The 56,186-nt window shown below is 66.1% G+C and carries 56 protein-coding genes and 2 tRNA genes (1 of these 58 running past the window's edge); 36 read left to right on the top strand and 22 right to left on the bottom strand.

Features of this window, described 5'->3' with window-relative positions:
• From B7R22_RS12030 to B7R22_RS12020, 3 genes are all read right to left on the bottom strand, one after another.
• Positions 1-2,042, bottom strand: the 5' portion of a protein-coding gene (locus tag B7R22_RS12030; RefSeq protein WP_116411980.1) for an RNA degradosome polyphosphate kinase. It extends 139 nt beyond the left edge of the window; the window shows 2,042 of its 2,181 coding nt (coding positions 1-2,042); the start codon lies at positions 2,040-2,042; its stop codon lies beyond the left edge, outside the window.
• A 68-nt stretch (positions 2,043-2,110) separates the two neighbouring features.
• A complete protein-coding gene (gene mshD, locus B7R22_RS12025) occupies positions 2,111-3,049 on the bottom strand; it encodes a mycothiol synthase (protein WP_116411979.1) in 939 nt (312 codons plus the stop codon).
• The gene (locus tag B7R22_RS12020) at positions 3,018-3,710 is read right to left on the bottom strand and encodes a winged helix-turn-helix transcriptional regulator (protein ID WP_104242648.1); all 693 of its coding nucleotides are present in this window, start codon (positions 3,708-3,710) and stop codon (positions 3,018-3,020) included. Before B7R22_RS12020 ends, mshD begins: the two co-directional genes overlap by 32 nt.
• A 77-nt stretch (positions 3,711-3,787) precedes the next feature.
• On the opposite strand from B7R22_RS12020, the gene B7R22_RS12015 reads away from it, so the two are divergent.
• From B7R22_RS12015 to B7R22_RS12000, 4 genes are all read left to right on the top strand, one after another.
• Positions 3,788-4,045 carry a hypothetical protein gene (locus B7R22_RS12015; RefSeq protein ID WP_116411978.1) on the top strand — a complete coding sequence of 86 codons (258 nt, stop codon included), beginning with the start codon at positions 3,788-3,790 and terminating at the stop codon, positions 4,043-4,045.
• A 138-nt stretch (positions 4,046-4,183) separates the two neighbouring features.
• Complete coding sequence (locus B7R22_RS12010; protein WP_116411977.1) at positions 4,184-4,780, top strand: FABP family protein; 597 nt, start codon at positions 4,184-4,186, stop codon at positions 4,778-4,780.
• 95 nt (positions 4,781-4,875) lie between these two features.
• Entirely contained in the window at positions 4,876-6,138 is a 1,263-nt protein-coding gene (gene ygfZ / locus B7R22_RS12005; protein WP_116411990.1) for a CAF17-like 4Fe-4S cluster assembly/insertion protein YgfZ, read from the top strand.
• 11 nt (positions 6,139-6,149) lie between these two features.
• Positions 6,150-7,244: an FUSC family protein gene (locus B7R22_RS12000; protein ID WP_147305369.1), complete on the top strand. Its 1,095-nt coding sequence runs from the start codon at positions 6,150-6,152 to the stop codon at positions 7,242-7,244.
• 97 nt (positions 7,245-7,341) lie between these two features.
• Here the strand turns inward: B7R22_RS12000 and B7R22_RS11995 are convergent, their stop codons facing one another.
• Positions 7,342-8,172, bottom strand: a complete 831-nt coding sequence (locus B7R22_RS11995) for a class I SAM-dependent methyltransferase (RefSeq protein WP_116411975.1) — start codon at positions 8,170-8,172, stop codon at positions 7,342-7,344.
• A 17-nt stretch (positions 8,173-8,189) separates the two neighbouring features.
• Between B7R22_RS11995 and B7R22_RS11990 the strand changes: the two genes are divergently transcribed.
• The gene (locus B7R22_RS11990; RefSeq protein ID WP_116411974.1) at positions 8,190-8,939 is read left to right on the top strand and encodes a phosphoglyceromutase; all 750 of its coding nucleotides are present in this window, start codon (positions 8,190-8,192) and stop codon (positions 8,937-8,939) included.
• A gap of 64 nt (positions 8,940-9,003) precedes the next feature.
• Here the strand turns inward: B7R22_RS11990 and phoU are convergent, their stop codons facing one another.
• Positions 9,004-9,660, bottom strand: a complete 657-nt coding sequence (gene phoU / locus B7R22_RS11985; protein ID WP_116411973.1) for a phosphate signaling complex protein PhoU — start codon at positions 9,658-9,660, stop codon at positions 9,004-9,006.
• 212 nt (positions 9,661-9,872) lie between these two features.
• On the opposite strand from phoU, the gene B7R22_RS11980 reads away from it, so the two are divergent.
• A complete protein-coding gene (locus tag B7R22_RS11980; RefSeq protein ID WP_116411972.1) occupies positions 9,873-11,027 on the top strand; it encodes a sensor histidine kinase in 1,155 nt (384 codons plus the stop codon).
• Complete coding sequence (locus tag B7R22_RS11975) at positions 11,024-11,704, top strand: response regulator transcription factor (RefSeq protein WP_116411971.1); 681 nt, start codon at positions 11,024-11,026, stop codon at positions 11,702-11,704. The genes B7R22_RS11980 and B7R22_RS11975 overlap by 4 nt, the downstream gene beginning before the upstream one ends.
• Before the next feature lie 43 nt (positions 11,705-11,747).
• Here the strand turns inward: B7R22_RS11975 and B7R22_RS18830 are convergent, their stop codons facing one another.
• Entirely contained in the window at positions 11,748-12,329 is a 582-nt protein-coding gene (locus B7R22_RS18830; protein WP_147305368.1) for a hypothetical protein, read from the bottom strand.
• Positions 12,330-12,503: 174 nt separating this feature from the next.
• Here B7R22_RS18830 and B7R22_RS11965 point away from each other — a divergent pair, with 174 nt between their 5' ends.
• The 4 genes from B7R22_RS11965 to rlmB are packed head-to-tail and all read left to right on the top strand — an operon-like array spanning position 12,504 to position 16,766.
• Positions 12,504-12,986, top strand: a complete 483-nt coding sequence (locus B7R22_RS11965; RefSeq protein WP_116411970.1) for a CarD family transcriptional regulator — start codon at positions 12,504-12,506, stop codon at positions 12,984-12,986.
• Between the two features lie 44 nt (positions 12,987-13,030).
• The gene (gene ispD, locus B7R22_RS11960; RefSeq protein WP_116411969.1) at positions 13,031-14,218 is read left to right on the top strand and encodes a 2-C-methyl-D-erythritol 4-phosphate cytidylyltransferase; all 1,188 of its coding nucleotides are present in this window, start codon (positions 13,031-13,033) and stop codon (positions 14,216-14,218) included.
• A gap of 30 nt (positions 14,219-14,248) precedes the next feature.
• A complete protein-coding gene (gene cysS, locus B7R22_RS11955) occupies positions 14,249-15,667 on the top strand; it encodes a cysteine--tRNA ligase (RefSeq protein ID WP_116411968.1) in 1,419 nt (472 codons plus the stop codon).
• On the top strand, positions 15,660-16,766 hold the full coding sequence (gene rlmB / locus B7R22_RS11950) for a 23S rRNA (guanosine(2251)-2'-O)-methyltransferase RlmB (protein WP_116411967.1): 1,107 nt from the start codon (positions 15,660-15,662) through the stop codon (positions 16,764-16,766). Before cysS ends, rlmB begins: the two co-directional genes overlap by 8 nt.
• A 78-nt stretch (positions 16,767-16,844) precedes the next feature.
• Here rlmB and B7R22_RS11945 read toward each other — a convergent pair whose 3' ends face one another.
• Together B7R22_RS11945 and B7R22_RS11940 are read right to left on the bottom strand one after the other, a co-directional pair.
• Complete coding sequence (locus B7R22_RS11945) at positions 16,845-18,188, bottom strand: DUF4032 domain-containing protein (protein WP_116411966.1); 1,344 nt, start codon at positions 18,186-18,188, stop codon at positions 16,845-16,847.
• A 97-nt stretch (positions 18,189-18,285) separates the two neighbouring features.
• Entirely contained in the window at positions 18,286-19,389 is a 1,104-nt protein-coding gene (locus tag B7R22_RS11940; RefSeq protein ID WP_116411965.1) for an ABC transporter ATP-binding protein, read from the bottom strand.
• A gap of 217 nt (positions 19,390-19,606) precedes the next feature.
• Between B7R22_RS11940 and B7R22_RS11935 the strand changes: the two genes are divergently transcribed.
• The 3 genes from B7R22_RS11935 (at position 19,607) to B7R22_RS11925 (ending at position 21,245) form a co-directional block, all read left to right on the top strand.
• The gene (locus B7R22_RS11935) at positions 19,607-20,512 is read left to right on the top strand and encodes a DsbA family protein (protein ID WP_116411964.1); all 906 of its coding nucleotides are present in this window, start codon (positions 19,607-19,609) and stop codon (positions 20,510-20,512) included.
• Positions 20,513-20,583: 71 nt separating this feature from the next.
• A tRNA-Thr gene (locus B7R22_RS11930) sits at positions 20,584-20,656 on the top strand.
• A 34-nt stretch (positions 20,657-20,690) separates the two neighbouring features.
• Positions 20,691-21,245, top strand: coding sequence for a hypothetical protein (locus B7R22_RS11925; protein ID WP_116411963.1), 555 nt, complete (start codon positions 20,691-20,693; stop codon positions 21,243-21,245).
• A gap of 32 nt (positions 21,246-21,277) precedes the next feature.
• Here B7R22_RS11925 and B7R22_RS11920 read toward each other — a convergent pair whose 3' ends face one another.
• The gene (locus tag B7R22_RS11920; protein ID WP_116411962.1) at positions 21,278-21,697 is read right to left on the bottom strand and encodes a PPOX class F420-dependent oxidoreductase; all 420 of its coding nucleotides are present in this window, start codon (positions 21,695-21,697) and stop codon (positions 21,278-21,280) included.
• Positions 21,694-22,374 carry a class I SAM-dependent methyltransferase gene (locus B7R22_RS11915; protein WP_116411961.1) on the bottom strand — a complete coding sequence of 227 codons (681 nt, stop codon included), beginning with the start codon at positions 22,372-22,374 and terminating at the stop codon, positions 21,694-21,696. The genes B7R22_RS11920 and B7R22_RS11915 overlap by 4 nt, the downstream gene beginning before the upstream one ends.
• Positions 22,375-22,683: 309 nt before the next feature.
• Here B7R22_RS11915 and B7R22_RS11910 point away from each other — a divergent pair, with 309 nt between their 5' ends.
• The 3 genes from B7R22_RS11910 to B7R22_RS11900 all read left to right on the top strand — a co-directional run bounded on the left by B7R22_RS11910 (position 22,684) and on the right by B7R22_RS11900 (position 25,769).
• Entirely contained in the window at positions 22,684-24,033 is a 1,350-nt protein-coding gene (locus tag B7R22_RS11910) for a reverse transcriptase family protein (RefSeq protein ID WP_172582349.1), read from the top strand.
• 181 nt (positions 24,034-24,214) lie between these two features.
• Entirely contained in the window at positions 24,215-25,345 is a 1,131-nt protein-coding gene (locus B7R22_RS11905; protein ID WP_116411989.1) for a fatty acid desaturase family protein, read from the top strand.
• A gap of 76 nt (positions 25,346-25,421) precedes the next feature.
• Positions 25,422-25,769 carry a hypothetical protein gene (locus B7R22_RS11900; protein WP_116411959.1) on the top strand — a complete coding sequence of 116 codons (348 nt, stop codon included), beginning with the start codon at positions 25,422-25,424 and terminating at the stop codon, positions 25,767-25,769.
• Positions 25,770-25,795: 26 nt separating this feature from the next.
• Here B7R22_RS11900 and B7R22_RS11895 read toward each other — a convergent pair whose 3' ends face one another.
• Together B7R22_RS11895 and msrB are read right to left on the bottom strand one after the other, a co-directional pair.
• Positions 25,796-26,332 carry a nitroreductase family protein gene (locus B7R22_RS11895; RefSeq protein ID WP_116411958.1) on the bottom strand — a complete coding sequence of 179 codons (537 nt, stop codon included), beginning with the start codon at positions 26,330-26,332 and terminating at the stop codon, positions 25,796-25,798.
• A 9-nt stretch (positions 26,333-26,341) separates the two neighbouring features.
• Positions 26,342-26,743: a peptide-methionine (R)-S-oxide reductase MsrB gene (msrB, locus tag B7R22_RS11890; protein ID WP_116284249.1), complete on the bottom strand. Its 402-nt coding sequence runs from the start codon at positions 26,741-26,743 to the stop codon at positions 26,342-26,344.
• A 76-nt stretch (positions 26,744-26,819) separates the two neighbouring features.
• On the opposite strand from msrB, the gene B7R22_RS11885 reads away from it, so the two are divergent.
• The 7 genes from B7R22_RS11885 to B7R22_RS11860 all read left to right on the top strand — a co-directional run bounded on the left by B7R22_RS11885 (position 26,820) and on the right by B7R22_RS11860 (position 31,351).
• Positions 26,820-27,281 carry a GNAT family N-acetyltransferase gene (locus B7R22_RS11885; protein WP_253259043.1) on the top strand — a complete coding sequence of 154 codons (462 nt, stop codon included), beginning with the start codon at positions 26,820-26,822 and terminating at the stop codon, positions 27,279-27,281.
• A gap of 113 nt (positions 27,282-27,394) precedes the next feature.
• Positions 27,395-27,697, top strand: coding sequence for a DUF3263 domain-containing protein (locus tag B7R22_RS11880; RefSeq protein WP_216363443.1), 303 nt, complete (start codon positions 27,395-27,397; stop codon positions 27,695-27,697).
• Positions 27,698-27,716: 19 nt separating this feature from the next.
• A complete protein-coding gene (locus B7R22_RS11875; RefSeq protein ID WP_116411956.1) occupies positions 27,717-28,277 on the top strand; it encodes a LytR C-terminal domain-containing protein in 561 nt (186 codons plus the stop codon).
• A gap of 169 nt (positions 28,278-28,446) precedes the next feature.
• The gene (locus tag B7R22_RS11870; protein ID WP_116283777.1) at positions 28,447-28,650 is read left to right on the top strand and encodes a cold-shock protein; all 204 of its coding nucleotides are present in this window, start codon (positions 28,447-28,449) and stop codon (positions 28,648-28,650) included.
• Positions 28,651-28,801: 151 nt separating this feature from the next.
• Positions 28,802-30,421 (top strand): chaperonin GroEL, encoded by a 1,620-nt coding sequence (gene groL, locus B7R22_RS11865; protein WP_116283776.1) that lies wholly within the window; start codon positions 28,802-28,804, stop codon positions 30,419-30,421.
• 223 nt (positions 30,422-30,644) lie between these two features.
• Positions 30,645-30,767: a hypothetical protein gene (locus tag B7R22_RS20095; RefSeq protein ID WP_301182616.1), complete on the top strand. Its 123-nt coding sequence runs from the start codon at positions 30,645-30,647 to the stop codon at positions 30,765-30,767.
• Between the two features lie 89 nt (positions 30,768-30,856).
• Positions 30,857-31,351: a hypothetical protein gene (locus tag B7R22_RS11860; protein WP_116411955.1), complete on the top strand. Its 495-nt coding sequence runs from the start codon at positions 30,857-30,859 to the stop codon at positions 31,349-31,351.
• 55 nt (positions 31,352-31,406) lie between these two features.
• Here B7R22_RS11860 and B7R22_RS11855 read toward each other — a convergent pair whose 3' ends face one another.
• Genes B7R22_RS11855 through B7R22_RS11845 form a run of 3 tightly spaced genes read right to left on the bottom strand, consistent with a single transcriptional unit; the run spans position 31,407 to position 35,560 of the window.
• On the bottom strand, positions 31,407-33,164 hold the full coding sequence (locus tag B7R22_RS11855) for a sensor histidine kinase (protein WP_116411954.1): 1,758 nt from the start codon (positions 33,162-33,164) through the stop codon (positions 31,407-31,409).
• Positions 33,165-33,190: 26 nt separating this feature from the next.
• Positions 33,191-33,880 carry a response regulator transcription factor gene (locus tag B7R22_RS11850; protein ID WP_116411953.1) on the bottom strand — a complete coding sequence of 230 codons (690 nt, stop codon included), beginning with the start codon at positions 33,878-33,880 and terminating at the stop codon, positions 33,191-33,193.
• A 45-nt stretch (positions 33,881-33,925) separates the two neighbouring features.
• The gene (locus B7R22_RS11845; RefSeq protein WP_116411952.1) at positions 33,926-35,560 is read right to left on the bottom strand and encodes a DNA repair helicase XPB; all 1,635 of its coding nucleotides are present in this window, start codon (positions 35,558-35,560) and stop codon (positions 33,926-33,928) included.
• Positions 35,561-35,663: 103 nt separating this feature from the next.
• Between B7R22_RS11845 and B7R22_RS11835 the strand changes: the two genes are divergently transcribed.
• Positions 35,664-38,189, top strand: coding sequence for a wHTH domain-containing protein (locus B7R22_RS11835; protein ID WP_147305367.1), 2,526 nt, complete (start codon positions 35,664-35,666; stop codon positions 38,187-38,189).
• 16 nt (positions 38,190-38,205) lie between these two features.
• On the opposite strand, the gene B7R22_RS11830 is transcribed toward B7R22_RS11835, so the two are convergent.
• Both B7R22_RS11830 and B7R22_RS11825 read right to left on the bottom strand, forming a co-directional pair.
• The gene (locus B7R22_RS11830) at positions 38,206-40,014 is read right to left on the bottom strand and encodes a helicase-associated domain-containing protein (RefSeq protein ID WP_116411949.1); all 1,809 of its coding nucleotides are present in this window, start codon (positions 40,012-40,014) and stop codon (positions 38,206-38,208) included.
• The gene (locus B7R22_RS11825) at positions 40,011-40,280 is read right to left on the bottom strand and encodes a multidrug ABC transporter ATPase (protein WP_142206581.1); all 270 of its coding nucleotides are present in this window, start codon (positions 40,278-40,280) and stop codon (positions 40,011-40,013) included. Before B7R22_RS11825 ends, B7R22_RS11830 begins: the two co-directional genes overlap by 4 nt.
• 92 nt (positions 40,281-40,372) lie before the next feature.
• Here B7R22_RS11825 and B7R22_RS11820 point away from each other — a divergent pair, with 92 nt between their 5' ends.
• Entirely contained in the window at positions 40,373-40,753 is a 381-nt protein-coding gene (locus tag B7R22_RS11820) for a cold-shock protein (protein WP_116411947.1), read from the top strand.
• A 2-nt stretch (positions 40,754-40,755) separates the two neighbouring features.
• Positions 40,756-41,604, top strand: coding sequence for a DUF3027 domain-containing protein (locus tag B7R22_RS11815; protein ID WP_172582346.1), 849 nt, complete (start codon positions 40,756-40,758; stop codon positions 41,602-41,604).
• A gap of 44 nt (positions 41,605-41,648) precedes the next feature.
• On the opposite strand, the gene serC is transcribed toward B7R22_RS11815, so the two are convergent.
• Positions 41,649-42,761 carry a phosphoserine transaminase gene (gene serC, locus B7R22_RS11810; RefSeq protein ID WP_116411945.1) on the bottom strand — a complete coding sequence of 371 codons (1,113 nt, stop codon included), beginning with the start codon at positions 42,759-42,761 and terminating at the stop codon, positions 41,649-41,651.
• Between the two features lie 89 nt (positions 42,762-42,850).
• Between serC and B7R22_RS11805 the strand changes: the two genes are divergently transcribed.
• The 4 genes from B7R22_RS11805 (at position 42,851) to B7R22_RS11790 (ending at position 46,638) form a co-directional block, all read left to right on the top strand.
• Positions 42,851-43,543, top strand: a complete 693-nt coding sequence (locus B7R22_RS11805; RefSeq protein ID WP_116411944.1) for a metal-dependent transcriptional regulator — start codon at positions 42,851-42,853, stop codon at positions 43,541-43,543.
• A 261-nt stretch (positions 43,544-43,804) separates the two neighbouring features.
• Entirely contained in the window at positions 43,805-44,650 is an 846-nt protein-coding gene (locus tag B7R22_RS11800) for a C40 family peptidase (protein WP_116411943.1), read from the top strand.
• A gap of 8 nt (positions 44,651-44,658) precedes the next feature.
• The gene (locus B7R22_RS11795) at positions 44,659-45,801 is read left to right on the top strand and encodes a hypothetical protein (RefSeq protein ID WP_116411942.1); all 1,143 of its coding nucleotides are present in this window, start codon (positions 44,659-44,661) and stop codon (positions 45,799-45,801) included.
• A gap of 336 nt (positions 45,802-46,137) precedes the next feature.
• Entirely contained in the window at positions 46,138-46,638 is a 501-nt protein-coding gene (locus tag B7R22_RS11790; RefSeq protein ID WP_116411941.1) for an HNH endonuclease, read from the top strand.
• Between the two features lie 13 nt (positions 46,639-46,651).
• On the opposite strand, the gene B7R22_RS11785 is transcribed toward B7R22_RS11790, so the two are convergent.
• Positions 46,652-47,998, bottom strand: coding sequence for a C40 family peptidase (locus tag B7R22_RS11785; RefSeq protein ID WP_116411940.1), 1,347 nt, complete (start codon positions 47,996-47,998; stop codon positions 46,652-46,654).
• Between the two features lie 186 nt (positions 47,999-48,184).
• A complete protein-coding gene (locus B7R22_RS11780) occupies positions 48,185-49,585 on the bottom strand; it encodes a coiled-coil domain-containing protein (protein ID WP_116411939.1) in 1,401 nt (466 codons plus the stop codon).
• Between the two features lie 180 nt (positions 49,586-49,765).
• Between B7R22_RS11780 and B7R22_RS11775 the strand changes: the two genes are divergently transcribed.
• A tRNA-Arg gene (locus B7R22_RS11775) sits at positions 49,766-49,837 on the top strand.
• 162 nt (positions 49,838-49,999) lie between these two features.
• On the opposite strand, the gene B7R22_RS20250 is transcribed toward B7R22_RS11775, so the two are convergent.
• Together B7R22_RS20250 and B7R22_RS11765 are read right to left on the bottom strand one after the other, a co-directional pair.
• The gene (locus B7R22_RS20250) at positions 50,000-50,116 is read right to left on the bottom strand and encodes a helix-turn-helix domain-containing protein (RefSeq protein WP_367379193.1); all 117 of its coding nucleotides are present in this window, start codon (positions 50,114-50,116) and stop codon (positions 50,000-50,002) included.
• A gap of 496 nt (positions 50,117-50,612) precedes the next feature.
• Positions 50,613-51,877, bottom strand: a protein-coding gene (locus tag B7R22_RS11765) for an IS3 family transposase (RefSeq protein ID WP_253259042.1) whose coding sequence is annotated in 2 segments (ribosomal slippage) — positions 50,613-51,565 and positions 51,565-51,877 — 1,266 coding nt in all. Because the reading frame shifts where the segments join, the coding sequence is not laid out codon by codon here.
• 230 nt (positions 51,878-52,107) lie between these two features.
• Between B7R22_RS11765 and B7R22_RS11760 the strand changes: the two genes are divergently transcribed.
• The 4 genes from B7R22_RS11760 to B7R22_RS11745 all read left to right on the top strand — a co-directional run.
• Positions 52,108-53,370 (top strand): SIR2 family protein, encoded by a 1,263-nt coding sequence (locus B7R22_RS11760; protein WP_116411937.1) that lies wholly within the window; start codon positions 52,108-52,110, stop codon positions 53,368-53,370.
• A complete protein-coding gene (locus tag B7R22_RS11755; RefSeq protein ID WP_116411936.1) occupies positions 53,363-55,282 on the top strand; it encodes an ATP-binding protein in 1,920 nt (639 codons plus the stop codon). The genes B7R22_RS11760 and B7R22_RS11755 overlap by 8 nt, the downstream gene beginning before the upstream one ends.
• 303 nt (positions 55,283-55,585) lie before the next feature.
• On the top strand, positions 55,586-55,873 hold the full coding sequence (locus B7R22_RS11750) for a transposase (protein ID WP_172582344.1): 288 nt from the start codon (positions 55,586-55,588) through the stop codon (positions 55,871-55,873).
• Positions 55,874-55,893: 20 nt separating this feature from the next.
• The coding region (locus tag B7R22_RS11745; RefSeq protein WP_147305365.1) for an IS3 family transposase at positions 55,894-56,186 on the top strand (293 nt) is incomplete at its 3' end.

The following is a 56,186-nucleotide window of genomic DNA, read 5'->3' as shown; positions in this document are numbered from 1 at the left end:
GTGTCCGACATCGCCAGCTCGAACATCGCGGCGATCTCCTTGAGGTGATCCGGAGCCACGAGACGCACCAGCGCTTCGACGCGGCGATCGAGGTTCCGGTGCATCATGTCGCTCGAGCCGATGTAGACCTGGCGGTCACCGTCGTTCTCGAAACAGAAGATGCGCGAGTGCTCCAGGTAACGCCCGAGGGTCGAGCGCACCCGGATGTTCTCGCTGAGCCCCGGCACGCCGGGTTTGATCGCGCAGATGCCGCGAACCCAGATATCGATCGGCACGCCGGCCTGGCTGGCACGGTAGAGCCCGTCGATGATGGCTTCGTCGACGATCGAGTTCAGCTTGATCTTGATGCCCGAGGGCAGACCGTTCTGCGCGTTCGTCGCCTCCTGGGCGATGCGCTTGAGCAGGCCCTTGCGGAGGTGGAGCGGTGCGACGAGCAGCCGCTTGAACTTCTTCTCGATCGCGTAGCCGCTCAGCTCGTTGAACAGCCGGGTCAGGTCCTTGCCCACCTGGTCGTCGGCGGTGAACAGCCCGAAGTCCTCGTAGATCCGCGATGTCTTCGGGTTGTAGTTGCCGGTTCCGATGTGGCTGTAGTGCTTCAGCTTGCCCTTCTCGCGGCGCACCACGAGCGCGAGCTTGCAGTGCGTCTTCAGCCCGACGAGGCCATAGACGACGTGCACGCCGGCCTTTTCGAGCTTGCGGGCCCAGGAGATGTTGTTCTGCTCGTCGAAGCGCGCCTTGATCTCCACGAGCGCGAGCACCTGCTTGCCGGCCTCGGCCGCGTCGATGAGGGCCTCGACGATCGGGCTGTCACCCGACGTGCGGTAGAGCGTCTGCTTGATCGCCAGCACGTCGGGATCGGCTGCGGCCTGCTCCAGGAACGCCTGCACGCTGGTCGCGAACGACTCGTACGGGTGATGCACCAGGATGTCCTGCCGGGCGATCGCCTTGAAGATGTCGGGCCGGGCGTTCGGCTCGGGTGGCAGCAGGTAGACGTTCGTCGTCGGAACGTGCTTCGGGTACTTCAGGTCGGGTCGGTCGATCTTGCTCAGCTCGAAGAGCCCGCCGAGGTCGAGCGGCCCCGCCAGGCGGTACACCTCCTGCTCGGTCACGTCGAGCTCCCGCACAATGAGACCGAGGGTCACATCATCCATCTCCTCAGTGATTTCAAGCCGGATCGGCGGACCGAAGCGTCGCTTCAGCAGCTCCTTCTCGAGGGCCTGGATGAGGTTCTCGGTCTCATCCTCCTCGATCTCGACGTCTTCGTTGCGGGTGACGCGGAACACGTGGTGCTCCAGCACCTCCATACCCGGGAAGAGGTGGCCGAGGTGATTCGCCATCAGGTCTTCGAGGCTGATGAATCGCACGTCCCTCGTGCGTTCCTTCGGGTCGACGCGCACGAACCGCGGCAGCACCTGCGGCACCTTCAGGCGGGCGAACTCCTGGCGGTCGCTCTTCGGGTTGCGCACGCGCACCGAGAGGTTCAGCGAGAGACCGGAGATGTAGGGGAACGGATGCGCGGGGTCGACGGCGAGCGGCATCAGAACGGGGAAGATCTCGTCGCTGAACACCTCGGTGAGACGGTCGCGATCGGACTGGCCGAGCGACTCCCACTGCACGATGTGGATGCCCGCGTCATCCAGTGCCGGCTTCACGAGCTTCTGGTAGGCGGCAGCGTGCCGCGCCTGGAGTTCGTGAACGGCGACGGAGATGTCGTTCAGCACGTCTTGCGGGCCGCGCCCGATGTTGGTCGGAACCGCGAGGCCGGTGACGATGCGGCGCTTGAGCCCTGCGACCCGCACCATGAAGAACTCGTCGAGGTTCGAGGCGAAGATGGCGAGGAAGTTCGCCCGCTCGATGACCGGCAGCGTCGGGTCTTCGGCAAGCTCGAGCACCCGCCGGTTGAAAGCGAGCCAGCTCAGCTCGCGGTCGAGGTAACGGCCCTCGGGAAGGGCTGGGTCGTTGGGGTCTTCGATGAGCTCGAAGTCGTCGTCGAGGTAGTCCGCACCCACGCCAGCGTCGAGGGTGATGTTGTCGTCATCCATTCACTCATCATGTCACCCGTGGGAGTCCGGCGAGGGTAAACGAGAGGTGAACGGGGTCGTGGCTGCGGTCAGCGCTTCGCGTACTGCACGTCGACCGTGTGATCGGCGAAACCGAGGCTGCGGTAGAGCGGGACGGCGGGCCCGTTGTCCTCCTCCACGTAGAGGGCCGCCACCGTGCATCCGCGTTCTGCGAGACGCCGGAGACCCTGCCGCATCAGGGCCCGGCCGAGCCCACGGCCCGCATGGGTGCTGTCGACACCGATCACGTAGATCTCGCCGATGCGCTCGCCGTCGGCGTCTGCGGGCTCGACCTTCAGCCAGTTGTAGCCGACCATGACACCGTCGTCGTCCCGCGCGAGGAGGAAGTCTCCGGCGTCGAACCACGGCTCGGCGCGGCGGGCGGCGAGGTCGGCCTCGGTCAGTCTTCCCTGCTCCGGATGACCGGCGAACACTCGCGCATTCAGGGCGACCCACGGTGCGCTGTCGCGCGCGGCGTCGAAGGTGTCGAAGGTGATCCCGGGCGCCGATTCGGGGGTGCGGGCATCCGGAATCGCGGCCAGCGGCATCCGCAGCTGCAGCAGCCTCCGCACCGGCTCGAAACTGTGCTGCTCGGCGAGGCGGCGTGCGCCGGGGTGATCGCCGTGCGCCCAGGCGAGGGTCGGGGCCGGGAACGCGCCCACGAACGGCTCCAGCACGCGCAGCAGCAGCGAGCCGGTGCGCGACGTCAGCACGTGCTCGACCAGCGCGCCGCCGACACCGTGGCCCCGGGCATCCGGGGCGACGACCAGTTCGAGCGTGTCGTCGGCGACCGCTGCGGCCCCGACCAGGCGGTCGGCGTCGCGTGCGAGAACCACGTGGGTGGTGCCCGACTTCAGCTCCAGACGGGTCTGGTCGTTGAAGGCCGGCTGGCCATCCACCTCGCCGGCGCGCTCGACCAGAACCTCCACCGCGGCGATCGACGCCGCGTCGGAGGGGTCAAGCGTTTCGAGCCTGCGCGAGGCGCTCATTCTCGTCTTCGAAGAAGTTGAACCGGTAGCCGACGTTCCGCACGGTGCCGATCAGGGATTCGAGGTCGCCGAGCTTGGCACGGAGGCGCCTGACGTGCACGTCGACAGTGCGGGTGCCGCCGAAGTAGTCGTAGCCCCAGACTTCGCTGAGGAGCTGCTCGCGAGTGAAGACCCTCGACGGGTTGAGTGCGAAGAAGCGCAGCAGCTCGAACTCCTTGAAGGTGAGATCGAGCGGGCGACCGTGCACGCGGGCCGAGTAGCTGGCCTCGTCGATCACGACGCCGGAGGCCTGGATCTTCGAGGACGACTGCTCCTGCACCTGGCGGCCGATGGCGAGCCTGATGCGCGTGTCGACCTCGGCCGGGCCGGCCGACTCGAGCAGCACATCGGCCGCGCCCCACTCAGCGCTCACCGCCGTCAGCCCACCCTCGGTGAGGATCAGCACGATGGGCACGCCGATGCCCGTGGTCTTCAGGATCTTGCAGAGCGACCGGGCACTGGCGAGGTCGCGCCGGGCATCGATGAAGATCAGGTCGCAGTTGGGGGTGTTCACCAATTGGGCGGCCTCGGCCGGGATCTGCCGGGTGCGATGACTCAGGAGGGAGAGCGCGGGCAGCACCTCTTTGTCGACCGCAGAGGTCAGGATCAACAACTGCGCCACAGAGATCCTCCAGATAATGCTTAGGGCAATACTAGCGGCTCGACCTCGGAGCCCATGGCATCGGGCAGAATGGCCTGATGAACCTCCTCGTGAAAAGTGCCGCCCCCGTCTGGCTGCTCGCACTCGTCGGGGCGGTCATCACCGGCGTGCTGGCCGATCCGGCCTCTCACCTCGTCTTTCTCGCGGTGATCCTCGGCGGGGTGGTCATCCTGACGTTCGTCGTTCAGCTCGGTCTGTCCCGGCCCGAGGGTTTCGTCGACCGGTGCTCCGCCAGCATCGCCGGTTCGGTGGTCATTCTCGCCGTGGCGACGCTCGCGCTGGGCTTTAGCCAATAGAATCGGGGGTATGAACTATGTGCCCCTCGAAATCTTCTACCTCGGGTTGCTCGGTCTGGCCGGTGTCGGCATCGCCTTCACCTCGATCGTGGTCATCCTGAGGCTGTTCCGCGGCCAGCGCTGACCGTTCGGCGCCCCATGATCGAGATCCCCACCGGCCTGCCTGCCGAGATCGTCCCCCTGTCCTGGCTGATCGGGGTCTGGGAGGGCACCGGAGTCATCGACTACACCATCGGTGACGAGAAGGTGTCGCACGAATTCGGCCAGCGCGTCAGCTTCAGCAATGACGGCCTGCCCTACCTCAACTACAGCTCGTATGCCTGGCTGCTCGACGACAAGCTCACTCCGCTTGTCACCGAGATGGGTTACTGGCGTCTGTCGCGTCCCTCGGTCGAGGGCGACCCGGGTCCCGGGATGCTGCCGGGCGCAGATCCCCGTCCGTACTCCACGACCGAGTCGGTCGAGACGCTCCGGAACGCCGACGACGGCTTCGACGTCGAGGTCTCGCTCCTGCACCCCGGCGGGGTCGACGAGCTCTACATCGGCCAGGTGAAGGCGGCCCGTATCGACCTCGCCACCGACGCCGTGATGCGCTCGCATTCTGCCAAGGAGTACACGGCGGCCACCCGCATCTATGGCCTCGTCGGCGGGCACCTGCTCTGGGCCTGGGACATCGCGGCCCTCGGGCAGGATCTCCGCACGCACGCCTCGGCCCGCCTCGCCAAGACGGACTGACCTCCTCTCCCTTTCGCTCCCTCCCGGCTCCCGGCAGCCACCCCCTCCGACCAACACCCGCTCCGATGCTGGCCACCCCGACAGATCGGCACCTCATGACCCCGTCACAGTTCCTCAGCCTCCCGGGCGCCGTCGAGTCATCCGGAGCCGACGCCGGCGTCGCCTCGCACTACGGCAACCCGCTCCGCGAGCAGCGGATGCTCGTCGGCGGCGCGATCGTCGACCTCTCGTCGCGCGGGGTCATCTCGGTGACCGGCCCCGACCGCCTGAGCTGGCTCGACTCAGTCACCAGTCAGGCGCTCAAACGCCTCATGCCCGGCGACTCTGCCGAGACCCTATTGCTCGACCCGTCCGGCCGCGTCGAGCACGCCATCCGCGTCTTCGACGACGGCGTCACGGCGTGGCTGCTCGTGGACGGGCCCGAGGCGGCACCGCTCGCGGCGTGGCTCGACCGCATGCGTTTCATGCTGCGCGTGGAGGTCGCCGACCGCAGCGACGAGTTCTCGACGGTCGGCTGGATGCCCGGGGCCGACGCTGCTCTCACGGGGAGTGCCAATGGCGTCACCTCTGCCGCCGCGATCGAGGCGTTCGTCGCAGCCCCGAACGATGTCGCCCTCACCTGGGTCGACCCGTGGACGGAGGTCGTGGCCGGTGGCCACCAGTACGCCGACATCGACGAGCATCCGGGTGCCGACTTCCCGTGGCGCGAGTCGCTGGTGCCGCGCTCCTCGCTGGTCGCCGTCGTCGACGCCGCCCGCCGCGGCGAGCTCGAGGTCGCCGGTCTGCTGGCGTTCGAGGCACTCCGCATCGCGGCCTGGCGCCCCCGCTTCAGCACAGAGGCCGACGAAAGGCTCATCCCGCACGAGGTCGACTGGATTCGCTCGGCCGTGCACCTGAGCAAGGGCTGCTACCGAGGCCAGGAGACCGTCGCCAAGGTGCACAACCTCGGGCATCCACCCCGTCGCCTCGTGATGTTGCACCTCGACGGTTCCGACGCAGTGCTGCCTGCGCCCGGCGACGACGTCATCGTGCAGGGTGGCGAAGCCCTGGTAAGCCCCACCGCGGAGGCCCCAGCCCCCGCCAGCGCTTCGCCGGACGCTGTGACGCCCACCGACGCGGCGACGGCGGCCCTGGCTTCGGCCGCCGTCGGCCAGGTCACAGCCAGCGCCCTGCACTTCGAGCTCGGCCCGATCGCCCTGGCCATCGTGCGCCGCAGCACCCCCGTCGATGCCGCCCTCGCCGTACGGAGCGAAGGCATCCTCGTGGCCGCCACCCAGGAGGTCATCGTGCCCCCCGCGGCCGGCGCCGCCGTCGGCCGCATCCCGCGCCTGCCCCGCCTCGGCGCCGTCCGCCGCTGACCCCGCCCCACATGAGTCGACCTCCACGGCGCTGGGCCACCCGCCTGCAGGTGATCGCGCGGGTCGGCGCAAACCGCTCCGCGGGATCGGCGCTGCCGATCATCCAGCTCGTCATCGCAGTTGTCGTGTCGTACGCCATCGCCTACTACCTGTTCGGGCATCTCACGCCCGTGACGGCCGCCACAGTGACGCTCTCGAGCCTCGGCTTCGTGCGGGATGCCCGACCGCTCCGTGTGCTCGAGACCGCGATCGGGGTGACGCTCGGCATCACGCTGAGTGAGGTCATCCTGCTGGTCGCCGGGCAGGGGATCTCGCAGCTCGCCCTCGCCGTCGTGATCACGCTCTTCGCGGCCCGCTTCTTCTCGCCAGCGCCCGGGTTCGCAATCATCGCGGCGTCGCAGTCAGCGCTGGTCGCCATCCTTCCGGTGGTGGCGAGCGGGCCATTCACGCGCTCGGTCGACGGCGTCATCGGGGGAGTGGTCGCGCTGCTGCTCACGGCGCTGGTTCCCCGGGATGCCCGCCGGGTTGCCCATGCGGACGCGAAGAGGATGCTCGGCACCTTCTCGCGCATCCTGGAGCGACTGGTGGAGGAACTCCGGCGCGGCGAGGAGAGCGACATCGGCTCTGTGCTCGACCTCGCTCGGTCGACCCAGCCACTGATGGACCAGTGGCGCGTCTCCCTCGACTCGGCCATCGGCATCGCCAAGATCTCTCCGTTCCTTCGGCGGGGCCTGCCCGAACTCGAGCGCCAGGACGTGCTGCTGGCGGGGGTGGACCTGGCGCTCCGCGACCTGCGGGTGGTGACGCGTCGGCTCAGCGTGGTGATGCGCGACGGCCGCCCGCGGAACGAACTCGCCGACCTGCTGAACGGGCTGGTGAGCGCGGTCAACCTGCTCGGGCAGAGCCTCGATGACCCGCTGGTGCACCCCCTCGTGCGCCAGAACCTGATCCTCGTCGCCGTGCGCCTCGACCCCGGGATGCTCGTCCCCGGTTCGAGTGTGGCGGAGGGGTCGGTCGTGATGGAGCTCCGCCCCCTCGTGATGGATCTCCTCACAGCAACGGGCCTGACCCCCGACGATGCCCGAGCCGCCCTCCCCCCACTCTGACGCGCCCCTCCGACATCCCCAGCCGCACCGCCCCCTCATGTGAGACCCTCGCGGACACGTGAGACCGGCATGCACGTCTCACGTGTCCGTAGGCGTCTCAGGACCAGGCGAAGCCGCGGGGCGCGACGGATGCCCAGGGCAGCGTCAGCTCGCCGAGGCGCCAGCGCGCGGCCGGGCCCAGCACGGGCCAGCCCTCCGCGACGAGGGCACCCACCGCAGCCACCCAGCGCTGCCGCGGCCCGTACACCGAGAGCGGCGCGTTGTGTTGCCAGGCGCGGTCGAGCGCGACCAGCAGTGAGTGGATGCTCTCACCCTCCACATTCCGGTGGATCAGCACCTTCGGCAGACGCTCCGCCACGATCGACGGCCGATCGAGTCCCGCGAGGCGGAGTGAGAGTGTGAACGACACCGGCCCTCGAGCATCCAGTGCCACCCAGCTCGACACGCGGCCGATCTCGTCGCAGGTGCCCTCCACCAGCACGCCTCCGGGAGTGAGCCGCCCGGTCATCCGGTGCCAGGCCGCAGCGACCTCCGCCTCGTCGTACTGCCGGAGCACGTTGAACGCGCGGATGACCGTGGCCCCACGCCCGCCCTGCAGGGGCACCTCGAACCCGCCGAGCGCGAACCCGACCCGCGCGTCGGGAGCGAAACCGGAGCCCGACGTACCGGCGCGCACCGCGGCCAGCTGCGCCACCGCCGTCGAGACGCGTGACGGGGAGATCTCGAGCCCCACCACCTCCACCTCGGGGCGCACCCGCGCGAGGCGCCGCTGCAGTTCGAAGGCCGTCACACCGCTGGCGCCGTAGCCGAGGTCGACGACCAACGGTGCGGCCGCACGGCGGAGCGCAGGCAGTGCGGCGATCCACCGGTCGACGCGGCGCAGGCGGTTCGTGTTCGTCGTTCCGCGCGTGATTTCGCCGATGGGCATGGTTCTAGACTAATTCCATGACTGAGCCCTACACCTTGATCCTGCTGCGCCACGGTAACAGCGACTGGAACCAGAAGAACCTCTTCACCGGCTGGGTCGACGTGGGGTTGAGCGAACAGGGTGTCGGCGAGGCGAAGCGTGCGGGCGAATTGCTGGCCGAGTCGGGCCTCGCGCCCGACGTGCTCTACACCTCGCGGCTCGTCCGCGCGATCGACACCGCCAACCTCGCCCTCGGCGTGGCCGGTCGCCTCTGGATCGACGTGAAGCGCTCCTGGCGCCTCAACGAACGCCACTACGGCGCCCTGCAGGGCAAGGACAAAGCGCAGACCCTCGCAGAGTACGGCCCCGAGCAGTTCCAGACCTGGCGCCGCTCGTACGACGTGCCGCCGCCCCCCATCGCCGACGACGACGAGTTCTCGCAGGTGGGCGACCCGCGCTACGCCGACCTCGGTGACGCGGTGCCCCGCACCGAGTGCCTGAAGGACGTCGTCGACCGGATGCTGCCCTACTGGTTCAGCGACATCACGGTCGATCTCACGGCGGGCAAGACCGTGCTGGTCACGGCGCACGGCAACTCGCTGCGGGCCCTCGTGAAGCACCTCGACACCATCTCGGACGACGACATCGCCGAGCTCAACATCCCCACGGGCATCCCGCTCGTGTACAGGCTCGACGAGGACTTCGTGCCCATCGAGCCCGCCGTCTATCTCGACCCCGAGGCCGCCGCCGCCGGTGCCGCGGCCGTTGCGTCGCAGGGCAAGAAATAGGCTGAAGAACGCAAGAAGCCCCCGAGCCGTGAGGCCGGGGGCTTCTTCCGTTGGCGGGTGCGGCTCAGCGCACGCCCGAACCGGTCCACTCGCCGGTTGCGAGGTACTTGACCTTCTTGGCGATGCTGACCGCGTGGTCGGCGAAGCGTTCGTGGTAGCGCGACGCCAGCGTCACGTCGACCGTGTTCACCGAGGTGCCCGCCCAGGTCTCGCTCAGCACGGCCTCGAAAACGCTGAGGTGCAGCTCGTCGATGCGGTCGTCGGTGTCGCGGATCTCGTCGGCCAGCGCCAGGTCTTCGGTCTCGATCAGGCGGCTGAGCATCTCGGCCACCTCCACGTCGAGGGCGCCCATCTCGCTGAACACGCCGAGCAGGCTGTCCTTGGCGACCTTGTCGGGGTAGCGGTAGCGGGCGAGCTGGGCGATGTGCTCGGCGATGTCGCCCATCCGCTCGAGCGACGCGCTCATGCGAAGAGCGCTCACGACGATGCGGAGGTCGCGGGCGACCGGCTGCTGCAGCGCCATGATGCTGATCGCGAGCTCATCGAGATCCGACGCGAGGGCGTCGATCTTGGAGTCCTGAGCGATGACCTGCTCTGCCAGAGCCACATCCGACTCGTTGAACGCGGTCGTCGCGTTCGTGATGGCGACGACTACGAGACGGCTGATCTCGACCAGTCGCTCCTGGACTTCACGGAGTTCCTGCTGGAAAACCTCGCGCATGTGTTCGAACCTTTCTGCGGTGCTTCGCTGTGATCTGGCGCGGTCGCACCGAACAGTGACGGCCGACCACGACGAGTGGCCAGAACCGACGACGCCATTCTGCCGACACGAGGTTAACAGATGGTGCCCATCCGTTGAACTTCGTGCGACCTGCTGCCGTTGAGGAGGCTTCGGAGAGAACGCCTGCCACCGGAGTCATTAGTGTAGTCGTTATGGATTCAGGCTTGTTGGTGCTGCTCTCTGTGGCACTCGGCCTCACCGTCGGCTCGGGTTTCGTCTTCGTTCTCTTCGCTGCTGCGAGGCGAGGCGACCATGCCGCCACCATCGTCGATCCGTCGGTTCCGGATGGGGTCGACCAGGTCATCGACGCGATCGAGTCGGCCGGCGTGGTGCTCGATGCCTCGAACAATGTGGTGAAGGTGTCGCCGGCAGCGCTGGCCTTCGGCCTCGTGTGGAACCAGACCCTCGTGCATCCGGAGCTCATCAGGATGGTCGACTCCGTCAGGCGCACCGGTGTTCCCGCGTCTCGTGACCTGAGCCTTGCCCGGGGACCGTTCGGCGACGCGACCATCCACCTCCTCGTGCGGGTCGCGCGGCTCGGCAGTCGTTACCTTCTCCTGCTGGCGGATGATCGCACCGAAGCCCATCGCCTCGAAGAGGTGCGGCGTGACTTCATCGCCAACATCAGCCACGAACTGAAGACGCCGATCGGCGCGATCTCACTGCTCGCGGAGGCTCTCGAACCCGCGGCGGACGACCCCGCGCAGGTGCGGCGGTTCGCGAAACGGATGGAGACGGAGGCGCACCGCCTCGGTCGCATAACCCGCGAGATCATCGAACTCTCGCGCCTGCAGGCGGCTGACGTGCTCACCGATGCGACACTGCTCGACGTCGACTCGATCGTCGCCAGTGCCGTCGACCAGAACCACGTGCAGCTCGACACGCACAACGTCACGATTGTCAGCGGCGGCGAGCAGGGAGCTCAGGTCTACGGAGACGAGGGGCTGCTCGTGCTCGCCCTCCACAATCTGATCGCGAACGCCGTGCAGTACTCCCAGTCGGGTACGCGGGTCGGGGTGGGCGTGCGCCTGAACGAGGGCGTCGTCGAGATCGCGGTCACCGACCAGGGGATCGGCATCCCCGAAGAAGAACTCGGCCGCGTGTTCGAACGGTTCTTCCGCGTCGACCAGGCGCGCTCCCGCAACACCGGCGGAACCGGTCTCGGCCTCAGCATCGTCAAACACGTCATCGAGAACCACGGCGGCGACATCCGTGTCTGGTCCCAGCCCGGTCTCGGGTCGACATTCACCATCCGGCTGCCTGCGGCATCACACGCTGCGACAGCCTCGTTAGGAGAACCACAGTGATCCAGATCCTCTTGGTCGAAGACGAGATCGCGCTCAGCGAACCTCTCGCCTACCTGCTGCAGCGCGAGGGCTATGCCGTCACGGTTGCGGCCGACGGTCCGACCGCCATCGCCGAGTTCAACAGGGGCGGTGTCGAACTGGTGCTTCTCGACCTGATGATCCCGGGCATCCCGGGCACCGAGGTGTGCCGCGAGATCCGCACGAAGTCGCAGGTGCCGATCATCATGCTCACCGCCAAGGACAGCGAGATCGACATCGTGGTGGGGCTCGAGCTCGGGGCCGACGACTATGTCACGAAGCCGTACTCGTCGAGGGAGCTTCTGGCGCGCATCCGTGCCGTCATGCGACGCCGCAGCGAGTCGGGAGAGCTGGGCGAGCCGGTGCTGGAGGCCGGCCCGGTGCGGATGGATGTCGAACGGCACACCGTCGCCGTGAACGGCCGTGACACGCCCATGCCGCTCAAGGAGTTCGAGCTCCTCGAGATGCTGCTGCGGAACGCCGGCCGCGTACTGACCCGGGGCCAGTTGATCGACCGCGTCTGGGGGTCGGACTACTTCGGAGACACCAAGACGCTCGACGTGCACATCAAGCGCCTCCGCTCGAAGATCGAGACGGCCCCGTCGGAGCCTGTGTTGCTGGTGACCGTGCGGGGGCTCGGCTACCGCTTCGAGGCGTAGCGGGCGATCTCCGGGATGACCGGGGATGCCGCCCTCGGCGGGCCTACGGGGCGGGCGTCGGGGTGACGGTCGCCTCAGGCGCGAGCGTCGAGGTCGACGTGGGCACCGGCAGCGGAACCGCGGTCGCGGTCGGAGTGGGTGTCGGGGCCGCAGTCGGCTCGAGCCCATCGAACTGCTCCCAGTCGCTCGAGAGCACAGGGACGAGGAGCTTGGTGCCGGTCTGGCCGCCGTACTGGAAGAAGATGGGGAAGAGCTGGCCGACCGTGAGGTCGACGTTCTCGAGCACAAGCCTCTCGTCGGTGCTTCCCCCGACGGTGAGTGTGCTGCGGGCACCGACCAGAGCGACAGCGTCGACGCTCTTGCCCGTGCTGTCCTCGTACTGCACGACGACCTGGTGGTCTTCGTCGCCGGTGTTCACCAGCGACACGATCAGGCTGGCCGAGGTCTTGTCGTCGCTGATCAACGTGGCGTTCCGGATCTTGAGGTCGGGCGAGACACTGCCGTCGACACCGTCGGTGACCTGGCCGATCGACGTCGTCGCCTGGGGGGTGATGAAGGCGCAGCCCGTTGCGCTGACGCCGACGAGTGCGGCGACGAGAATGGATGCCGCGTAGCGTGTTCTCACAAAAACCCTCCAGAAGTACCCGTTCGCCGTCATCACACAAGCGAAATCGGGCGGTGAACCCTGCTGAGTTTAGCCTACCGGCGAGCCCGGCCCGTGTCGCAGAGAGGGTTCGTCGACCCGGGGTGCCGGACACCCGCTGTGGTAAATTGGTCCGTCTGGAAAGGACGGGTTCCCATGCTCTTCGAGGTCGGCGAGACAGTTGTCTACCCCCATCACGGCGCAGCGACGATCACGGAGGTGACGACTCGCACCATCAAGGGTGAGGAGCGGGTCTACCTCACCCTGCAGGTCAACCAGGGCGACCTGGTCATCAAGGTGCCGGCCCAGAACGTCGAGCTGGTGGGCGTCCGCGACGTGATCGGGCACGACGGTGTCGACCGGGTGTTCGAGGTGCTCCGCACCCCGTTCACCGAAGAACCCACAAACTGGTCGCGCCGGTTCAAGGCGAACGGCGAGAAGCTCGCCTCGGGCGACGTCATCAGGGTCAGCGAGGTGGTTCGCGACCTGTGGCGGCGCGACAACGACAAAGGGCTGTCGGCGGGGGAGAAGAGCATGCTCGCCAAGGCCCGGCAGATCCTCGTCTCCGAACTGGCTCTCGCCGAGAAGACCGACGAGGAGAAGGCGTCCCTGATGCTCGATGAGGTGCTGGCCTCCTGAGCCCGGCCCCCGGCCCGTTCGCTCCTGACCCTAGGCTGGGGAGGGTGAACAGCTCCGCACAGCCCCTTGTCGCCGTCATCATCGTCGCGGCAGGCAACGGCACCCGCCTCGGCCACGGTCAGGCGAAGGCTTTCGTCTCGCTGGCCGGCCGAACGATTCTCTCCCGCTCCCTCGACCCGGTCTTCGCGCTCGCGGGCGAGGCACAGATCGTGATCGTCGCCCCCGCCGACCGCGTCGGCGAAGCGCAGCAGATCGGAGCGGATGTCGCCGGTGCGGCATCCGCGTACGTGACCGCGGTGGCGGGCGGGGAGACCCGGCAGGAGTCGGTGGCACGCGGACTGGCCGTGCTGGTTGATTCGGTGCAGACGGTTCTTGTGCACGACGCCGCTCGCGCGCTCACCCCGGTGGCCCAGTTCGAGGCGGTGATCGACGCCGTGGTGGCATCCGGCCGGGGAGCGGTGCCCGGCCTGCCGGTGAGCGACACGATCAAGCGCACAGATCCGTTCGGTCTCGCGCTCGAGACGGTCGACCGTGCGGAACTGAGTGCGGTGCAGACCCCGCAGGGTTTCCCGCGCGAACAGCTCGAACGCGCCTACGCGGAGGCTGGGCACGATGCGACCGACGACGCCGCACTCGTCGCTGAGGCGGGTTACCCGGTCACGATCATCCACGGCGACCCGCTCGCGTTCAAGATCACCACCGCCTGGGACCTGCGACGCGCCGAACAGGAACTGCAGCCGGCCCCCGGGCTGGTGCTGCCGCGCACCGGCGTGGGCGTCGACTCGCACGCCTTCGCGCCGGCCGCCGATGAGCAGCCTCTGTGGCTCGCCGGCCTGCACTGGCCGGGTGAGCAGGGACTCTCGGGCCACAGCGACGGCGATGCGGTGGCGCATGCGATCTGCGACGCCCTGCTCTCGGCCAGCGGTCTCGGCGACATCGGCAGCACCTTCGGAACAGACGATCCCCGCTTCTCCGGTGCCCGCGGCGAGGTGTTCCTCACCGAGACGCTCCGGATGCTCACGGCCGCAGGTCTCCGGGTGGGGAACGTCGCCGTGCAGCTCATCGCCAACCGCCCGCGTTTCGCCGCCCGGCGCCTCGAGGCCCAGAGCGTCCTGGCGGGCATCCTCGGCGCTCCGGTGAGCATCTCGGCGACCACCACCGACGGCCTCGGCTTCACCGGGCGAAGCGAAGGAGTGGTCGCGATCGCCACTGCGCTGGTGTACCCCGCGTAACGAAGCGGCAGACCCTCGTAAACTAGCGCAGTGACTCTTCGCCTCTACGATTCTCAAGCACGTACCCTCAGGGACTTCGAGCCCCTGGTGCAGGGGCGTGCCGGCGTCTACGTCTGCGGGCCGACGGTGCAGTCGTCCCCGCACATCGGTCACCTGCGTTCGGCTCTCGCCTACGACCAGTTGCGTCGTTGGCTCAACTACTCCGGGCTCGACGTCACCCTCGTGCGGAACGTCACGGACATCGACGACAAAGTGCTGGTCAACGCCGCAGCGTCGGGTGAACCGTGGTGGGCCCTCGCCTACCGCACCGAGCTGGAGTTCACCGCCGCCTACAACACGATCGGCATCCTGCCGCCCACCTACGAACCCCGTGCGACCGCGAGCATCCCCGAGATGCAGCAGATCATCCGGAGGCTGGTGGATGCCGGGCACGCCTATGCCGCAGAAGACGGCTCCGGCGACGTCTACTTCGACACGGTGTCGTGGCCGTCCTACGGCGAGCTGACGCACCAGAAGCTCGCCGACATGGCCTCGGCAGAAGACTCAGATCCGCGGGGCAAGCACGACGTGCGGGACTTCGCCCTCTGGAAGGGCCACAAGGAGGGCGAACCCGCCACCGCATCGTGGCAGAGCCCCTGGGGCGCCGGCCGGCCCGGCTGGCACATCGAGTGCTCGGCGATGAGCACGCGCTACCTCGGCACGCAGTTCGACATCCACGGCGGCGGCCTCGACCTGCGCTTCCCGCACCACGAGAACGAGCTCGCCCAGTCGCGCGCCGCGGGTGACGCGTTCGCGAACTACTGGCTGCACAACGGGCTGGTCTCGGTGAACGGCCAGAAGATGTCGAAGTCGCTCGGCAACTCGGTCTACGCCGCCGACCTGCTCGCCGCCGCGCGCCCGCTTGTCGTGCGCTACTACCTGGGCTCGGCCCACTACCGCTCGAACCTCGAATACCAGGACGGCTCGCTCGCCGAGGCGGAGGCCGCTCTCGGGCGCATCGAGGGCTTTCTCGACCGTGCCGTGCGACGGCTCGAGGGCACCCGCTTCGCGTCGTCGACCGTCGAGGTCGTTCCCGCCGAATTCCGTACGGCGATGGATGACGACCTCGGTGTGCCCCAGGCGCTCGGCGTGCTGCACGAGGCTGTGCGCGACGGCAACACCGCTCTCGACGCGGAAGACTTCAGCGAGGCCGCGAGGCTGCTCGGGCTCGTGCTCGCCATGACGAGCATCCTCGGCATCAATCCGCACGACCCCGTCTGGGCGAGCGCCGACCAGAGTTCCACGGGCACCGCTCTCAAAGCCCTCGTCGAGCAGCTGCTCGACGACCGACAGACCGCACGCAAGGCCCGCGACTTCGCCACCGCCGATCGCATCCGCGACGAGCTGGGGCAGGCCGGCATCACGATAGAAGACACCTCAACGGGTGCACATTGGAGTTTTGATGGCTAGTTCAGGCAAGAAGCCCGGCCGCCCCGGCGCCGTCCGGCGCACCAGCAGAGGGCCGGCCGTCGGATCGGGCGGCCAGGGCCGCCAGGCCCTCGAGGGCAAGAAGCCCACGCCCAAGGCAGAGGATCGCCCGTACCACCCCGCGGGAAAGGCGAAGGCTGCCAAGGAGCGCTACGCCGCTGCCGGCGGCAAGGCCAAGGCCGCGCCCGAGCGGCGCACGAACGAGCCGAAGATCGCGGGTCGGGGTGGCCCTGCCGCCCGCAACGGGTCTGCCCGGGGCGCCGTCTCCGGCGCGAGCCGTGGTGGCCCGCAGGAGCCGGCGCGTCCCCAGCGTCGCCCGCTCAGCCGCGGTGAAGAGAGCGAGGTGGTGACCGGTCGCAACTCCGTGGTCGAGGCGCTCCGCGCGAAGATCCCCGCCACAGCGCTCTACATCGCGACGCGCATCGAGTACGACGAGCGTGTGAAGGAGCTGCTGCAGCTCGCGACGTCACGCCAGATCCCGATCCTCGAAGTGATGCGTCCGGAGCTCGACCGCCTCGCCGGGTTCGACTCGGTGCACCAGGGCGTCGCGCTGAAGGTGCCGCCGTACGAGTACGCCCACCCCGACGACCTCTACGACCAGATCGTCGCCCGCAAGGAAGTGCCGCTGCTGGTGGCGCTCGACGGCATCACGGATCCGCGGAACCTCGGGGCGATCATCCGCTCGACCGCTGCGTTCGGCGGCCAGGGTGTCATCGTTCCGGCCCGTCGCTCCGTCAGCCTCACCGCGTCGGCGTGGAAGACCTCGGCCGGCGCTGCCGCCCGCACACCCGTCGCCATGGCCCCGAACCTCACGCAGTCGCTGAAGTCGTTGAAGGCGAAGGGTGCGTTCGTGATCGGGCTCGACGGCGGGGGAGACATGGCGCTCCCCGACCTCGAACTCGCGCGCGGCCCCATCGTGATCGTGGTGGGCAGCGAGGGCAAGGGTCTCTCTCGGCTCGTCACCGAGACGTGCGATGCCATCGTGTCGATCCCGATCAGTGCGGCGACCGAGTCGCTGAATGCCGGTATCGCGGCATCCGTGACCCTCTACGAGATCTCGCGCACCAGAGCGCAGAAGTAGAAGACCGAAGGGACCTGAATCGCGCCAAGGCTTCGGCCTTGCCGCGATTCGGGTCCCTTCGTTCGTCGGGCCGGGCGGTCAGACCGTGAGGCGCCAGTCGGCCTCGGGCTCGGACGCGGCATCCGCCGCCGCCGTGGCAGCAGCCGCCTCGTCATCGGGCACCGCACCGCTCTGAACCGAGATCGGGAGCGTGATCATGCCGGTCGGCGGGCCGACCACGGTCGCCTCGTCGCGGCGGTGCCGCAGGATGTCGTTGATGTAGGAGTTCAGCGCCTCGGCCAGCGGCACGTCGCGGCTCTCCTGCTGGCTCATGAACCAGCGGTGCTCGAGCAGCTGGTGGAACACCTCGGCCGGCTCCAGCTTGCCCTTCAGATCCCGGGGGATCGCCCGCACCACAGGCTCGAACACCTTCGCAAGCCACTCGTGGGCGAGCATCTCCTCGTCGTGGTCGCGGCGCCCGAACTTGAGGGTGTAGGAGTCGAGGTCGTTGAGCAGTCGCCGGGCCTGGTTTTCGCCGGCGTCGAGCCCGGTGAGGCGGAGGAGTCGGCGCTGGTGGTGTCCGGCATCCACCACCTTCGGCTGGATGCGCACCGTGTCACCGTCGTCATTGGTCTTGATCGCGAGTTCCTCGATGTCGAAACCGAGGTCGTTCAGGCGGTCGACCCGCTCATTGATTCGCCAGCGTTCGGACGAGGAGAACGATTCGCTGCCGGTCAGCTCCTTCCAGAGCGAACGGTAGGCGGCAACGATCCCATCACTGATGCGGATGGGGTCGAGCTCGTCGGCCACCCGGCCGCCGGCCTCCAGGTCCATCAGCTCGCCGGCGATGTTGACCCGGGCGATCTCGAGGTCGTTTTCGCGCTGTCCGTTCGACAGGCCCGTGGAATAGAGCTGCCCGGTCTCCGCGTCCACCAGGTAGGCAGCGAAGGATCCGGCGTCCCGGCGGAAGAGGGTGTTCGAGAGCGACACGTCGCCCCAGAAGAACCCGATGATGTGCAGGCGCACCAGAAGCACGGCCAGAGCATCCACCAGCCGCGTCGCGGTGTCGGGGCGGAGCGTCTGCGAGAAGAGCGCGCGATAAGGGAGGGAGAACTTCAGGTGCCGGGTGACCAAGACGGAGTTCAGTTCGAGGCCGTTCACGTCGGTGCGGTTCGTGATCACTGCGAGGGGATCGACGCAGGGGATCTCGAGGTTCTGCAGGGTGCGGAGCATGGCATACTCCCGCTTGGCCATCTCGTCGGTGGTCTCCTTGATGGCGATCACGTGGCCGCTGAGGTGGGCGAACCGCACGAGGTGCCGGGAGATGCCCTTCGGCAGCAGCGCGATGTTCGCGGCCGGCCACTCGTCGAGCGGCAACTGCCAGGGCAGGTCGAGCAGGGCGGGGTCGGCCGTCGCCGAGGTGATGTTCAGTGAGCCGCTCATGGATGCTCCTTGTCGAAGTGCGCCGGTTAAACGACTCGGGCCTGCCGGTGTGACGCAGCAGGCCCGAGCACGGTGTGTCTCGTTGGGTGGTGCAGTACTACGCGTTGACGACCGGCTTGTTGCCGACGCGCTGGCCGCTCTCGACGTCGAAGAGGTGCAGGTGGCCGGGCTTCGCGGTCAGGTAGACCTTCTCGCCGGCGTTCGGGTGCACGCGGCCGTCGACACGGGTGACGAGGTCCGTGCGGCGACCGTTGATCTCAGCGTGGCCGTAGAGGTAGCCGTCGGCTCCGAGCTCCTCGATCAGGTCGATGTCGACGGGCAGGCCCTCGCCGAACTGCGACGCGACGACGATGTCCTCGGGGCGCACACCGATCGTGACCGTCTTGCCGCTGATCGAGGCGAGCAGCTCGCGCTCGACGGGGATGACCGAGGTGCCGAACTGCACACCGCCGTCGACCACGTCGGCTACGAAGAGGTTCATGGCCGGGCTGCCGATGAAGCCGGCGACGAACACGTTCTCGGGCTTCTCGTAGAGGTCGCGCGGGGTGCCGACCTGCTGCAGCAGGCCGTCCTTCAGCACGGCGATGCGGTCGCCCATGGTGAGGGCCTCCGTCTGGTCGTGGGTGACGTAGACGGTGGTGACACCGAGGCGGCGCACGAGCGAGGCGATCTGGGTACGGGTCTGCACGCGGAGCTTCGCATCGAGGTTCGACAGCGGCTCATCCATCAGGAAGACCTGGGGCTGGCGCACGATGGCGCGGCCCATGGCGACGCGCTGGCGCTGGCCACCCGAGAGGGCCTTGGGCTTGCGTCCCAGGTAGGGCTCGAGGTCGAGGAGCTTCGCAGCCTCGAGAACTCGGGTGGCGCGCTCGTCTTTGCTGACGCCGGCGATCTTCAGCGCGAAGCCCATGTTCTCGGCAACCGTCATGTGCGGGTAGAGCGCGTAGTTCTGGAAGACCATCGCGATGTCGCGGTCTTTCGGGGGAACATCGGTGACGTTCCGCTCGCCGATGAAGATGTTGCCCGAGTTGACCTCTTCGAGGCCGGCGAGCATTCGCAGGGAGGTCGACTTGCCACAACCCGAGGGGCCGACGAGAACGAGGAACTCGCCGTCGGCGGTCTCGAGGTTCAGCTGGTCGACGGCCGGCCTTGTCGAACCCGGGTACAGGCGGGTTGCGTGGTCGAATGTTACAGACGCCATGATTTCTTCTCTTCCTTCACCGGCAGGTACGTGCCGGACGATCCGTTGTGATGGATGCGGGACAACTTCATCGGTGACCCGCCACCCAGTATGACACGCCAGCCGTTTACCGCATTCACAGGCTGGTTCATTACTATCTATGGATGCCTGCCGGTGACCCCCCGGCCTGTGGCACCTCACTTCGAAGAACCACGACCCGAACACGGGAGCACCACGTATGACCATCGGCCGACCCGACGACAACAGCCGCCAGAACAAGAACCAGCGTCGCGAAGCGGCCAGGGAGAAGGCGAAGCAGCTGCGTGAGCAGCAGCGTCGTAAGGACATCCGCAACCGCGCGATCCTCTTCAGCGGCCTCGGTGTCGTCGTCATCGCCATCGTCGTCTGCGTGGTGCTGATCGTCGCGAGCTCCGCCAAGCCCGCCGGCCCCGGCCCGCTCAACATGGCCAGCGACGGCATCAAGATCAGCCAGGGCAACGTCGCCGAGACGACAGCCGCGCTGGCTGACGGGCAGCAGCCCACGCCGAGCGCCACCAACGCCGCCGGAGTCATCGACATCCGCGTCTACATCGATTACCTGTGCCCCTACTGCGGCCAGTTCGAGTCGACGAACCTGACGCAGATCGGCAAGTGGATCGACAGCGGCGCGGCAACGTACGAAGTGCATCCCCTGGCTCTGCTCGACCGCTCGTCGCAGGGCAAACGATACTCGAGTCGCTCGGCCAACGCCGCTGCCTGCGTCGCGAACTACTCGCCGAACAACTTCTACGACTTCAGCGCCCTGCTGTTCTCGAACCAGCCGCAGGAGAGCACGGCCGGGCTCGACGACGCGACGCTCCAGGATCTGGCGAAGCAGGCGGGTGTCGGCTCGGCCGACCAGATCAACACCTGCATCACGAATGAGGAGTTCAAGGGCTGGGTCAGCGACTCCACCACCCGGGCCACGACCGAACCCCTGCCGGGTTCGACGCTCGCCAAGGTGACCGGCACGCCGACCGTGCTGGTCGACGGACAGCAGTACCAGGGTTCATTGACCGACGCGAACGCATTCGCGAACTTCGTGCTCCAGGTGTCGGGCCAGACCGCCGCCACCGCCACACCAACCCCGACGCCTGCGCCGTAGGCGTCACCGGAGCACCCCTCCGCTGCTGCGCAGACGCGTTGTCGGCATGGCTAGAATGGGGTGTTCCATCTGCCGGCGTGGCGCAATTGGTAGCGCACCGCTCTTGTAAAGCGGGGGTTGCGGGTTCAAGTCCCGCCGCCGGCCCCCTGTGTTCCGCGATCGCCGACGGAGGCGCACCATGAAGGTGCCGGTCCGGTGTGCAACTGCCGTGGTGCTGTCTGCTGCGTTCGTGACGGGCTGTGCGAATTCGCCGGAGTGTTCCGACCTCATCGCGTCGTCCCCGTTCACCGCCACGTTCGGAGCCAGGCCCCTGAACGATCCTGCCGACGTCGGAACCCCCGGCACTCCGTATTCGTATCCTGCCGGGTCCATCGTGCCGACCACGCCGCCGGTCGGCGCAACCCTCGCCGAGACGCTGTACGCGGCCACCCAGCTCAGATGTGTCTGGCGCGATCCTTCGGCGGACATCACCTCGGTGACGATCGAGATCCCCACGGTGGATCCGGCCGACGCGTCAGATTATCTGGCGAGCCTGCCCGCCCTGGGCTACACCTGCGCTGCGGCGACATCCGGCACCGGTGAGGCCTGCCAGCTCACCACGACCGACCCCAAGTACTCCGTCGACGTCGGCAGCACATCCTTCCTCCGAGGCGACACGTACATCCACATCAGCCAGGCGAACGTCTCGACCCCTGGCCTGTTGGACTCGCTCGCGTCGATGCTCTGGGGCTGAGAGCCCGGCGCCGGCATCGTCTTCGACGGGCGTCACCGGTCTTCTGCGGAACCGCCCTTCGCTTCGACCAGGCCCGAGGATCCGAGTGCCCGTTCGACGGCGATCTCGATCACTACTCGCCGCGGGTTCACGCCGGGCTGCCGGTATCGCCCGGCATAGAGCTCAACGGCGTGCTCCACCGCGGCAGCATCCCTGTTGATGGTCGAGGCGCCCTGGAAGCTGAGCCAGCGTGCCCCGTCGACCTGTGCCACGGATGCCTGGCCTCCCCGCTCGGCATTCCGCACCTTCTGCGTGCCATCGGAGGTGATGATGCGAGCGATGCCGTCTTCGAGCGTGAACCCCACTGGAACGCTGTGCAGCCGACCGGTCGGGCCGAGTGTCGTCAGGATGGCCAGGTGCCGATCAGCGACGAAGGTCGATCCCTCGGCGGTCAGCCGGACGCCCGCGCTCACGCTCGGTCGCTCCCGTCGGGGGTGACCACAAGCCGTTCGACCAGCACGACCGCGTCGTCGAGGGTCGCGTGGTCGCCGTGCGGATCTCTGACAGCACGCGTTCGCGCCTCGCAGCTCAGCGTCCTCCACTCGGCCGGGTCGAGTGAGAGCGACGCGAGCACCTCCCCGGGCGTCACGAAGTGAACATCGGGCTGGTCGTGGTCGACCCACGACGGGAGGCCGGAGTGACCGACGACCAGCAAGCGGCCGCCCGGCGCCACTGCGGCCGCTGCGGCACTCAGGATCTCGACCCGCGGCAGCTCCACGGGCGAGTGCAGGAACTGCGCAGACACCAGCTCGAATTCGCCGGCGGGAAAGCTCGATCCGAGGTCGTGCTGCTGCCAGTCGATCGATCCGGCGACCCCAGCCGCCTCTGCTGCAGCGCGTGCCCGATCGAGGGCGAGCCCCGAGACATCCACCGCCGTCACCTGCCAACCGCGCCCGGCGAGCCAGATCGCGTCGGCACCCTCGCCGCAGCCGACGTCGAGCGCGCGGCCGGCCGCCAGCCCCGACGCCTCATCGACCAGCACGGCATTCGGCTGCCCGCTCCAGATCTGCTCGCGCTGTCCGTAGTGCTCGTTCCAGAACGTCTCGGTCGAAGGATGCCCTGACGGGCTCGGAGCGTGTTCAGGGGTCATCCGCCCATCCTCTGCGCCCGGCCGACCCCATGCAAGTCCGTTTGCCGAAACGGCACCGCGACGGTTAGCGTTCTGTGGATGCGATGGTCTGCAGACGAGGTGGACGGTTCACGATGTGATCCGTCCTCTCCGGGGTCACCCCGGGGTACGCAGACCGATTCAGGCACTTCGCCGCAGGCGTCTCACCGCACTTCGAGCGGCCGCACGCCCGCACAGACGCACAGGTCGTCTGCAGGCCATCGCAGCACTATCCCGGCGCCGGCTCCGACCCCCGCCGCGGCGGTACTGGCACGCCGGCCCAAGGCCTCAGTGGGCCAGGTCGCGACGGCGCTCGCCCTCGCGCTCCTCGCCGCCACCGACTGGTCGCCCGACGGGATGCTCGGGGTTCTGCAGGACGTCTTCGGCCGCCGGCACCGTTTTCTCCCTGCTCTCGTGCGGGAGGTTCGCGCGGTGTACCGCACGGCGCCGCAGGATGCTCCGCGGGAGCTCGCGGCGGTCATCCGTCGATCGACAGCGCTGACGGCCGCACTCGAGCGGGCCCGTGTCGCGGGCCGCCCTCTCGTGATCGCGCACCATCCGGTCTCGCCCGGCAGCGAGGATCGCCAGGAGCCCGCCCCCGCCCCCGCACCCGCTTCCGCCACGCCAGCACCTCCGCCCCGCACGCTCCCCGCGCTCGCCGCACTCCTCGAGGTCACGCCGGGGGAGCTCGACTGGCTCGCCGACACCGGCGGCTGGAATCGTCGTGCGCCGGCCGGTCCGCTTCACCACTACCGCTACGAGTGGCGCTCGCGGCCCGGGCGGGTGCCACGCCTGCTCGAGGTTCCGACCGAGCGGATGCGCGCCGCCCAGCGCATTCTGCTGCACGAGGTGTTCGCGCTGCTGCCGTTGCACGATGCCGCGCATGGATTCGTGCCGGGGCGTAGTGCTCTCACGGCCGCCCGACTGCACACCGGCAGAGACGTTGTGATCGCCCTCGATCTCGTCACCTTCTTCACCCGGGTGACCGCGGGCCGCGTCTACGGGGCGCTCCGGCAGGAGGACACACCGGAGCGGGTCGCGCTGGCGCTCACCGGCCTCGTCACAAACCGGGTGCCCATGCGGATCATCGGAGCGATGCCGCCGGGGGGTGACCCCGACGAGCGGTTCGCGCTCAGGCAGGCCCTCGCCGCCGCGCACCTTCCCCAGGGGGCGCCCACGTCGCCGGCGCTCGCGAATCTCGCCATCCGGCGCGTCGATTCGCGGCTCGCCGGGTACGCAGAGGCCGCGGATGCCACGTACACGAGGTATGCCGACGACCTCACGTTCAGCGGCCCCGTGGCGCTTCGCCGACGCGCCGATGCGTTCATCCGCGGCGTGACCCGCATCGTCGAGGACGAGGGCCACCTGGTGAACCGGCAGAAGACGCGGGTGCGACCGGCGGCGACCAGCCAGCGCGTCACCGGCATCGTGGTGAACGAGCACACCGCGCTGCCCCGCGTCGAGTTCGACGCGCTGAAGGCGATCCTCCACAACTGCGCCGAGCGCGGACCGGAGTCCCAGAACCACGACGGGCACAGCGATTTTCGCGCACATCTCCTCGGCCGACTCTCCTGGGCGCGCGACCTCAACCCGTCGAAGGCCGAGCGTCTCGAACGGGAGTTCGCTCGCATCCGTTGGTGACTTCCGCGCCCCTCGGCCCAGAGTGAGAATCTGCTGAGCATCCGAGGTTCCTGACGGTACCGGCACCCGCGGCGGGGAGCCAGTGACGTAACGTCAGCAGAGGTTGCCCCGGACCACGGTCGCCATTCACCACTGAGTGGTCGGTTCGTCTGCAGGAGACCACTCACTCGTCAACCTCGAAATGAGGCTCACCGTGAGCGCAACTGTTCCTTCAGCACTGCCCGCCCCCACGCCGAACGTGCTGTTCACACGCACCAAGCCGGGCGGCAACCGGGTCAACCCGACAACCGAGTACTCGGCGCTGCTCCGCACGGTTCGGGATGCCGGGCTGCTCCGTCGCCGACGCGGCTTCTACGCTCTGACGTTCGGCATCCTCGTCGCCGCGCTCGGCGGTGTCGTGACCGGTTTCGTGCTGCTCGGCGACTCGTGGTTCCAGCTGCTGATGGCGGCGGCGCTCGGCCTCATCCTGACCCAGTTCGCCTTTCTGGCGCACGAGGCCTCCCACCGCCAGGTCTTCGAGTCGGGAAGAGCCAACGACCTCGCCGGCCGCACGCTCGCGAACCTGTTCGTCGGCATCAGCTACAGCTGGTGGATGACGAAGCATTCCCGGCACCACGCCAACCCGAACATCGTCGGCAAAGACCCCGACATCGACAAGGACTTCGTCTCGTTCACAGAGGAGGATGCCGCTGCCACCACGGGCATCTCACGCTGGCTGACCAAGCGCCAGGGCTACATCTTCTTTCCGATCCTCATCTTCGAGGGCCTGAACCTCCACCTGCACGGCTTCCGCACGGTGTTCGGCCGCGGCAAGGTCGACAAGCGCACCGTCGAGATCGTGATGCTCCTCGCGCGGATCGGCGCCTACCTCACCATCGTCTTTCTGGCTCTGCCGCTCGGCATGGCGTTCGCCTTCGTCGGTGTGCAGCTCGCCGTCTTCGGTGTCTACATGGGCTCGTCGTTCGCCCCGAACCACATCGGCATGCCGGTGCTGCCGCGGGATTCGAAGGTCGACTTCCTGCGCCGCCAGGTGCTCACCTCCCGCAACATCTCGGGCGGCTGGTTCATGAACTTCTTCATGGGCGGGCTCAACTACCAGGTCGAGCACCACCTCTTCCCGAACATGCCGAGGCCCGCCCTCAAGCACGCACAGCAGATCGCCCGGGAGTACTGCGAGACCCACACCATCCTCTACACCGAGACGACGCTGTTCGAGGCGTACGGAGCGGTGGTCAACCACATGAACCGTGTGGGGCTCGCGGCCGCGAAGAACGAATTCATGTGCCCGGTGGCCTCGGGCTACGGTCGCTGATTTCGCGCAGGTGAAGATTGGGCGACACCGGGGTTCTCTGCAGGCATTTGCCAGTTGAAGCGCATAATCTGATCCTGTGACCGCCCCTATCGGCCCGGCGAGCCCCGGCCCGACCATCGAAGAGACGCAGCCGCACGCCGTCTACTCGCCCACCCCGTGGAGCGATGAGGTGTGGTTCATGGCGCACGACGGTCGCTGCCTCGGCTGGATCCTGCGCTACGCAGAGGGCGAGAAACAGCTCTTCGGTGTCTACACCTACGGCTGCGACGAGCGCGGGCTCCGCGTCTGGGTGGCGTCGGAGACGACGCTTGCCCGAGCATCCGCGTACATGGGATTCCACGTGCGGGAGCTGCTCGAACAGTCGCGTCAGCTCGCGCCGGATCCGGTCAATCCGCTCGGCCTGCACGAACGACGCCAGGCCTGAGCCCACCCCACCCCCCACAGGGTGCGTTACAGCACCGTGAGGTGATGGGCCGGGTTCACGAGCTTCCGAGGCTTCTCGTGTCGCCTGGGGGGCGCGTCTCCGACGTAGAGCCAGCCCAGCAGCTGCTCGTTGGCGGCGAGCTGGTGCATGCGCCGTACCGCTTCGTGGCGTGTCTGGTGCCCGGTGCGCCAGAAGACACCCCAGCCGGCCTCGTCGAGCAGCAGGGAGAGCCCGTGGGCGACGCCGGACGCCACGGCCTCCTGCTCCCAGTTCGGCACCTTCTCGCTCGGCCGGTAGGTCGCGACGATCGCGATGAGCAGAGGGGCGCGCCTGGCCTTCGCGACCATCTTGGCGACGTCCCCGCCCTGTGCCTCAGCGAGAGCTTCGCCCAGACGGTCGCGCACATCGCCCCGGAGCTCGACGAGCCGCCAGGGCCGAAGCGCGCTGTGATCGGCAACCGACCCGGCGGCCTCGACCAGCCGCAGCAGTTCGGCGTGGTCGGGCGCGTTCTGCCCGACCTTCGAGTGCGAACGCCGGCGGAGCATGCTCTCCAGTGCAGACATCGCTCCCGGTCAGTTCTCGGTGTCGAACGAGAGCGAGACCGAGTTCATGCAGAAGCGGTCGCCCGTCGGAGTCGTCGGCGCATCGTCGAACAGGTGGCCGAGGTGGGATCCGCAGTTCGAGCAGCGCACCTCGGTGCGCACCATTCCGAGGCTTTTGTCCTCGATCAGCTCGACGGCATCGGAATCCTTCGGCGCGTAGAAACTCGGCCATCCGCAGTGCGAGTCGAACTTGGTGTCGCTGCGGAACAGCTCCTGCCCGCACGCCTTGCATTTGTAGACGCCCTCGCGCTTCTCGTCGAGGAGCTCACCCGTCCACGGGCGCTCTGTGGCGGCCTGGCGGAGCACGGCGTACTCCTCTTTGTCGAGCTTCCTCCGCCACTCTTCGTCGGTCTTCGATACGTCATAGCTCATGGTGGATACTTCTCTCGTCATTCAGGGCCGCCGACTGCAGCGGGCCGCCAACCATCTTCACAGTAAACTCGGGGCCGTGCCTGACAATTCCATCATCCAGAAGCGGTTCGGCGAGGTCACGACAACCGAGCTCTACGCGTTCCTGAAGCTCCGCACCGATGTGTTCTATGTCGAGCAGAAGGTCGATGAGAGCGAACTGGATGACCGTGACCTCGAACCGGCGACCGAGCATCTCTGGCTCGCCGACGGCCCCCGCGTCACCGCCTACCTGCGCGTGCTCGAAGACGCCGTGCCCGAGCATCTCGACGCTGCACGGGTGATCGGGCGGGTCGTCGTGGCGGCGGATCAGCGCGGCCGCGGCCTCGCGCAGGTCCTCCTCGCGCGGGTCGTCGAGCGGTTCGGTGGCGAGGCGATGCTGCTGCACTCCCAGAGCTACGCCGCGGGGCTCTACGCCAAGTTCGGTTTCGAGCCGTTCGGGCCCGAGTTCAGCGAGGCGGGCATCCTGCACACGACGATGTACCGGCCCGGCATCCGCTGAGACCGTGAAGAAATCGGTGCCGTCCTCGAGCCGCGCCGTACATCTGCCACCAAGGTGCCTCGCCCTAGACTGGGCCGAATCAGCCGCAAGGGGCTGCCAGGGAGAGGATGAGGATGGCTGAACCAACCAGCGGTCCCGCACCCGTCTCACCCGGCACCGGTGTCGTCGGGCTGAACGAGCGCGAGCAGCGCATCCTCGAGTTCGAGCGCACCTGGTACACGCATGCCGGAGCCAAAGGGCAGGCCATCAGGGAGCACTTCGGTCTGTCCGCTCCGCGCTACTACCAGCTCGTGAACGCGTTGCTCGACTCACCGGCGGCGCTCATGTTCGACCCGATGCTCATCAGACGACTCCAGCGCGTGAGAGATTCCCGAACGGCAGCCCGCTCTGCCCGTCTCCTCCCACCCGGCGAATAAGAACGGTCCCTTCGAACCAATGGCTTCAGAACCCACCGACTCCTTCGACAACGTGCCGGCAGATGTCGTGCGCCGTGGTGTGCACCGTGGTGCACGGCCCCGGGGGCGGGGCTGGGTTGCGTTCGCTTGGGCAGCCCTCGCGACGGGCGTTCTGGTCGGGGCTGGGGCTCTCGGTCTGCTCGTCATCAACAACGGTCTTCCCGGGTCGGACTCAGGCTCGGCATCGGCGGGCGGCTCGGCGTCGAGCGACCCGGCGTCGGTCACGCCGACCCCGACAGTCGTTCCCACGGTAGATCCCTCCCTCTCGGTGACGATCCTGAACGGCACGGGTGTCTCCGGGCTTGCGACCCGGGCCGGCGGTCAGGCGACGGATGCCGGGTGGGCTGTCAGCACGGAGGCGAACGCCGGCGCGTCCGACGTGACCACGTCGACCGTCTACTACACGGATGCCGCCCAGGAGGGCGCCGCCAAGGGCCTCGCCGAAACGCTCGGGGGAGTGGCGGTCGCGGTCTCCAACCAGTATGAGGCTGGCACACTCACGGCGGTGCTGGGAACGGACTACAAGGATCCCGCCGGGTAGTCCGCGCGCCCGTGCCGTGCCCGTGCCGTGCCCGTCATATTTCGGGATTGTTTAATCCATGTTGAGTTGTGATCACACAGTGAGCGTTTGCTCAGTTGCACCGATTTACTGGGAAAACGGATCATTTCACCCGAAATGATGGTGAGCAACACAGCAAATGGGAGTAACAATGGCGAACGGAACCGTCAAGTGGTTCAACGCTGAAAAGGGCTACGGCTTCATCACTGTCGATGGGGGCGGGCAAGACGTCTTCGTCCACTACTCCGCCATCGACATGGGCGGCTACAAGGTGCTCGAAGAGGGCCAGCAGGTGATCTTCGAGGTCGGCACCGGATCGAAGGGGCCGCAGGCCGAAGCGGTGCGGCTGGCCTGACCTCCGGCCGGGCATCCGATCTGTCCTTCGTCCTCTGGGCGTCACTTGCACTCTCACCTGCCGAGTGCCAGTATTGGTTTAGCACTCGTGCATGCTGAGTGCTAAACCTTTATGAATCTTTCATGACGCCCGGGAGGGACGAGAAACACACATGGCAAAGATTATTGCTTTCGACGAAGAGGCCAGACGCGGCCTCGAGCGTGGACTCAACATTTTGGCTGACGCCGTCAAGGTGACGCTCGGCCCGCGCGGCCGCAACGTCGTCCTCGAAAAGAAGTGGGGAGCCCCCACGATTACGAACGACGGTGTCTCCATCGCCAAGGAGATCGAGCTCGACGACCCGTACGAGAAGATCGGGGCGGAGCTCGTCAAGGAGGTCGCCAAGAAGACCGATGACGTCGCCGGAGACGGAACGACCACCGCGACCGTTCTCGCCCAGGCCCTGGTTCGTGAAGGACTGCGCAACGTTGCAGCCGGCGCCGACCCGATCAGCCTGAAGAAGGGCATCGAGAAGGCTGTTGCAGCCGTCATCGCCGAGCTCGTCGCCAACGCGAAAGAGATCGAGACGAAGGAAGAGATCGCGGCCACGGCCTCCATCTCAGCTGGTGACCCCGAGATCGGCGCCCTCATCGCCGAAGCCATCGACAAGGTCGGAAAAGAAGGTGTCGTCACCGTCGAGGAGTCGAACACGTTCGGCACCGTCCTCGAGCTGACCGAGGGCATGCGCTTCGACAAGGGTTACCTGTCGCAGTACTTCGTGACCGACCCCGACCGCCAGGAAGCCGTCTTCGAAGACCCCTACATCCTTATCGTCAACTCGAAGGTCTCGCAGATCAAAGACCTGCTGCCGATCGTCGACAAGGTCATCCAGGCCAACAAGCAGCTGCTCATCATCGCTGAAGACGTCGACGGCGAAGCACTCGCCACTCTCGTCGTCAACAAGATCCGCGGCATCTTCAAGTCGGTCGCCGTCAAGGCTCCCGGCTTCGGCGACCGCCGCAAGGCTCAGCTGCAGGACATCGCCATCCTCACCGGTGGCCAGGTCATCTCCGAAGAGGTCGGCCTCAAGCTCGAGAACGTGACGCTCGACCTCCTGGGCCGTGCCCGCAAGGTCGTCATCACGAAGGACGAGACCACGATCGTCGAGGGTGCTGGCGACAGCGAGATGATCGCCGGTCGCGTTCAGCAGATCCGCAACGAGATCGAGAACACCGACAGCGACTACGACCGTGAGAAGCTCCAGGAGCGTCTCGCGAAGCTCGCTGGCGGCGTCGCCGTCATCAAGGCCGGAGCCGCGACCGAGGTCGAGCTCAAGGAGCGCAAGCACCGCATCGAAGATGCAGTGCGGAACGCCAAGGCTGCCGTCGAAGAGGGCATCGTCGCCGGTGGTGGCGTCGCGCTCATCCAGGCTGGCAAGACCGCTTTCGAGAAGCTCGAGCTGGTCGGCGACGAGGCAACCGGGGCGAACATCGTCAAGGTCGCCATCGATGCGCCTCTCAAGCAGATCGCCGTCAACGCGGGCCTCGAGCCCGGTGTTGTCGCCGAAAAGGTCCGCAACCTGCCCACCGGTCACGGCCTCAACGCCGCAACCGGCGAGTACGTCGACATGCTCCTCGCGGGCATCAACGACCCGGTGAAGGTCACGCGCTCTGCCCTGCAGAACGCCGCATCCATCGCCGGTCTGTTCCTCACCACGGAGGTCGTCGTGGCCGACAAGCCCGAGCGCAACGCCGCTCCGGCTGGCGACCCGACCGGCGGAATGGACTTCTAGTCCCGCCTTTCCGCAGATCTGAGCGGGTCGGCCTCTTTGGAGGCCGGCCCGCTTTCTCCATACGCCGCCGCCTCTGCGGCGTATGCCGGCAGAGGCATATGTGCCGCCATGGTGGCGCCGCCCAACTGTCGGGTGTTGCGCCGGGGTGAGCCGGGAGGCTAGTGTGGGCAACTGCAGCAGTCAGCTGCTGATCAGATTTCGAGAGACCGGGGAGGTGAGTCAGATGAAGAACCCAGCAGACGATGCTCGTGCGTTGCGCCTTCGCCGCACCGAAGCATCCACCGTCAGCCCTGCACTGTCTGCAGGTGCCGTTCGCATCTCGGCTCTTCTCCCGGCCACCGCCTGACTCCGGTCACCTCCGACCACGGCGGCCCCACGGCCACTTCGAGAGAGAGCCTTAACAGCTCATCACCTCTCCCCGAAGGACGTTCTCCCGTGTTCCGTGTATCCCAACGCAGCGACGACCAGTCGCTGTTGCAGTTCTCAACCCGTGACCCCATTGAGTGGGTCGATTCCGAACAGTTCGGCCTCGGTATCGCATCGGGCAGTCTCCGCCGCGAATGGACGTGGCTGGCCTTCGTCGACGACGACCCGCGTGCGACTCCGGTCGCCCGGGCGGTCTGGTGGGGTCCGGCCGGCTCCGTGCATCCGGTCGAACTCAGATGCCTCATCGTCGCCGCTGGTGTGCCCTACCCCGAGCTCTGGGGTGCCGCGCTCATCCGGTCTGCGCACCGCGCCTTCCGGGCGTCCGGCGCCCTCTTCGACCCGGTCGTCGTGATCGGGGCAGGCGGTGGCTGGCAGCAGGATGCCGCCGCCCGGGAGGCGGTCGCGTGGCGCCGTGAGGCTGCGGCCCAAGCCGGCACCACCGCGGCCCTCCGCACTCCCGCCGACGTGCCAGCGTCTACCCCCGCCGTGCTCGCCGCGCGGTGAACCTCGCCTCGGCATGTCTCCGCGAGACCGCCCCATGCGGGCGAGATCGACAGCCCTATCGGTCGGTCTCGCCCGCACCTGTCTTATTCGCGGCCGCAGCCTCGGGGGCAGCGAGAGGCAGACTGACGCGGAACGTCGCGCCACCACCCGTCGTCTCGACCGCTTCGACTGTGCCGTTGTGGGCTGCGATGATCGACGCCACGATGGCGAGCCCGAGGCCGCTGCCGCCGGTTTCGCGAGTGCGCGACGAATCCGCTCGCCAGAACCGCTGGAAGATCTTCTCGCGGATCTGGGGCGGGATGCCATCGCCGTGGTCGATCACGTCGAGCACGGCGAGGCGCTTCGCTTCGTCGACCTGCACCGACACCTCGATGGGGCTGTCGTTGTTGGTGAATCGAAGGGCGTTGCCGATGAGGTTGGCGACGACCTGGCGGATCTTGTTCTCGTCTCCCAGGATGACCGGTGCGACGCCGTCGTGCTCCTGGGCGTCGAAGCTCGACAGCGCGACGTCGGTCGGTGTGATCTGCACGGTGCCGTCGGACCTGCGGCGACCGCGGAGTCGTGCCAGCGTCGCGCCGGCGAAGCTGATCGGGCCGGTCAGTGTGCTGGCAGCGGCAGCCTTCTCCGAGTCAGGGGCATCGCGTTCCGCCGCGATGTGCTCCATCGTCATGCCGTAGGGGTTCGTCGCCGCTTCGGCGGCCGGGGCGAGCGAGACCGGCTGGGAAGAGCGGGGGAGGATGATCGACACCACCCGCTCAGGGCTGGAGGCCCGGGCATCCAGAGCTGCATCGACAGCGATCGGAACGAGATTGAGGCGAGCCAGGTTCATCGGCCGGGTCTCATCGAGGCGGGCAAGTTCGAGGAGGTCTTCGACCAGGGCGCCCATCCGGATCGCCTCCTTCTCGATGCGATCCATAGCCTTGGCGACTTCTTCGGGCGACTGAAGAGCCCCCATCCGGTAGAGCTCGGCGTAGCCCCGCACCGACACCAGGGGCGTGCGGAGTTCGTGACTGGCGTCTCCCACGAACCTTCGCATCTGGTCGATGGTCTTGGCCCTGTCGCTGAACGCCGTGTCGATGCGGCTCAGCATGGTGTTGAGCGACCGGTTGAGTCGGCCCACCTCGGTGTTCGGCGTCGCGTTCGACATGCGCTGGCTGAAGTCCCCGTTCGCGATCTCTGCGGCCGTGCGCTCGACGGCGCGGAGGGGAGCGAAGGTGCTCGTCACCAGCAGGCGCGTCAGCAACGCACCCAGCACCACCACGCCGACACTGAAGGCGAGGAAGATCGAGAGGTACGTCGTGGTGATGCTCTCGGTCTTGTCCAGGGGTGCCGCGATCACCATCGTGCCGGTGGTCTGGTCCTGGTAGCCGATGGAGAGCACGATGGCGTGCCACTGGTCCTTGCCATCCGTCGACGAGATCTCGTAGATGGGTTTCTCGGCCTGGGCCCCCGCGTCCGGGGTCAGGGGGAGACTCTCGAGGTCCGGCTGTTTCGATGAGGCCTGGGAGCCCCAGTTGCTGGTCGTGAGGGTGCCGGAGGGACCGAGCAGGGCGACGTAGTAGGCGGTGGATGCCGACGACACCGTGTCGAGCGTGAACGAATCCTTGGTCGCACCCTTGCTGAGAAACGTCGACACGTCGTCGTAGCCGACGGAGAGTCCCTTGTCGACTTGCTGCAACAGATAGGACCTCAGAACGGTCATCGTGCCGATGCCCGCGACGATCAGGCCGACCGTCAGCAGGAGCACGGTGACGCCCGTGATTTTTGTGCGGAGGGAGATCGATCCCCAGAAGGTCGCAGGTGTGACAGCCATTTCAGAGCAAGACTACAAGGCCCGCCTTATGCCTTGCTGACCTTCAGCATGTAGCCGAATCCGCGCTTCGTCTGGATCAGCGACTCGTCGGAGTACTGGTCGAGCTTGCGGCGGAGATAGGAGATGTACGACTCCACGATGCCCGCGTCGCCGTTGAAGTCGTACTCCCAGACGTGGTCGAGGATCTGCGCCTTCGAGAGCACGCGGTTCGGGTTCAGCATGAGATAGCGCAGCAGCTTGAACTCTGTCGGGCTCAGCTCGATGGCAGTGTCGGCGACGAAGACCTCGTGAGTGTCCTGGTCCATCGTCAGCTCGCCGGCCCGGATGATCGCATCCTCGTCGGCCTGCATCGTGCGGCGGAGGATCGCCTTGATGCGCGCGACGATCTCATCGAGGCTGAATGGCTTAGTGACGTAGTCGTCGCCGCCAACGGTGAGACCGGTGATCTTGTCCTCGGTGTCGTCCTTAGCCGTCAGGAAGAGGATCGGCGCGGTGTAACCCGCGGCGCGCAGACGCTTGGTGACACCGAACCCGTTCATATCGGGCAGCATCACGTCGAGGATGATGAGGTCGGGCTCTTCTTCGAGAACCGCCGAGATGGTCTGTGCGCCATTGCTCACGGCGCGCACGGCGAAGCCGGCGAATCGGAGGCTGGTGGTCAGCAGGTCACGGATGTTGGGTTCGTCGTCGACGATGAGGATTCGGGGTCCGGTCATGACTTCATTATCTGCGGGTGCGCTGTACGCTTCCTGTGAGCTTGGTCACAGCGACGCAGCGTCGAGGATCGTGTAGCTGTAACCCTGTTCGGCGAGGAACCGCTGCCGGTTCTGTGCGAAGTCCTGGTCCACTGTGTCCCGGGCGACAAGCGTGTAGAAGTTCGCCGAGAGCCCGGACTCCTTCGGACGGAGCAGCCGGCCGAGACGCTGGGCCTCCTCCTGGCGCGAGCCGAACGATCCCGAGACCTGGATCGCGACGGTCGCCTCCGGCAGATCGACCGAGAAGTTCGCGACCTTGCTCACCACGAGGATGGGCTCGTCCCCGTCGCGGAAGGCCTGGTAGAGCCGTTCCCGTTCCGGAATCGGGGTCGACCCGGTGAGTTGCGGCACGTCGAGTTCGGCCGAGAGTTCCTCGAGCTGGTCGAGGTACTGGCCGATCACGAGTATGCGTTCTCCGGCATGCTTGGCCACGAGAGCCTTCACGACGTCGAGTTTGGCAGGGGCTGTCGCTGCGAGCCGGTACCGCTCGTCATCCGAAGCCGCCGCGTAGACGAGCCTGTCCTGTTGCGGCAGGTCGATCCGCACCTCGAAGCAGTCGGCGGGGGAGATGTAGCCCTGGGCCTCGATCTCCTTCCACGGGGCGTCGAAGCGCTTCGGACCGATGAGGCTGAAGACGTCGCCCTCGCGCCCGTCCTCCCGCACCAGCGTGGCGGTGAGCCCGAGCCGTCGGCGTGCCTGGAGGTCGGCGGTCAGCTTGAAGACCGGAGCGGGCAGCAGGTGCACTTCGTCGTACACGACGAGTCCCCAGTCGAGCGCGTCGAGGAGTTCCAGATGCGCGTAGGCGCCCTTTCGCTTTGCGGTGAGGATCTGGTAGGTCGCGATCGTCACCGGCTTGACCTCTTTGACCTGGCCGGAGTATTCACCGATCTCGTCCTCCGTGAGAGAGGTGCGGCGGAGCAGCTCCGAACGCCACTGGCGCGCCGAGACGGTATTCGTGACGAGGATGAGCGTGTTCGTCTTCGCGGTGGCCATGGCGCCGGCGCCGACGAGCGTCTTGCCTGCGCCGCAGGGAAGCACGACAACACCCGATCCGCGCTCGAAGAAGTTGTCGATCGCTTCCTGCTGGTAGCCGCGGAGCTGCCAGTCGGTCGTGTCGAGGGTGATCTCGTGCGGTGTGCCGGGGGTATAGCCCGCAAAGTCCTCCGCTGGCCAGCCGAGCTTGACGAGCTCCTGTTTCAGTTGGCCGCGCGCCCACGGCTCGATGACGAACGTGTCATCCGACAGCCGCGACGGCAGTAGGGGAGCAATGCGGCGCCCCTTCACGATCTCCGTCAGCACAGCGGTGTCGGTGGCACGCAGCGTCAGTACCCCGTCGGGTTGGCGCTCAATGACGAGACGGCCGTACCGACCCACGGTCTCGGCGATGTCGATCGACACAGACTGTGGCACCTGGAACTTCGAGTAGCGTTCGAGCGTTCCCAGAATCTCCTCGGCTGTGTGGCCGGCCGCCCGGGCGTTCCAGAGGCCGAGGCGCGTGATGCGGTAGGTGTGGATGTGCTCGGGGGCCCGCTCGAGCTCAGCGAACACCGCGAGCTCGTGGCGCGCGCTGTCGGCCTGTGGATGCGCGACCTCGAGCAGCACGGTGCGGTCGCTCTGAACGATCAGTGGTCCGTCTGGCATAACTGCCAAGCTTACGTGGCCCGAGTAAGCGTGCTGCCCCTCGCGCCCACCACCCACCGGCACCCCTTATAGTGACATTTCGTCATATTAGAGAGGTCATGCGATGAAATTCGAACTCGATGACGCACGAGTACGGGATCTGCTGATGGGCGAGCGGCTCTACGGCGATCCTGCCCTGGCGGTGCGCGAGCTCTACCAGAATGCGGTGGATGCCTGTAGGCACCTGGATGCTCGACGGGAGTACCTCCGAGTCGGTGCCCACGAGGGTGCTGAGAAGCGCATCCGTTTCTCTGAGGGGTTGGATGCGGATGGTGCGCGCTATCTCGAATGCTCGGATTCGGGAGTGGGGATGGGGTTGCGCGAGTTGGAGCAGGCCTTCAGCCGTGCCGGGATCCGTTCGACCGACCGGGCAGACTTCCTGGAGGAGCTCGAGGACTATCGGCATGCAGACCCGCCTGTCTCGCTCTGGACGAACTCGCAGTTCGGCGTCGGTGTGCTCTCCTACTTCATGCTGGCGACGAGGGTCGACATCACGACCACCCTCTACGAGCGGAACGGTTCCCTGGGCAGGCAGCTGCGCGTGGTGATTCCGAACCAGGGTGCTGAGTTCGAGATCCACGACGACGGCCCAGGAACCCAGCAGGGCACGACGATCCGGCTCCGGCTGAAACCAGGGGTGAGCGTGTCCGGGCTCTCGACCCTGAGGGATCTGGTGATTCTGTGCCCGTTTGGGATGACAGCGGATGATGACAAGGGTCTCAGACACGAGTGGGGTGCTGGGGATGTGAACATCTCGTCGAGGCACGTCAGGACCCGCTCCGGTAGTTCGCCGGTTGAGGACGAAGCGACGGGTATCTGGTGGGTCGACGGCTGGGGCCCGGTGTTGTCGGACGGAATCTGGGCCGAATCGTTCCTCTACGGCGCGATCATCAACCTGACCGGCGACCAGCTGCCGAAACTGACAATCGACCGGCGGCGCATCCTCGAATTCGACGAGGCGTACTGCGACAGGGTCACCCTCGAGGCGATTCCCACCGCAATCGGCGCGGCGTGGCAGTTCGTCGGAACCCAGTTCTGGCTCGACAGTGCATTCCCGTTCAACCCGGCCCTCGTTGACGCAATTGTGGAAAGTGCTTCCGAACGCGCGGACCTGGTCATACAGCAGAAGCCGAAGCCCCTGAATGTGGCTGTGGCAGGGTATCTGGTGGGTGATGGCGATTTCGACAGAGTTGCCGAGCCCATGCGGGCAGCCGGATGGTCCATGAGCAGGCGTATCGTGGCCGGAGCGCACCCGAGATTCGGCAACAGGGCCTCGAATATGGTCGCAGGGGTGGTTCGCGCATCTCCGACAGATGCAGTGTTCCTTGCCACGGCGCAGACTACCAGCTCGATGCTGACGATCCAGGAGATCTCGCCGTGGGATGCGGACGCCACCGCCATCTACGACGCTGAGCGCCACCTGCGCTGGCCGATTGATCGCGTCGTCTCCCGCGCCCGAGTGCTGGGTCTGCCCGTGCCGGCCGAAGCGGAGTCGCTGCCGCCCTCGAATGACTTCATCCGGGCGCTCCTCAATCGGAACTCGAGCTGGAACGTCGACGAGCCACGCGAGTTCAAGGCTTTCGATGTCATACTCACTGCTTGGGATCTCCAGCTTCCTTTCGAGGAGGCCGATGAGATTCTTCGGACGAGAAAGCTCGAGGTTCAGCCCACGTGGCGCAGTATTCTGGATGCCCCGCCGACCCCGTTCGAACTGGTCTGGGCCAGCAAGAACGCGGATGGTGTCGCGCCGTGGCGCCTCGCAAAGTCCGCCGTGAGCATGGACGCGGTCTTCCGGGCGTCCATGGTTCTGCAGAGCACCGTTGGTGAGGTGACCGCAGGGCTACGTCGGCTCGGGTTCCGTGTCGATGTGAATTCCGACTACGAACCGTTCGAGCTCGATCACGTGGACCTGCTGCTCGTGAGCCGGGACCTGGACGGCCTTGCCCCGTTCCTGGAGAGAGCGTATCCGATCTCGAAGAAGAGACTGGAGAAGAGCGTCAGCCAGACTGACCACTCCGAAGACGAGGTGCGACGCCGATTCGGCAGGCTGGGGCATCCGGTCTGGCCGGAGATACCTGAGACACTGTCTAGGATCGACGGTCGTCGGGACCAGGACATCGCTCGACTGGCGGAACATCTGCACGACGAGGGCAATCCTCGGTTGACCATCGAGCCCATGTCTCTGACGCGAGAGGATGTCAGTCTTGCGGCGCTCGACTACGTGCGCAGGATCTTCTGGCCGCGTTCCAGTGAGATCCCCTATCTACACGTCTGGTCGAGGGCGAAGGAGTGGGGCCGGCCTGAGAAGAAGGTCGTCAGACGGCTTGAGCGGTTGGGCTACACCACGGCACCCAACCCGTTCGGCAAGCTCAAGTCTCGCGATCGAGCGCTTCTCAACCGAGGAGGCAACGGAGGTAGCCCGTGGCGTGCTCTGGGGGACACCCTCTCGCTCCTCGAGGTTGCACTGGTCTCGCAAAGTTCTGGGCGTTCGATGAAAAAGGTGCTTGTCGACGCACAGAGGCTGGGTTTGCTCATCGATGCGTCGTCGGATGACTTCCTGGTCGTGCGCCCCGGGCCTGTCACCCCATGAGCCTCGGGCACTGTGCCTAGCTCGTGGCGGGGGCCAGCTGCACCTGCGTGATGCTGGCGAGGGGGAGGGTGCGTTCGACGCCGGCCTTCTGGTCGGTTCCGCGCATCCGTCCGCTGCCGATGCTCGTCGGAACCACGGGAAAACTGACCTCAGAGCCGTTCGGCAACCTGACGGTGACGATGACGGGCGTCTTTCCCTTGACCGCAACGTCGAGCTGGCGCACGAGCCAGGCCTCTGCCGTGTCGGCACCCGGCCGCACGCCGCTGCCGCGGAGCCGGTTCACCAGCTGTTCGGCGACCTCATTGGTGATGTGGCGACGAGGTTCGGCAACGTGCAGGCGGTTGAGGGCCACGGGGTTGCCGTCGGCCCCCTCGGCGATCACCGGGTAGCGGGCATCCACGAGCATCCAGTAGACCGTGTCGAGGTCGTAGCGACTGGTCAGGCGGTTCGCGCCCTCGAAGAGGAGGTCGAGGCTGGTGAGGTTGGCGTCGACGACGATCGTGTGCAGGAGAGAGATGTCGTCAGAGCGCACGAAGCTCCTGGGCTGCTCGGCGTCCAGTTGCTCGAGGGCCCCGGCCCGCAGCAGACCGTAGCGCGCGCTCGATTCGGCGATGAGGTATTCCAGCGGCTGCGGGATGCCCCCCGGCGCGATGCTCGCCAGGAAGCTCCGGATGCTCTCCGCTGTGAATCCCGCACTGAGCGCCCGCGCGATCGAGCCTTGCGAGATGCGGTACGACGAGGCGATCGAGTGGGACTCGACCTGGGCCAGCTGGCGGAGGGTGGCGTCGATCTCGGGCTTCAGGGGGCCCGGCGCGACGATGGTGAGATCGTGCTGGAGGTAGACGGTGTCGACCTCGGGCGGCAGCAGGAGCTCTACCGATTGGATGGCGGCCGCCTCGTTCTCGCAGAGCAGAGCGGTGCCGGCGGAGCTCGCGAAGCCTGCCGTGACGATGCCGAGGCGCTCGGCATCCACTGTGAACTCGGCGATCTGGCGGGAGAGAGCCTCGCCACCCGCCGGGTAGAGCCACTGAAGGTATTCGGTGAGGTTCTCACCCCAGGTGCTGTCGATGCGCCGACAGAGAACCTCACGCACGTTCTCGTCGAGGGCGCTGAGCCAGGCCGATGACAGGCGGCCCCAGCGTTCGGCTAGTGGCAGCAGCATCCACTCGCGGGAGTACGGCGTGGCGAACCACGAGGAATTCTCCCGAGCTGCCAGGCCCGCGATCCGGGCCACCCGCAGAATGACGTTCATCGTCTCGGGCGGTTGGCCCGTTGCGGCGGCCAGGCGTTTGGCGTCGGGCACCGCGAGGCCGCCCTTGGCCAGTTCGCGGGCGGGCAGGGTGGCGAGGGCATTCGTCAGCTCTGTCACGGCGACGGTGGTCTCGAAAGCGCTTTCGGCAGCGATGCGGTCGGTGCCGTTCCGTTCTGCGGAGGATGGCGCCGGGGGAGCCGCCGGCGCCTCGACACCCGCGAGGTCGGAGACGGAGGGAAGACCGGCGGCAGGCCAGCCCTCGAGCACGGTGCGGACGCTGTCGTAGGGCTGAAGCACGCCGTCGACGTCTGCGAGCAGCATCGCAGCGGCTGCATCCAACAGGGGAGTTGCGGCATCAGCGACTCGAGTGCCGCCTGCGGCCACCAAGGCGAGGGTGGGCCGGTCGAGGTGGGACAGGGCATCCATGACCGACTCCGGGCGGAGCAGCGCGTCGGCCAGGTCGAAGAAGTCCCGCAGATCTCGTCCGGAGAGGTGACGCGACTCCAACAGCGAGATCAGGGCGTCGTCGCTCTCGGTCTGCAGTCGGCTGGCCAGGGCGAGCGTGTCGCTCATCTGGAGCTACGAGCCTCGCGGGATCGTCTGACGAGGTTCACCGCCAGGAGCGCGATGAACAGCGCGATGGCGAGAGGGAGACCGAACAGCGGAAGCACGAGGATCGTGGGCCAGACCCCCTGGCTGAAACTGTCGCCCTTCATGCCGGCGGCGGTGCCGATGATGACAGCAAGGAAAGCGAGGATGGAGAGGCCGATCGCGCTGGCGACCATGTACGCGAGAATGCGTTGGACCCGTGAAATGGGTTGAGTGTCTGTCTTGGTCACGCTCCTGATAATACGCACCCAGCGATGAGCGAATAGGCTTAGGGGTGGCCGGAGTGCAATAAACCGGCAAAAGACTTAGAGGAGATCCACGCATGCCAACCGGCAAGGTAAAGTTCTACGACGAAGAGAAGGGCTTCGGTTTCATCAGTTCCGACGATGGCCAAGAAGTCTTCCTGCACGCGTCAGCCCTGCCCGCCGGCGCGACCGTCAAAGCGGGTACGAAGCTCGAATTCGGCATCGCCGACGGAAAGCGCGGAGTGCAGGCGCTCTCGGTGCGGGTGCTCGAAGCTCCGCCGAGCATGGTGAAGCTGAGCCGCAAGCCGGCCGACGACATGGCCGTCATCGTCGAAGACCTCGTGAAGGTCCTGGACGGTATCGGCACCAACCTGAAGCGCGGCCGGTACCCCGAGGCCAGCCACAGCCGCAAGATCGCTGCGCTGCTGCGCAAGGTCGCCGACGAGCTGGACGCCTGAGGTTGACCGGGAACGAGTTCTCCGACGAACAGGGTGACCTGACAGTCGAGATCGCCCCCGAGGCGGATCCGGTTCTCCTCGGTGCGCTCGAGCAGGCGAGGGCGGCGCTGGCCGAGATCACACCCGCCGAGACCATCGGCGAGTTCATCGGCCACGAGGTCGAGGGCGAGCACGTGCTGAGCCTCTTCTTCGCTTCGAAGCTCGCGGGTTACCCGGACTGGCACTGGACCGCCACCCTCGCGCGGAGCAGCGACTCCGCTGAACCGTCGGTGTTGGAGGTCGAACTGCTACCGGGTGAGGCCTCTGTGCTTTCGCCAGCCTGGGTGCCGTGGGCCGACCGGCTCACGTCGGATCCGCTGATCGACGACTCGGAGAGCGAGTTCGACGAGGACGAAGACGATGACGATGATGTAGACGGGCCGGAGGACGGTGCGGCGGGTGACTATGCCGACGACGAGTCCGACGACGACGATGACGGCGAGTCCGACGACGACGAATCTGAGGACGACGATGTCGACGGCCCAGACGACGACCTCGACGACGACCCCTCGGCGATCGGTCGCGACCGGGATCGCGACGGAATCGACATCGACATCATCGCAGAGGAGGGGCTCGACGCCCCGGGCTTCGGGAGCAGCACCGCTGACGACCACGCCAGCGACGAGCGCACTGGCGACTACCGCACCGTCGACGCGCACGCCGCCGCGGCGCCGGTACCCGATCCTCGGCCCCTGATCCTGTCGGATGACACGGGCATCGACCCCGACGCCGGAGTGGCCTTCGACGCCACCGACGACTTCACAGACGCCGGCGACATCGAACACCTCGAGGGCCAGGAGCGCCCGGAGTAGCCAGCGGACGCTCCCGGAATAGCCTCTGGGAGCCCCCGGAAGGACTAGAGAGCTTCGACCACGTATTCGATGCAGCCGATAAGGGATCGCACGTCATCCGGTTCGACAGAGACGAACGTGGCGACGCGGAGCTGGTTGCGGCCGAGCTTCCGATAGGGCTCGGTGTCGACGATCCCGTTCTGGCGGAGCACCTTCGCGATGGCGGCCGCATCGATCTTCTCGTCGAAGTCGATGGTCGCGACCACCTGCGAGCGGTGTTCGGGATCCAGCACGAACGGGGTGGCGTAGCTCGAGGCGTTGGCCCAGTCGTAGACGGCGGAGGTCGACTCCTTCGTGCGGTCGGACGCCCAGGTGAGACCGCCGTTTCCGTTGATCCACGAGACCTGGTTGTCGAGCAGCAGCAGCGTGGCCAGCGCGGGCGTGTTCAGCGTCTGGTTCAGGCGTGAGTTGTCGATCGCGTTCTTCAGGCTGAGGAACTCGGGGATGTAGCGCCCCGATGCGGCGATCTGCTCGACCCGCTCGATCGCGGCGGGGGAGAAGAGGCCGAACCAGATCCCGCCGTCCGAGGCGAAGTTCTTCTGCGGGGCGAAGTAGTAGACGTCGGCTTCAGCGGCTTCGAAATCGATCCCGCCGGCGGCGCTCGTCGCATCGATCACGGTGAGGGCGCCCGCATCGCCGTGCACCCGGGTGATCGGGGCCATCACGCCGGTGCTGGTCTCGTTGTGGGGCCAGGCATAGACGTCGACACCCTCGACGATCTCGACCTCGCCACGCGAACCCGCTGGGGCAGAGACGATGTGCGGCTTCTGCAGCCACGGCGCACCGGCTGCTGCCGCGAACTTGGAGCTGAACTCGCCGAAGGTCAGATTCTCGCTGCGGTTCAGGATGAGCCCGAACGCCGCGGCGTCCCAGAAGGCCGTCGAACCACCGTTGCCCAGCACCACCTCGTAGCCCTCGGGAACACGGAAGAGATCGGCCAGCCCGGAGCGCACCGAGCCGACGAGATCCTTCACCGGGGCCTGGCGGTGGGAGGTGCCGAGAATAGATGCTCCGCGAGCCGAGAGGTCGGCGAGCTGCTCCGTTCTGATCTTCGACGGGCCGCTTCCGAAGCGACCATCGGCGGGCAGGAGGGAGCGGGGAATCTCTATCGTTGGCATGAACCGAAGTCTACTGAAGCGGGGTGCACCGCCCACATCGCCGCCCAGTAGTCTTGTAGCCTGCGTGCGCGATAAGCAAGGAGCGGCCGTTGGCGGATTTGATCGACACCACTGAGATGTACCTCAGAACCATTCTCGAGCTTGAAGAAGAGAACATCACCCCCCTGCGGGCGCGCATTTCGGAGCGCCTCGGCCACTCCGGTCCGACCGTCTCGCAGACCGTCGGGCGCATGGAACGTGACGGGCTCGTCGTAGTCTCCACCGACCGTCACCTCGAGCTCACTGTTCCGGGCAGGCGGAAGGCCATCCATGTCATGCGCAAGCACCGGCTCGCCGAGCGCCTGCTCAGCGATGTCATCGGGCTCGACTGGGAGTTCGTGCACGAGGAGGCATGCCGCTGGGAGCATGTGATGAGCGAGCAGGTGGAGCGCCGCATCCTCGAGATGCTCGACCACCCCACCGAGTCGCCCTACGGGAACCCCATTCCCGGCCTCGAGGAGCTCGGCGACACCGAGGCCATCCCCTTCACCCGCGGAGTCGTCAACATCGTCACCCTTGTCCACGGTGCCGTGGGCGCGCAGACCAAGACCATCCGGCGTCTCGGTGAGCCGGCCCAGGTCGACCCCGAACTGCTGCTGCAGCTCAAGCAGGCCGGCGTCGTTCCCGGAAACACTGCGGCGTTTTCGGCCGCGGGTTCGTACGTGCTCGTCGAGGTGGAAGGCTTCAGCCAGGGGCTGGAGCTGCCCAACGAGGTTGCGAGCCACATCTTCGTGGGCATCTGAGACTAGTTCGCAAGGGTCAATCTTCGTTACCAATTTGTTGCAATTGAATGTTTCAAGGTGACAAAGCCGAGCCTCTCCCGTACCATCGGACGAGTCCAAGGGGCAGAGAACCAGCCTCTGGTACGACGAAGACAACCAATCAAAGACACAGACAAACCCGAAGTTCCGCCGCTCTCTCACGTAGGAGAAAGGGCTGGGAACCGGGGCTGCGACCCTGACCGCAGCGTGCCGGAGGAAATAATCTTGCCCCTTTCGAGCGAAATGCAAGACTCACCCGAGTCGAAGCGGAACCCGAAGAACCTGACCCGAGCCAGGGTCTCCCATGCAAAACCCCGCAAGACGCTCAAGGTCACGAAGCGCGGCATTGCCAGCACCGTGGTCATGACGGCCGCGGCCGGGCTGATCGCCACAATGGCGCTCCCCGCCTACGCTTTCAGCACCGCTGGCGCGTTCGACCCGAGCTCATCGGCGACGTCGATGCAGACCGGCCAGCAGACCCTCGCGGTCGATGCGGCCGCTGTCGATTCGACCGTGAGCCGCGACACCTACGTCGCGCCCAGCAAGGACGACCTCGCCGCAGCCAAAGCGAAGGTAGAGGCCGAGGCGGCAGCCGCCGCAGCGAAGGCCGCTGCACTCCAGGTCGCCACGGTGGCGAGCACCTCGGTGACGTCGAAGGCCAGCACATCGTCGCAGAGCACCTCGGTGACGTCGAAGGCCAGCACATCGTCGCAGAGCGGTCTCGTGGTGAACCCGCCGTCGGGCCCCTACAGTGGTGAAGCTGTGGTCGCCTTCGCCCAGCAGTTCGTCGGTGTCGTTCCCTACGGTGCCGGTGCGAGCCCCGACACGAGCTTCGGATGCGACGGCCTCACCCAGTACGTCTTCGGGCAGTTCGGCATCAAGCTGCCGCGCACCGTCAGCAACCAGGCGGCGATGGGCACGCGTATCTCCGCCGCCGACGCCCAGGCCGGCGACCTGATGGTCTACCCGATCGGCCACATCGGCATCTACGCTGGCGACGGCACGATGATCGACTCGCCCGACTGGGGCCGCTATGTCGAACACCGACCCGTCTGGGGCAGCTACTACTTCGTGCGGCTGGGAATCTAAGCCCGTCCATGTCAGAGGTTCCATCGACGAGGCGTGCACGCCGTGAGCACGAGCGCCTGCTGAGCGAGCGCGCGGATGGTGGGCGGGCGACCGAGATCCCGCCGGGGATCGTTGCTCACCTCACCGGCGCGCGGCCGGTCGTTCCGATCGTTCCGGCTCAGGTCCTCGAGCACCTGGCGCCCGCTCGGGTTGCCGACGTGCCTGTGAATCCGGCGCCAGCAGCAGAAGCCGTACCCGTCGGCCGTCCCCTCCCGGCGGTCCGCACCGTCTCGCCTGCCCGGCCGCTGCTCGGAAAGCCCGGCAGGTCGCGCCCGTCGAAGAAGCGCCGTGTTGCGAACATCGCCGTCATGACGGCGGCATTCGGCCTGATTGCCACCATGGCGTTGCCGGCGTACGCGTTCTCCACGTCGGGAGCGTTCAGCCCCGTCTCGGACGCCGCTCCGTTCGGGGCCGGACAGCAGAGCATCCAGAGCAGTGCCGACCAGGCCGCGCTGGCTGTGACCCGCGACGACTACCAGGCTCCGACGCAGGAAGAGCTGAAGGCGCAGCAGCTGGCTGCCGCTGCTGCGGCCCAGGCCGCCTCACAGGCTGCGGCGCTCAAACTCTCCTCCAGCACCGCGATCACGGCGGCGGCCTACCCCTCGACCGTCGCTCCTGCGGTGCAGGCGCTCGCCCAGCAGCTGATGGATGCCGTCGCGTCGGGAAAGCTCGTCGGCTCCCGGCCCGATCACATCAAGGAGATCGGGTACCTCGCGTCCGGCCAGGTCGTCGATGGCTGCGGTGTCGACATCCGCGTGCTCCAGACCATCAAGGTCGCGGTCGACAACTTCTCGAAGGTCGGGGTCAGCGACATCAACCGGCTCTGCACCGGCCAGATCGAGGGTGCCGGCACCAATTCGCCGCACTATCGGTCGGGCGGCGGTCACGCCGTCGACTTCTACATCCTGAACGGCCACAGCCTGACCGGAGGTGATTCGGATTCGATGAAGCTGCTCAGGCTGCTCGACCCGCTGGTACCGCCGAACACCAACGTCGGACAGAGCGGCTGCCGGTCATCCGGTTCCGGCTTCGTGAATCTCTCCGAGTTCAGTGACTCCTGCAGCCACCTGCATGTCGACTTCATCAGTGCCCGAGGCTCGACGCTCAGCTAGTGGCGGGCCTTGCCCGTGTGAACACTCCGTTACGAATTGCTGATGCTCGTGACCAGAGCGTAGGGTTTCCGGCCAGAGTTTGTTAGCCTTCTCGCACTGATATTCCTCGATCCATCGGGAGAGTTCGTGAATCAGGCAGGCAGCATCCCCACCACGGGTGACGTCCTGCGCGGCGTGCGAATACTCACCAGCTTCCACATAACACGCGTTCTGCTGCGTGGTAAGGCGTTGTCGTCATGACAACGCCTTTTTTTGTGCCCGCTCGCCTGGCGACTGAGCGGAATATCAGCACCATGGAATCCCTGGTAGCCGACCAGGGGTCTCGAAAGGGAGAAAATGCGAACGCTGGTACTGAACGCGGGCTACGAACCGCTGGGTGTTGTGTCATTCCGACGGGCGCTGGTGCTCGTCATGAACGACAAGGCCAAGATCGTCGAGAGCGATGAGGGCTCGCCAGTCTGGGCGTCGTCCGGTGCGTATGAACGACCGTCGGTCATACTTTTGACCCGGTATGTGAAAGTCCCGAGTTCGCGCCAGGTGCCCGTCAGCCGCCGCGGCGTTCTGCGCCGTGACAACCAGCGCTGCGCCTACTGCGGCAAATCGGCGACCACGATCGACCACATCCAGCCGAGGTCGCGGGGAGGCAAGGACACCTGGGAGAACCTGGTGGCGTGTTGCCTCCGCTGCAACAACCTCAAGAGCGACCGCACCCCGGCAGAGATGGGCTGGTCGCTCCGAGGGGGCCAGCCGCGCATGCCGCACCACGCCGGATGGTTCGTGCGCGGGGTCGAGCGGGCCGAGCCCGAGTGGGAGGGCTACCTGCAGCCCGCCGCCTGAGCTGCGACGGGGCCTAGACGATGCGGATGAAGATGTAGCTGCCCCAGAGACCGGGGTTGTGTGTCACGTAGCGGCCCCAGTCGGGGGAGTGGATGACTCCGCCGTGGCCGTCGTAGATGCCGACGTGCGCGTTCGGCCAGACAACCAGGTCGCCCGCCCGGACCTGGGAGGAGGAGACGCGCACGCCCATGGCTGTCTGGGCGCTCACGAGGCGGGGCAGCTTGACACCGAAGTGGCCATAGACCCACTGCGTGAGGCCGTCGCAGCCGAAGCTGTCGTTGGGGTTCGCGCCCCAGCCGTAGGGCACCACACCGACGTACTGCTGGGCGTAGGCGACGACGGCGTTGCCGTCGAAGGGCTGGCTGGGGGAGTCGACAATCGGCGCGGGTTTGGGGGCCGGTGCGGGCGAGCTTCCGCCCGTGCTCCCGCCGCCGTTGGAACCACCCGAGGAGCCACCGCCCGAGTTGCCCGATCCCTGATTCGACGCGGCTGCCGCAGCTGCCGCCGCTGCGTCCGAAGCCGCCTGTGCGTCGGCCGCAGCCTGGGCCGCGGCGCGTGCCTGTTCCTCAGCCAGCTTCCGCTGTTGTTCGGCTACCACTCCGGCGTTGTACTGCGCCTCGGTGGTGATCGCGTTGCTGGTGAGCGCGGCCAGCTGCACCGTCATCTCGTCCTGGTGGGCCTCCTGCTCGAGCAGCGCGGCCTTCAGCCCCTGTTGCGCGTTCACGGCGTCTGCGAGCGACGTTGCGGCCGCATCCGCGAGCGTTGTGAGCGCCTTCTCGGCATCATCGGCCTGTGCGCTGAGCGAGGAGGCGTTGTTCCCATCCTGCGTCGCGGCCTCGAACACCTTCTTCGAGGTGTCTCCGAGCTTCGACATGGCGCCGAGCTGGTAGAGCAGGTTGTCGCTCTTCTCGCCGGAGACCAGCAGCTTCATCGACAGGTCTGTTCCGGCCGAGCGGGCGAACTGGGCGGTCAGGGCCGCCGCCTGCTTGCGCGACGTCTCCGCCTTGGCGGTCGCGTCGGCGGCCTGGGTGCGGAGCTGCTGGGCTTTCAACTGGCCGTCGGCGAGGGCGGTCTGGGCGGCCTCGTTCGCGGCCCAGGCGGCGTCGGCCACGGCCTGGGCTGCCGCGATCTGGCCCTGCAGCCCGGAGATGAGCCCCTGCAGGCGACCGATCTCGGCCTGCTTCGACGATTCGTTGGCCCGGGCTGCGACGACATCGTTCCAGCTCGGGTAGTTGTCGGCGTAGACCGGTGAGCCGCCGGTGATGGTCGCGGTCACGGCCAGGGCGGCGACGGCGAGCGACACCACGAGGGTTCTCCACGGAGCGCGGCGGGGAACGGCGCGGCGGGGGGATGGCGACATGGATCCTCGAGACTGTTCACGTTTGTCACAACAGTCACTCGAGTAACACGAGTCACAGCCATAACACCAACAACAGCGTCCACAGTAGCAACACGCCGTCGTGTTGCCTATAGTTTGCTGGATTGCACTCGGAATTCCCGGCGCGTCGCTCGCCCAGATCTGCGCCTTCGGGTGTAGCCGAGGCGGCTAGAAGTCGTCGACGTGCAGGTGGTCGCAGGTGTCGTAGAAGTCCGAGAAGTTCTTCAGGCCCGGTTCGCTGCCCGCCGACGTGCGGCAGTTTCGCTGCCCGAGACCCGATCCGTAGGGCATGATCGGGTCGAGCGTCTTGATCAGATTGATCGATGCATTGTTCGAGCCGTTCAGCCCGACACCGCCGACCGCAATGAAGTCGACCGCGTGGCCGCCTCCGTTGCGGTAGTGGGCCGATGCCGTGCCGGCGCCCTCGATCTGCCCCGTGCAGCGGCGGCTGATGTCGCTCACCGCGGCGCTCCCGAAGGCACGCACCGCCGTCACCATGGCCTGCAGGATGACGGTGTCGATGCCGCAGTTCGGCACCGACCTGCCCGCAGCGATGTACGAGATCTCGAAGATGTGGTCGGGGTAGGACCCGCGGAACTGGCCGCTTGCGACATAGTCCATGAGCTCCTGGGCGAGCGCCTGCTGGTCGTCCGACACGGGCCCGACGCTGACGCCCTGGTTGGCTGCCCGTGCTGCGGCAGCTGCTGCGGCTTGGGCCCTGGCGGCGGCGGCCCGCGCCTCCACGCCCGCCTGGTACTGGGCTTCGGTGGTTGCGACATTGCTCTGCAGGGAGGCGAGCTGGGCGTTCAGCACCTCCTGGTGCGCGCTCTGTTCATTGAGCGCGGCGATCAGGTCGCGCTGGGCGGCCGCGGCCTGCTCGAGCGCGGCCTGCGCTGCCGCGGCGAGGCCGGCCAGGGCATCCTTTGCGACCTGCGCCTGCGCGCTGACCGAGGCCGCTGTGTTCGCGTCTTGCTTGGCCTGGTCGTAGATGCCCGAGATCGTCTCGCTCAGCTTGCCCATCGAGCTCAGCTGGGAGAGCAGGTCGCTGGCCTCGCTCGAGTTGCTGCCGAGCAGGAGGCTCGTGATGTTCTGGCTGCCCGCCGACCGGGCGAACGTCGCCGCGATCAGCGCTGCCTGCCTGCTCGACGTGTCGGCTTTCGTCTGCCAGGTCGAGGCGCTGGCCGCCAGGGAGTCCGCCTTGCTCTGGCCCGCAGCCAGGGCGGCTTGCGCGGCCTCGTCTTCGGCGCTCCGCTGTTCGACGAGAGCCTGCGCGGCGGCGGCCTTCTGCTGCAGGTCGCTGATGATCGCATTGATGCGGTCGACCTCGGCCGCCTTGGCGCTCTCGCTGCTCCGGGCCGCCTGAACGTCGTCCCACGAGGGATAGTCGTCGGCGAACGCCGCAGTGGTCGGCCCGAGGATGGTGCTGCCGATGGCGAGAGCGGAGACAATGATGCCCGTGGCGATCATCCGGAACCTGCTCGGGCGCATGCCGCTCGGGCGTGTGCCATACAGACGGGCGCGATCGGTCTCTGCAGTGCCGCGGAGGGCGGGGTGTGACGGAGTGTTCATGGATCCTCGGGCGCTCGGGCACCCCTAGGGGCACGTCCACGCTCCTTGTCTAACATCGCCGGTGCGCAGTTGGATGCTGCCCCTCCGGTGATTCACCAACCCGAACGATTGCTGTGCGCCTGCTTTGGCGCCTCGCCGCTGCAGCCGCCTGGCGCTGGAGGCTGTAAACTCGTGCGGTCAGCCTCTGTAGCTCAATGGAAGAGCAAGTCCGTCCTAAGGATTAGGTTGGGGGTTCGAGTCCCTCCAGGGGCACTGCTGATTGCAACCTATTGCACAGTGTAAATGTAGATAAATACCTGATCAGAGCATGTTTATGATGGTGCGCACTAGCGATCCGTGCTGCGGCGCAATGGTGCGCATTAGCGAGTGTTGCACGTATGCAAGTACAGAATGCAAACCCCGCTGCAGTACCTATCAGAAGTTGCGTTTGAGGATGCGGAGCACCGTCGTGTGCGCGACACCGTAGCGTCGCGCAAGCAGACGCGCGCTCTGACCTTGTCGATGCAAACGGCGTGCCGACTTGGGATGCACGTGCAGACGGTCCGTGCCCGACTGCGCGACACAGGTGTGCACCTGCAAGTATCACGGGCTGCACTCGCTCCCGCCGAGCAGGATGCTGCTGCGATTTCGGCCTGAGTGGAGCCATTGCAGTAGGCGACCACTATCTGCAGTTGCAGTACGAGCTGCTGCATGTCTAGGGACGTATCAACGGTCTCGGGGTCTGTCGGGCGCGGTCGTTTCCTTTTGGGTTTCGACGCCGACCGGACTGGTGTTGGTTTCTGGGGGTGCCGTTCCTCCTTGGCGGATGCCCGTGACCATTGGCCTGTGTACTCGAGGTGTTGAATGAGCGCTGCGACGCGCAACCTACCTTTGGACAGTTCGTTATTCACGACATCAACTCTTGCCGAGCGCACATACTCACACGAGCATCTCTACTATGCATCGAACTTCTGGCGCCGAGCGCGGCTGAAGACAGCCTGCGTCAGCCGAGACATTTGAAGCGCCCTGGGGCTGATGGAGACTCGCGCTATTTGATTCCCGCCAGCTGATTGCCGGGCGTTTGGTCAGCATAGAAGATCTGCTCTAACTTGACGGGTGGGATATCGCCGAGGTAGCCGTGGAGGCGTTGGGTGTTGTGCCGGTGCACCCAGCCGAGGGTCGCAAGCTCGAGGTCCTCGACCGTCCGCCAGGGTCCTGGTCGTGCGGGTCCGCGGACGAGTTCTGTCTTGTAGTAGCCGTTCACCGTCTCGGCCAGGGCATTGTCGTAGCTGTCACCGACCGTTCCGATCGAGGGTGTTGCGCCGATCTCGGCGAGTCGTTCGCCGTAGCGAATTGACGTGAATTGAGACCCGGCGTCGCTGTGACACCGGAGGTCGGCGTGGTGAGCGTCGCGACCCCACCTCGCCATCTCGATCGTGTCGAGGACCATCTCGGTGCGCATGTGTGACGCGCATCTCCACCCCACGATCATCCGCGAGTAGGCGTCGATGATGAAGCAGACATACGCGACGCCAGCCCAGGTCGGCACGAACGTCAGATCAGTCACCCAGAGCCGATTCGGGGCGGTCGCGGTGAACTCCCGCTCCACCAGATCCGGGTGACGCGCAGCGGCAGGATCAGGGCGTGTCGTCTTGATGCGCTTCGACCGTGTTGCCCCTTCGATTCCGGCTGCGCGCATCAGCCGACCCGTCTGGTCTCGACCGATGTCGATCCCGGCGCGGCGGGCGGCCTTCCAGAGCTTGCGGACCCCGTAAACGCAATAGTTCGCGTTCCAGAGCATGACCAGCTCCGGGATGAGTACCGCGTCGCTGACCGCGCGGGCCGAGGGAACCCGATCCTTGGCGGCGTAATAGGTGCTCGGAGCCACGTGCAGCAACGCGCAGATGGGCTCGACTCCGAGCGGGCGACCCTCGACGACTTCGTTTTTGTTCGCGTCGATGAACGCAACTACTTCCGGTGTTGGCGGTCGAGCTCCGCCCCCAAGAAACTCGCAGCCCGCTTCAAAATCTCATTGGCCCGACGCAACTCGCGAACCTCCTGCTCCAACTCCCGCATCCGGCGGGCTTCGGCGGTGCTCACGCCGGCGACGTGACCGTCGTCAACATCGGCTTGCTTGACCCACATCCGCACCGACTCGACGCCGTATCCGAGCTGCGTCGCGACTCGATGAACCGTCCCGTGCTCAGTCCCGAGTTCCGCCCGCAACGTCCGCACCATCCGGACCGCGGCAGCCTTCTCCTCCGGTGAATACCGACGCGCCGTCGGCTTCCCAGATCCCTGATTCGACACCATGACTCCATCCTCGTTTCCAAGGTCAGGAGCCTCCAACAAACCCAGGGCGCTTCACTGCGACGCATGGGTCGGAGTTTATCGGTGGGGTCGGACATCATGTCGGAGCATGGATGTAACCGGGCGACGGTATCCTTGTGCTATGCATTTCAACCGGAAGTGCGTTGAGGGGATGCGCAACCCAGTTCGGATCGTGTGAGGTTTCGCCACGGCCCCAATCGGAGCACAGCGGCGTGGAAAGCGAGACCGGAAAGATGCAGGGTGCGAACCGTCTCACCGTCGAAGAACTTCGCGACATCGTTCAAGATGCAAACCTGAACTTCCTCCTAGGAGCCGGGGCGTCAGCGGATCTGCTTAAACCGCTCGGAGCGGTCGAAGACTGGCTCACGCAGCTTTCGCGAGACGAAGCGACTGCGAGAAGCAGACTAGATCGCGTAAGGGCTTCCGTATATGCGTACTTTTTTGAAGGTGTCATCGCTCCGAACCAGAACATCCTCGCAGAGGACTCAGATGCAGACGCAGTGCTGCAGTCCTATAGAAAATTCCTCCGGACTGTAAACACGCTCCTTGTCCGCCGCCGGAGTTCGATTCTCGATAAGCAGGTCAATCTCTTCACAACCAATGTGGACGTCGCTGTCGAGGTGGCGGCAGAGGAGCTGCAACTGGAACTCAACGATGGATTCTCAGGGCGATACCTACCTCTGTTCAGTACCAGCAATTTCGGCACGGTCAAGTCACGGCGCAGTCTTCAGTACGACAACCTCTCTGAGGTTCCCACTTTCAATCTGCTGAAGCTCCATGGTTCGACTAGCTGGGCTACTCGAGCCATCGACTCTGGCGGCGAGTCAAAGAACATCATCACCTTTGACTCGGACAGGGAACGCATCGAAGCGATCGAGGAGGAGCTCACCAACGCGACCGAAGCCCTCTACGAAATCGACAGAGCCACCGACATCGACATCCTCCTGACCGCCACGAGCGACCCCGATGATGACTATGACGAGGCCACGCTGGCCGACTTCATGACGGCCTATGAAGAGCTTGCGATCGTCAACCCCAACAAGGACAAGTTTAGCGTCACCGTGCTGAATCAGAACTACTACGATCTGCTCCGACTCTTTTCGAACAGCCTAGAGAAGGAGAACAGCGTCCTGTTCATCATCGGATTCTCGTGTCGAGACGAACATATCCGAGAGCTCATCATCAGGGCAGCCCGAACCAACCCGACTCTTCAGGTCATCGTGTTCGCCTACCTCCCTGGCGAAGTGCAAGCGTTGAAAGACCGACTCGACGCCGATCTCGCGTCGAACGGCAACATACTTGTCGTTGGCCCTCCGGAAACAGACGACGAAGCCGAACAAGACAAGTACAGCCTGCGCCGGATCACTGAGATCTTCTTCGAGCCCCTGCTGCCCAAACCTCCTCGTAGGCCCGACAGCGTCGTGGATGTTCGCCTAAAGCTCGCTCAACCGCTGGAGCTTGACGGCGATGAGTAGCGCTACCGATGCACAAGAGCTATCGGTATTCAAAATCGGCAGCGTCGTCGAAGTCAGCGGCCGGAGCGTTCGCATCCGCGTAGACAAGTCGAAAAACGGCTCCCACCTCCTCTATCAAGGCAAGATCCTCAGAAACGTTTCGGTAGGTGGATACGTCAAGATCGCAAAGGGATTCTACGACATCATCGCCAAAGTCGACGGTGAAGCCGTCTCCGAAGACACCGAGGCTCGTTCGACCTACGGGAGCAAACGATCACATGTCGAGCGGATACTGACAGTTAGCCTGCTCGGCTTCTTCGACAGAAAAGGCAAGTTCCAACGAGGTGTGCGCGAACTGCCCCTCATCAACAACGATTGCTTCCTCCTCACGCAGGAAGAGTTCGACGAAATACACAGCTTCGTCAGCGCCGACGATGCCGCGCTCACCATTGGAACGCTTGCCATGGAGAAGGGTCAAAACGTCAACATAGGCGTCGACGCCGTCTTCGCCAGCCACATCGGAATCTTCGGCAACACTGGGAGCGGCAAGTCGTACACGCTCGCGACGATCTACCACCAGCTTTTCGAGCTCTACAAGGACTCCGCAGAGTTCAAACAGAACGCCGAGTTCGTACTCATCGATTTCAACGGCGAGTACGTCAATAGCACCGAGGTGACCGACGACAACCGATCCACGTCCGTTATTACAGATAGCAGTTTGAAGCGCGAGTACATACTCTCGACGCGAGGCAATGGAAAAGATCGCCTTCCCATATCCAAGAGGACGGCTGAAGATCCTGTCTTCTGGACGGTCCTCTTGGACGCGTCGGAGAAGACACAGGCCCCCTTCATCCAGAGAACCCTTGAAAGCACCTTCTGGGACGACAAGCTCGAAGACGATGACGCACTCAAACACGAGATCGCATACATCGTCCACAATGCCATCAAGAACGGAGACTCCGCCCAGGATCGGGCGTCGATTAACCACTTCCTCAAGGAGGTAGCGCTCGCACTCGGCAAGAAGGCCCCTCAAGAGCTGACGGACTACATCGACCATTTACACGCGAAGCTCGGCTACCACAATGTGGGGAGGACTTTCTACTACCGCGATGACCAGAGAGGGGACGTTTACGCGAACGTCCCCAATAACGACGACTTCTTCCGAGAACTCACATTCACCCGGATCAAGAACCTGGATCTTCAGTTCGGCCTAGTGAAACACTTGAACCGCATCCGGTTCAAACTGATCATCCAGTACTACAGCGACATTTTCCGAGGCTTCGCAAACCGAGAACACCTTGGGCCTGTCATCAAGCGCCTCGAAACCCGGATGCCAGCCATCAGAAAACTGCTCAAGGTCTCCGAGAAGGGTCTGATCCATAAGCCTCTGACCGTAATCTCTCTGCGCGACGTCAATCTCGACATGAAGAAGGTCATCCCTCTACTGCCGTGCCGCCAGCTCTACGATCGCAAGAAGAAGAAATCAGACAACGGCAAGTTTCTCAATATCATCATCGACGAAGCACACAACATCCTTTCCACAACCTCAGCAAGAGAGAGCGAAAGCTGGAAGGACTACCGCCTCGAGACATTCGAGGAAATCGTGAAGGAGGGACGAAAGTTTGGGGTGTTCCTCACGATTGCGAGCCAGCGACCGCACGACATCTCAGACACGATCGTCTCCCAACTTCATAACTACTTCCTGCATCGCCTCGTGAACAACCTCGACATTCATGCCATCGAGAAGGCGGTGTCTTATCTCGATAAGGTCTCCTTCGAATCCCTACCGATCTTGCCCACAGGCACTTGCATCCTGTCAGGCGTATCGGCCCAGGTCCCCGTGGTCGTAGGTGTCTCGGCGCTAGCCCCGCCCTTCGAGCCGAACAGCAAGACCATGACATTGAACGACAAATGGCAGCCGGTTGATGGTTAGGGAGAGCCCAGGTATAGAAATTGAGTGGAGTCTGCCTGCCGGCTAGTACCGAGGTCAGATGACATTCGAGCGCGCTCTCGCGAAGTAAAGCCGACGCGTGAATCCTCGCCTGCGAAGATACCGGCCTATCGTGCCCCGCGCCACCTGGAAGAGCGCGCCGGCCCCCGCAAGAGTGAGCCCGGACCGATATATCTCGGGAGCACGCACAGCCTGCTCTGACCGAGGGGGTCTGCCAGGGGTCTGCCCAGGGTTTGGTTGTCATCTGATCTGTGAGATTTCATTCTCGCTGGAAGGATGTCAGTTATGGCAAAGGCATATCCGAAAGAGTTCCGTGATGACGTCGTGGCGGTGGCCCGGAAGGGCCAGGGCCAGTCGGCGCAGATTGCGAGGGACTTCGGGATCTCCGAGGGCACGTTATCGAACTGGCTGAAACGAGCCGATATAGAGGACGGCAACCGTCCAGGCGCTACCGACGCGGATCGTAAAGAGCTGCGCGAGGCGAACAAACGGATCCGGTTGCTCGAGCAGGAGAACGAGGTTCTGCGTCGGGCGGCCGCGTATTTGTCGCAGGCGAACCTGCCGGGAAAATAGTCTTCCCGCTCGTCCGCGAAATGGCCGCGACCGGCGCCCCTGTCAGGGTTCCGGTCAAGGTGGCGTGCAGGGTCCTGAAGCTCTCAACTCAGGGGTATTACAAATGGTTGCGGGATCCGGTCTCCCAACGGGACTGGGACGACGCGCATGTCATCGACGTGATGCGGCAGATCCACGAAAACGATTCGACGTTGGGTTACCGGTTCCTCGCGGACGAGCTCGCTGATGCCGGGATCGCTGCGAGCGAAAACCGGGTATGGCGCCTCGCCAGGATCGCCCGGTTGCAGGCCTCGCACCACCGACGACGCGGGAA

The sequence above is a fragment of the Subtercola boreus genome (assembly GCF_003399635.1).
Lineage (GTDB): Bacteria > Actinomycetota > Actinomycetes > Actinomycetales > Microbacteriaceae > Subtercola > Subtercola boreus_B.
This window is presented reverse-complemented; position numbering and strand designations above follow the sequence as displayed.

Coding starts and splice junctions, on each gene's coding strand:
- mshD (WP_116411979.1), bottom strand. CDS start 3,049: ATGAGCGCCTCGCGCAGGCTCGAAACGCTTGACCCCTCCGACGCGGCG.
- B7R22_RS12015 (WP_116411978.1), top strand. CDS start 3,788: ATGAACCTCCTCGTGAAAAGTGCCGCCCCCGTCTGGCTGCTCGCACTC.
- B7R22_RS12010 (WP_116411977.1), top strand. CDS start 4,184: ATGATCGAGATCCCCACCGGCCTGCCTGCCGAGATCGTCCCCCTGTCC.
- ygfZ (WP_116411990.1), top strand. CDS start 4,876: ATGACCCCGTCACAGTTCCTCAGCCTCCCGGGCGCCGTCGAGTCATCC.
- B7R22_RS12000 (WP_147305369.1), top strand. CDS start 6,150: ATGAGTCGACCTCCACGGCGCTGGGCCACCCGCCTGCAGGTGATCGCG.
- B7R22_RS11995 (WP_116411975.1), bottom strand. CDS start 8,172: ATGCCCATCGGCGAAATCACGCGCGGAACGACGAACACGAACCGCCTG.
- B7R22_RS11990 (WP_116411974.1), top strand. CDS start 8,190: ATGACTGAGCCCTACACCTTGATCCTGCTGCGCCACGGTAACAGCGAC.
- phoU (WP_116411973.1), bottom strand. CDS start 9,660: ATGCGCGAGGTTTTCCAGCAGGAACTCCGTGAAGTCCAGGAGCGACTG.
- B7R22_RS11980 (WP_116411972.1), top strand. CDS start 9,873: ATGGATTCAGGCTTGTTGGTGCTGCTCTCTGTGGCACTCGGCCTCACC.
- B7R22_RS11965 (WP_116411970.1), top strand. CDS start 12,504: ATGCTCTTCGAGGTCGGCGAGACAGTTGTCTACCCCCATCACGGCGCA.
- rlmB (WP_116411967.1), top strand. CDS start 15,660: ATGGCTAGTTCAGGCAAGAAGCCCGGCCGCCCCGGCGCCGTCCGGCGC.
- B7R22_RS11945 (WP_116411966.1), bottom strand. CDS start 18,188: ATGAGCGGCTCACTGAACATCACCTCGGCGACGGCCGACCCCGCCCTG.
- B7R22_RS11940 (WP_116411965.1), bottom strand. CDS start 19,389: ATGGCGTCTGTAACATTCGACCACGCAACCCGCCTGTACCCGGGTTCG.
- B7R22_RS11935 (WP_116411964.1), top strand. CDS start 19,607: ATGACCATCGGCCGACCCGACGACAACAGCCGCCAGAACAAGAACCAG.
- B7R22_RS11925 (WP_116411963.1), top strand. CDS start 20,691: ATGAAGGTGCCGGTCCGGTGTGCAACTGCCGTGGTGCTGTCTGCTGCG.
- B7R22_RS11915 (WP_116411961.1), bottom strand. CDS start 22,374: ATGACCCCTGAACACGCTCCGAGCCCGTCAGGGCATCCTTCGACCGAG.
- B7R22_RS11905 (WP_116411989.1), top strand. CDS start 24,215: ATGAGGCTCACCGTGAGCGCAACTGTTCCTTCAGCACTGCCCGCCCCC.
- B7R22_RS11895 (WP_116411958.1), bottom strand. CDS start 26,332: ATGTCTGCACTGGAGAGCATGCTCCGCCGGCGTTCGCACTCGAAGGTC.
- msrB (WP_116284249.1), bottom strand. CDS start 26,743: ATGAGCTATGACGTATCGAAGACCGACGAAGAGTGGCGGAGGAAGCTC.
- B7R22_RS11880 (WP_216363443.1), top strand. CDS start 27,395: ATGGCTGAACCAACCAGCGGTCCCGCACCCGTCTCACCCGGCACCGGT.
- B7R22_RS11875 (WP_116411956.1), top strand. CDS start 27,717: ATGGCTTCAGAACCCACCGACTCCTTCGACAACGTGCCGGCAGATGTC.
- B7R22_RS11870 (WP_116283777.1), top strand. CDS start 28,447: ATGGCGAACGGAACCGTCAAGTGGTTCAACGCTGAAAAGGGCTACGGC.
- groL (WP_116283776.1), top strand. CDS start 28,802: ATGGCAAAGATTATTGCTTTCGACGAAGAGGCCAGACGCGGCCTCGAG.
- B7R22_RS20095 (WP_301182616.1), top strand. CDS start 30,645: ATGAAGAACCCAGCAGACGATGCTCGTGCGTTGCGCCTTCGCCGCACC.
- B7R22_RS11855 (WP_116411954.1), bottom strand. CDS start 33,164: ATGGCTGTCACACCTGCGACCTTCTGGGGATCGATCTCCCTCCGCACA.
- B7R22_RS11850 (WP_116411953.1), bottom strand. CDS start 33,880: ATGACCGGACCCCGAATCCTCATCGTCGACGACGAACCCAACATCCGT.
- B7R22_RS11845 (WP_116411952.1), bottom strand. CDS start 35,560: ATGCCAGACGGACCACTGATCGTTCAGAGCGACCGCACCGTGCTGCTC.
- B7R22_RS11835 (WP_147305367.1), top strand. CDS start 35,664: ATGAAATTCGAACTCGATGACGCACGAGTACGGGATCTGCTGATGGGC.
- B7R22_RS11830 (WP_116411949.1), bottom strand. CDS start 40,014: ATGAGCGACACGCTCGCCCTGGCCAGCCGACTGCAGACCGAGAGCGAC.
- B7R22_RS11820 (WP_116411947.1), top strand. CDS start 40,373: ATGCCAACCGGCAAGGTAAAGTTCTACGACGAAGAGAAGGGCTTCGGT.
- serC (WP_116411945.1), bottom strand. CDS start 42,761: ATGCCAACGATAGAGATTCCCCGCTCCCTCCTGCCCGCCGATGGTCGC.
- B7R22_RS11800 (WP_116411943.1), top strand. CDS start 43,805: ATGCAAGACTCACCCGAGTCGAAGCGGAACCCGAAGAACCTGACCCGA.
- B7R22_RS11795 (WP_116411942.1), top strand. CDS start 44,659: ATGTCAGAGGTTCCATCGACGAGGCGTGCACGCCGTGAGCACGAGCGC.
- B7R22_RS11790 (WP_116411941.1), top strand. CDS start 46,138: ATGCGAACGCTGGTACTGAACGCGGGCTACGAACCGCTGGGTGTTGTG.
- B7R22_RS11785 (WP_116411940.1), bottom strand. CDS start 47,998: ATGTCGCCATCCCCCCGCCGCGCCGTTCCCCGCCGCGCTCCGTGGAGA.
- B7R22_RS11780 (WP_116411939.1), bottom strand. CDS start 49,585: ATGAACACTCCGTCACACCCCGCCCTCCGCGGCACTGCAGAGACCGAT.
- B7R22_RS11755 (WP_116411936.1), top strand. CDS start 53,363: ATGAGTAGCGCTACCGATGCACAAGAGCTATCGGTATTCAAAATCGGC.
- B7R22_RS11750 (WP_172582344.1), top strand. CDS start 55,586: ATGGCAAAGGCATATCCGAAAGAGTTCCGTGATGACGTCGTGGCGGTG.